Origin of the sequence: Curtobacterium sp. 1544, from assembly GCF_040544915.1 — a bacterium.
Lineage (GTDB): Bacteria > Actinomycetota > Actinomycetes > Actinomycetales > Microbacteriaceae > Curtobacterium > Curtobacterium pusillum_C.
In genome coordinates, this window is sequence record NZ_JBEPKX010000013.1 from 1 (window position 1) to 57,362 (window position 57,362).

Annotated in this window: 51 protein-coding genes and 1 tRNA gene (1 of these 52 running past the window's edge); 22 read left to right on the forward strand and 30 right to left on the reverse strand. The window is 71.8% G+C overall.

Annotated features, from left to right (window positions below):
• Nucleotides 1–117 precede the first annotated feature (117 nt).
• Both ABIC61_RS09515 and ABIC61_RS09520 read right to left on the reverse strand, forming a co-directional pair.
• Nucleotides 118–576 carry a tetratricopeptide repeat protein gene (locus ABIC61_RS09515; protein ID WP_502908798.1) on the reverse strand — a complete coding sequence of 153 codons (459 nt, stop codon included), beginning with the start codon at nt 574–576 and terminating at the stop codon, nt 118–120.
• Between the two features lie 6 nt (nt 577–582).
• On the reverse strand, nt 583–1,329 hold the full coding sequence (locus ABIC61_RS09520) for a 4-hydroxy-tetrahydrodipicolinate reductase (RefSeq protein ID WP_260852666.1): 747 nt from the start codon (nt 1,327–1,329) through the stop codon (nt 583–585).
• 23 nt (nt 1,330–1,352) lie between these two features.
• Between ABIC61_RS09520 and ABIC61_RS09525 the strand changes: the two genes are divergently transcribed.
• Entirely contained in the window at nt 1,353–1,847 is a 495-nt protein-coding gene (locus ABIC61_RS09525; RefSeq protein WP_354029710.1) for a GNAT family N-acetyltransferase, read from the forward strand.
• 3 nt (nt 1,848–1,850) lie between these two features.
• Here the strand turns inward: ABIC61_RS09525 and ABIC61_RS09530 are convergent, their stop codons facing one another.
• Entirely contained in the window at nt 1,851–2,453 is a 603-nt protein-coding gene (locus ABIC61_RS09530) for a histidine phosphatase family protein (protein ID WP_144755428.1), read from the reverse strand.
• Nucleotides 2,454–2,461: 8 nt separating this feature from the next.
• Nucleotides 2,462–3,796: a M16 family metallopeptidase gene (locus ABIC61_RS09535; protein ID WP_354029711.1), complete on the reverse strand. Its 1,335-nt coding sequence runs from the start codon at nt 3,794–3,796 to the stop codon at nt 2,462–2,464.
• 248 nt (nt 3,797–4,044) lie between these two features.
• Between ABIC61_RS09535 and ABIC61_RS09540 the strand changes: the two genes are divergently transcribed.
• Nucleotides 4,045–4,692 carry a TetR/AcrR family transcriptional regulator gene (locus tag ABIC61_RS09540; protein WP_144754661.1) on the forward strand — a complete coding sequence of 216 codons (648 nt, stop codon included), beginning with the start codon at nt 4,045–4,047 and terminating at the stop codon, nt 4,690–4,692.
• A gap of 296 nt (nt 4,693–4,988) precedes the next feature.
• On the forward strand, nt 4,989–5,516 hold the full coding sequence (locus tag ABIC61_RS09545; RefSeq protein ID WP_354029712.1) for a YbhB/YbcL family Raf kinase inhibitor-like protein: 528 nt from the start codon (nt 4,989–4,991) through the stop codon (nt 5,514–5,516).
• Nucleotides 5,517–5,670: 154 nt separating this feature from the next.
• On the opposite strand, the gene ABIC61_RS09550 is transcribed toward ABIC61_RS09545, so the two are convergent.
• On the reverse strand, nt 5,671–7,938 hold the full coding sequence (locus ABIC61_RS09550; protein ID WP_144754667.1) for a polyribonucleotide nucleotidyltransferase: 2,268 nt from the start codon (nt 7,936–7,938) through the stop codon (nt 5,671–5,673).
• Nucleotides 7,939–8,217: 279 nt separating this feature from the next.
• On the opposite strand from ABIC61_RS09550, the gene ABIC61_RS09555 reads away from it, so the two are divergent.
• The 3 genes from ABIC61_RS09555 (at nt 8,218) to ABIC61_RS09565 (ending at nt 11,404) form a co-directional block, all read left to right on the forward strand.
• Nucleotides 8,218–9,390, forward strand: a complete 1,173-nt coding sequence (locus ABIC61_RS09555) for a coiled-coil domain-containing protein (protein WP_354029713.1) — start codon at nt 8,218–8,220, stop codon at nt 9,388–9,390.
• 68 nt (nt 9,391–9,458) lie between these two features.
• Complete coding sequence (locus tag ABIC61_RS09560) at nt 9,459–10,457, forward strand: GDP-mannose 4,6-dehydratase (protein WP_144754673.1); 999 nt, start codon at nt 9,459–9,461, stop codon at nt 10,455–10,457.
• A 2-nt stretch (nt 10,458–10,459) separates the two neighbouring features.
• Nucleotides 10,460–11,404 (forward strand): GDP-mannose 4,6-dehydratase, encoded by a 945-nt coding sequence (locus ABIC61_RS09565; RefSeq protein WP_354029714.1) that lies wholly within the window; start codon nt 10,460–10,462, stop codon nt 11,402–11,404.
• Between the two features lie 66 nt (nt 11,405–11,470).
• On the opposite strand, the gene ABIC61_RS09570 is transcribed toward ABIC61_RS09565, so the two are convergent.
• The 3 genes from ABIC61_RS09570 to ABIC61_RS09580 form a co-directional block, all read right to left on the reverse strand.
• Nucleotides 11,471–12,106: a CE1759 family FMN reductase gene (locus tag ABIC61_RS09570; protein ID WP_354029715.1), complete on the reverse strand. Its 636-nt coding sequence runs from the start codon at nt 12,104–12,106 to the stop codon at nt 11,471–11,473.
• A 159-nt stretch (nt 12,107–12,265) separates the two neighbouring features.
• Nucleotides 12,266–12,535, reverse strand: coding sequence for a 30S ribosomal protein S15 (rpsO, locus tag ABIC61_RS09575; protein WP_070416523.1), 270 nt, complete (start codon nt 12,533–12,535; stop codon nt 12,266–12,268).
• 102 nt (nt 12,536–12,637) lie between these two features.
• A complete protein-coding gene (locus tag ABIC61_RS09580) occupies nt 12,638–13,084 on the reverse strand; it encodes a VanZ family protein (RefSeq protein ID WP_354029716.1) in 447 nt (148 codons plus the stop codon).
• Nucleotides 13,085–13,185: 101 nt separating this feature from the next.
• On the opposite strand from ABIC61_RS09580, the gene ABIC61_RS09585 reads away from it, so the two are divergent.
• The 3 genes from ABIC61_RS09585 to ABIC61_RS09595 are packed head-to-tail and all read left to right on the forward strand — an operon-like array spanning nt 13,186 to nt 15,614.
• Entirely contained in the window at nt 13,186–14,229 is a 1,044-nt protein-coding gene (locus ABIC61_RS09585; RefSeq protein WP_354029717.1) for a glycoside hydrolase family 6 protein, read from the forward strand.
• Between the two features lie 35 nt (nt 14,230–14,264).
• Nucleotides 14,265–15,314: a M4 family metallopeptidase gene (locus ABIC61_RS09590; protein ID WP_354029718.1), complete on the forward strand. Its 1,050-nt coding sequence runs from the start codon at nt 14,265–14,267 to the stop codon at nt 15,312–15,314.
• Nucleotides 15,315–15,341: 27 nt separating this feature from the next.
• Nucleotides 15,342–15,614: a protealysin inhibitor emfourin gene (locus tag ABIC61_RS09595; RefSeq protein ID WP_144754688.1), complete on the forward strand. Its 273-nt coding sequence runs from the start codon at nt 15,342–15,344 to the stop codon at nt 15,612–15,614.
• A 58-nt stretch (nt 15,615–15,672) separates the two neighbouring features.
• Here ABIC61_RS09595 and ABIC61_RS09600 read toward each other — a convergent pair whose 3' ends face one another.
• From ABIC61_RS09600 to ABIC61_RS09610, 3 genes are all read right to left on the reverse strand, one after another.
• Nucleotides 15,673–17,916 (reverse strand): HelD family protein, encoded by a 2,244-nt coding sequence (locus ABIC61_RS09600; RefSeq protein ID WP_354029719.1) that lies wholly within the window; start codon nt 17,914–17,916, stop codon nt 15,673–15,675.
• Nucleotides 17,917–18,047: 131 nt separating this feature from the next.
• On the reverse strand, nt 18,048–18,884 hold the full coding sequence (locus ABIC61_RS09605) for an aldo/keto reductase (protein ID WP_354029720.1): 837 nt from the start codon (nt 18,882–18,884) through the stop codon (nt 18,048–18,050).
• Nucleotides 18,884–19,255, reverse strand: coding sequence for an FKBP-type peptidyl-prolyl cis-trans isomerase (locus ABIC61_RS09610; RefSeq protein ID WP_354029721.1), 372 nt, complete (start codon nt 19,253–19,255; stop codon nt 18,884–18,886). The genes ABIC61_RS09605 and ABIC61_RS09610 overlap by 1 nt, the downstream gene beginning before the upstream one ends.
• 48 nt (nt 19,256–19,303) lie before the next feature.
• On the opposite strand from ABIC61_RS09610, the gene ABIC61_RS09615 reads away from it, so the two are divergent.
• Both ABIC61_RS09615 and ABIC61_RS09620 read left to right on the forward strand, forming a co-directional pair.
• Entirely contained in the window at nt 19,304–20,614 is a 1,311-nt protein-coding gene (locus ABIC61_RS09615) for an MFS transporter (RefSeq protein ID WP_354029722.1), read from the forward strand.
• A gap of 171 nt (nt 20,615–20,785) precedes the next feature.
• Entirely contained in the window at nt 20,786–21,874 is a 1,089-nt protein-coding gene (locus tag ABIC61_RS09620) for a YihY/virulence factor BrkB family protein (RefSeq protein ID WP_354029723.1), read from the forward strand.
• Between the two features lie 160 nt (nt 21,875–22,034).
• On the opposite strand, the gene ABIC61_RS09625 is transcribed toward ABIC61_RS09620, so the two are convergent.
• The 3 genes from ABIC61_RS09625 to ABIC61_RS09635 all read right to left on the reverse strand — a co-directional run bounded on the left by ABIC61_RS09625 (nt 22,035) and on the right by ABIC61_RS09635 (nt 25,382).
• Nucleotides 22,035–23,534 (reverse strand): aspartate ammonia-lyase, encoded by a 1,500-nt coding sequence (locus ABIC61_RS09625; RefSeq protein WP_144754702.1) that lies wholly within the window; start codon nt 23,532–23,534, stop codon nt 22,035–22,037.
• Nucleotides 23,535–23,773: 239 nt separating this feature from the next.
• Nucleotides 23,774–24,070 carry a hypothetical protein gene (locus tag ABIC61_RS09630; RefSeq protein ID WP_144754705.1) on the reverse strand — a complete coding sequence of 99 codons (297 nt, stop codon included), beginning with the start codon at nt 24,068–24,070 and terminating at the stop codon, nt 23,774–23,776.
• Between the two features lie 55 nt (nt 24,071–24,125).
• Entirely contained in the window at nt 24,126–25,382 is a 1,257-nt protein-coding gene (locus ABIC61_RS09635; RefSeq protein WP_260852667.1) for an inorganic phosphate transporter, read from the reverse strand.
• 116 nt (nt 25,383–25,498) lie between these two features.
• Here ABIC61_RS09635 and ABIC61_RS09640 point away from each other — a divergent pair, with 116 nt between their 5' ends.
• The 3 genes from ABIC61_RS09640 (at nt 25,499) to ABIC61_RS09650 (ending at nt 29,380) form a co-directional block, all read left to right on the forward strand.
• Entirely contained in the window at nt 25,499–27,187 is a 1,689-nt protein-coding gene (locus ABIC61_RS09640) for a cation:proton antiporter (RefSeq protein WP_354029724.1), read from the forward strand.
• 79 nt (nt 27,188–27,266) lie between these two features.
• On the forward strand, nt 27,267–28,883 hold the full coding sequence (locus tag ABIC61_RS09645) for an ABC transporter permease (RefSeq protein WP_354029725.1): 1,617 nt from the start codon (nt 27,267–27,269) through the stop codon (nt 28,881–28,883).
• A gap of 212 nt (nt 28,884–29,095) precedes the next feature.
• Complete coding sequence (locus ABIC61_RS09650; protein WP_144754715.1) at nt 29,096–29,380, forward strand: hypothetical protein; 285 nt, start codon at nt 29,096–29,098, stop codon at nt 29,378–29,380.
• Here ABIC61_RS09650 and ABIC61_RS09655 read toward each other — a convergent pair.
• Entirely contained in the window at nt 29,377–29,895 is a 519-nt protein-coding gene (locus ABIC61_RS09655; protein ID WP_354029726.1) for an 8-oxo-dGTP diphosphatase, read from the reverse strand. The two genes, ABIC61_RS09650 and ABIC61_RS09655, sit on opposite strands and share 4 nt — an antisense overlap.
• Nucleotides 29,896–29,959: 64 nt before the next feature.
• Here ABIC61_RS09655 and ABIC61_RS09660 point away from each other — a divergent pair, with 64 nt between their 5' ends.
• Together ABIC61_RS09660 and ABIC61_RS09665 are read left to right on the forward strand one after the other, a co-directional pair.
• On the forward strand, nt 29,960–30,310 hold the full coding sequence (locus ABIC61_RS09660; protein WP_354029727.1) for a tryptophan synthase subunit alpha: 351 nt from the start codon (nt 29,960–29,962) through the stop codon (nt 30,308–30,310).
• Between the two features lie 34 nt (nt 30,311–30,344).
• The gene (locus tag ABIC61_RS09665) at nt 30,345–31,235 is read left to right on the forward strand and encodes an aminodeoxychorismate lyase (RefSeq protein WP_354029728.1); all 891 of its coding nucleotides are present in this window, start codon (nt 30,345–30,347) and stop codon (nt 31,233–31,235) included.
• Between the two features lie 70 nt (nt 31,236–31,305).
• Here ABIC61_RS09665 and ABIC61_RS09670 read toward each other — a convergent pair whose 3' ends face one another.
• Entirely contained in the window at nt 31,306–32,502 is a 1,197-nt protein-coding gene (locus tag ABIC61_RS09670) for an amidohydrolase (protein WP_354029729.1), read from the reverse strand.
• Nucleotides 32,503–32,626: 124 nt separating this feature from the next.
• Between ABIC61_RS09670 and ABIC61_RS09675 the strand changes: the two genes are divergently transcribed.
• Nucleotides 32,627–33,820 carry a Fic family protein gene (locus tag ABIC61_RS09675; RefSeq protein ID WP_354029730.1) on the forward strand — a complete coding sequence of 398 codons (1,194 nt, stop codon included), beginning with the start codon at nt 32,627–32,629 and terminating at the stop codon, nt 33,818–33,820.
• On the forward strand, nt 33,817–35,958 hold the full coding sequence (locus ABIC61_RS09680; protein ID WP_354029731.1) for a S9 family peptidase: 2,142 nt from the start codon (nt 33,817–33,819) through the stop codon (nt 35,956–35,958). Before ABIC61_RS09675 ends, ABIC61_RS09680 begins: the two co-directional genes overlap by 4 nt.
• Nucleotides 35,959–36,013: 55 nt before the next feature.
• Here ABIC61_RS09680 and ABIC61_RS09685 read toward each other — a convergent pair whose 3' ends face one another.
• From ABIC61_RS09685 to ABIC61_RS09695, 3 genes are read right to left on the reverse strand one after another with little or no spacing between them, the layout of a single operon-like run.
• Complete coding sequence (locus ABIC61_RS09685; RefSeq protein ID WP_354029732.1) at nt 36,014–37,546, reverse strand: CYTH domain-containing protein; 1,533 nt, start codon at nt 37,544–37,546, stop codon at nt 36,014–36,016.
• Nucleotides 37,543–38,382 carry a hypothetical protein gene (locus ABIC61_RS09690; RefSeq protein WP_354029733.1) on the reverse strand — a complete coding sequence of 280 codons (840 nt, stop codon included), beginning with the start codon at nt 38,380–38,382 and terminating at the stop codon, nt 37,543–37,545. Before ABIC61_RS09690 ends, ABIC61_RS09685 begins: the two co-directional genes overlap by 4 nt.
• On the reverse strand, nt 38,379–38,717 hold the full coding sequence (locus ABIC61_RS09695; protein ID WP_354029734.1) for a helix-turn-helix transcriptional regulator: 339 nt from the start codon (nt 38,715–38,717) through the stop codon (nt 38,379–38,381). The genes ABIC61_RS09690 and ABIC61_RS09695 overlap by 4 nt, the downstream gene beginning before the upstream one ends.
• Before the next feature lie 66 nt (nt 38,718–38,783).
• Here ABIC61_RS09695 and ABIC61_RS09700 point away from each other — a divergent pair, with 66 nt between their 5' ends.
• Nucleotides 38,784–39,056 carry a mycoredoxin gene (locus tag ABIC61_RS09700; protein ID WP_092093989.1) on the forward strand — a complete coding sequence of 91 codons (273 nt, stop codon included), beginning with the start codon at nt 38,784–38,786 and terminating at the stop codon, nt 39,054–39,056.
• A 136-nt stretch (nt 39,057–39,192) separates the two neighbouring features.
• Here the strand turns inward: ABIC61_RS09700 and ABIC61_RS09705 are convergent, their stop codons facing one another.
• A complete protein-coding gene (locus ABIC61_RS09705) occupies nt 39,193–41,328 on the reverse strand; it encodes a DEAD/DEAH box helicase (RefSeq protein ID WP_354029735.1) in 2,136 nt (711 codons plus the stop codon).
• A gap of 483 nt (nt 41,329–41,811) precedes the next feature.
• Nucleotides 41,812–43,056: a phosphotransferase enzyme family protein gene (locus ABIC61_RS09710; RefSeq protein WP_354029736.1), complete on the reverse strand. Its 1,245-nt coding sequence runs from the start codon at nt 43,054–43,056 to the stop codon at nt 41,812–41,814.
• A gap of 80 nt (nt 43,057–43,136) precedes the next feature.
• Between ABIC61_RS09710 and ABIC61_RS09715 the strand changes: the two genes are divergently transcribed.
• Nucleotides 43,137–44,222: an FUSC family protein gene (locus ABIC61_RS09715; protein ID WP_354029737.1), complete on the forward strand. Its 1,086-nt coding sequence runs from the start codon at nt 43,137–43,139 to the stop codon at nt 44,220–44,222.
• Between the two features lie 252 nt (nt 44,223–44,474).
• On the opposite strand, the gene ABIC61_RS09720 is transcribed toward ABIC61_RS09715, so the two are convergent.
• Nucleotides 44,475–44,783, reverse strand: coding sequence for a hypothetical protein (locus tag ABIC61_RS09720; RefSeq protein WP_354029738.1), 309 nt, complete (start codon nt 44,781–44,783; stop codon nt 44,475–44,477).
• Nucleotides 44,784–44,978: 195 nt separating this feature from the next.
• On the opposite strand from ABIC61_RS09720, the gene ABIC61_RS09725 reads away from it, so the two are divergent.
• Both ABIC61_RS09725 and ABIC61_RS09730 read left to right on the forward strand, forming a co-directional pair.
• The gene (locus tag ABIC61_RS09725) at nt 44,979–45,656 is read left to right on the forward strand and encodes a response regulator transcription factor (RefSeq protein WP_079238605.1); all 678 of its coding nucleotides are present in this window, start codon (nt 44,979–44,981) and stop codon (nt 45,654–45,656) included.
• The gene (locus ABIC61_RS09730) at nt 45,653–47,164 is read left to right on the forward strand and encodes a sensor histidine kinase (protein WP_354029739.1); all 1,512 of its coding nucleotides are present in this window, start codon (nt 45,653–45,655) and stop codon (nt 47,162–47,164) included. The genes ABIC61_RS09725 and ABIC61_RS09730 overlap by 4 nt, the downstream gene beginning before the upstream one ends.
• A gap of 10 nt (nt 47,165–47,174) precedes the next feature.
• Here the strand turns inward: ABIC61_RS09730 and ABIC61_RS09735 are convergent, their stop codons facing one another.
• The 8 genes from ABIC61_RS09735 to ABIC61_RS09770 form a co-directional block, all read right to left on the reverse strand.
• The gene (locus ABIC61_RS09735; protein WP_354029740.1) at nt 47,175–50,600 is read right to left on the reverse strand and encodes an error-prone DNA polymerase; all 3,426 of its coding nucleotides are present in this window, start codon (nt 50,598–50,600) and stop codon (nt 47,175–47,177) included.
• Nucleotides 50,601–50,622: 22 nt separating this feature from the next.
• Nucleotides 50,623–52,275 carry a DNA polymerase Y family protein gene (locus tag ABIC61_RS09740; RefSeq protein WP_354029741.1) on the reverse strand — a complete coding sequence of 551 codons (1,653 nt, stop codon included), beginning with the start codon at nt 52,273–52,275 and terminating at the stop codon, nt 50,623–50,625.
• Nucleotides 52,272–53,096: a DnaE2-dependent mutagenesis accessory factor ImuA' gene (gene imuA' / locus ABIC61_RS09745; protein ID WP_354029742.1), complete on the reverse strand. Its 825-nt coding sequence runs from the start codon at nt 53,094–53,096 to the stop codon at nt 52,272–52,274. Before imuA' ends, ABIC61_RS09740 begins: the two co-directional genes overlap by 4 nt.
• Before the next feature lie 98 nt (nt 53,097–53,194).
• Entirely contained in the window at nt 53,195–54,718 is a 1,524-nt protein-coding gene (locus tag ABIC61_RS09750; RefSeq protein WP_354029743.1) for an anthranilate synthase component I family protein, read from the reverse strand.
• Entirely contained in the window at nt 54,697–55,659 is a 963-nt protein-coding gene (locus tag ABIC61_RS09755; protein WP_354029744.1) for an aldose 1-epimerase family protein, read from the reverse strand. Before ABIC61_RS09755 ends, ABIC61_RS09750 begins: the two co-directional genes overlap by 22 nt.
• An 88-nt stretch (nt 55,660–55,747) precedes the next feature.
• Nucleotides 55,748–55,823, reverse strand: a tRNA-Ala gene (locus ABIC61_RS09760).
• Between the two features lie 106 nt (nt 55,824–55,929).
• Entirely contained in the window at nt 55,930–56,304 is a 375-nt protein-coding gene (gene rsfS / locus ABIC61_RS09765; protein WP_079238601.1) for a ribosome silencing factor, read from the reverse strand.
• Nucleotides 56,305–56,408: 104 nt separating this feature from the next.
• A protein-coding gene (locus ABIC61_RS09770; protein ID WP_354029745.1) for a hypothetical protein crosses the window boundary here: on the reverse strand, nt 56,409–57,362 show its 3' portion. 468 nt of this gene lie beyond the right edge of the window; the window shows 954 of its 1,422 coding nt (coding positions 469–1,422); the start codon falls outside the window, past its right edge; its stop codon occupies nt 56,409–56,411.

Sequence of the window (57,362 nt, forward strand, 5' to 3'; positions counted from 1 at the left end):
CGGGTGGGGGGGGGGGGGGGTGCGGGGCCGATGGGGGGGATCTGCCTCGGGTCGCCCCCCCCCCCCCCCCCCCGGCGGGGGGGGGGGGGGCCCGGCGCCCCCCGCGCCTCCAGTCCGTCAACCGCGTGCCCTGGTGAGCGCTTCGCGCATCGCGGCCCGCGCCCGCTTGCGGTCACCGGCGGCGTCGTAGACGACGCCGAGGCGGTACCACCCGCGCCAGTCCGTCGGGTCGGTCTCGACGGCGGCCTTGTACTCGGGGAAGAGCTCGTCGGCGGCCTCGCGCGTCGGCCGACCCGACGGCCGCACGGGCACCACGTCCGCCGGTGCCGCGCCCTCGCGTTCGAGCCGCGCGCCGAGCCGGGTGATGCGGAGGCCGAAGCGGAACTCCAGGACGAGCAGCAGCGCGCCGATCGCCGCGACGACGAACAGTGCCACGCCGATGCCGATCCCGATCGGGATGCCGGTCGCGATGAAGGCCACCGCGCGCTGCCCGACGAGCACGATGTAGAGCGCGAGCAGCACCGCCATCAGGGCGGCGCCCCAGAACGGCGAACGGAGCGAGCGGGTCAGGCGCACGGCGGGTCAGCCGATGCCGAGGACACTGCCGAGGCCGACCGTCAGGCCCCGCATCGACCCGACGGCGGACAGCGCGGCGCGGATGCCCGCCACGTAGGCGACGTCGTCGTTCGTGTCGTGCCGGATCGTCAGGGTCTCGCCGGGGCCGCTCAGCAGGACGTCCTGCACGGCCTTCACGCCGGGCAGCCGCAGCGAGTGGATCGGGACGCTCGCGACCTGCTGCCCGCGGGCCCGCTGGTCGACGTGCGGGGCCTCGACCGGACCGACCTCGCGCCGGGCGTCGGCGATGAGTTCGGCGGTGCGAACCGCGGTCCCGGACGGCGAGTCGATCTTGCCGGCGTGGTGCGTCTCGACGATCTCGACCGACGGGAACCACGGTGCCGCGATCGTGGCGAGGTGCGTGCCGAGCACCGAGCCGATCGAGAAGTTCGGCACCACGAAGACGCCCTGCTCGGGACGCGACTCGAGTCCGGCGCGGAGCTTCGCGAGCCGATCCCCCGACCACCCGGAGGTGCCGACGAGCACGTTCGCGCCGCTCGCGAGCGCGGTGTCGACGATGGCGGGGCTCAACGCGGGGACGGTCACGTCGACCACGATCGCCGCTCCCCCGAACACCGACGGACCGGCTTCGTGCGCGCCGTCCTTCGACGACAGGCTCGCGACGAGCTCGAACTCGGGCAGTTCCTCGACGACGGCGGCCACGAGGCCCCCGAGACGACCGGTGGCGCCGACGACGGCGACGGGAGTGACCATGCCCACCATCCTAGGATCGACGCATGACGCTCGAGGTCAGGACCGTGCCGGCAGACATCCCCGAGGTCGACGCGCTGCTCGACGCCTACCTCGACGAGCGCGAGGCGACGTTCCCGAGCGCCCAGGGCTCCTACGCGCGGAAGCGCACCCCGGCGGCCGAGTTCACGCCGCCGAACGGGGTCTTCGCGGTCGCGTACGACGACGGTCTCGCGGTCGGGTGCGGTGGGCTCCGTCGGATCGCGGACGACACGGCTGGCGACAGTCCGGGCGTGCGGTTCGAGGTCAAGCACGTGTTCGTGACACCCGCGGGCCGTGGGAAGGGGGTCGCGACGGCGCTGATGGACACGCTCGAGGCTGCGGCCGCCGAGCTCGGGGCGACGGCGATCGTCCTCGACACGAACGACTCCCTCGTCGCCGCCGGAGCGATGTACCGCGGCCGGGGCTACGAGCGTGTGCAGCCGTTCAACGACAACCCGAACGCGACGGCCTGGTACCGCAAGCCCGTGCGCGTCGGTTAGCCGTCAGACCGGCTGGTCGACCGGCAGGCCGGTCCGGAGCTCGACCGGCAGGTGCGCCAGGTCGTTGAGCGCCACGACCTCAGCGGGCTTGGCCGACCGGATGCGGATGATCGTCAGCGCGGTGTGGGCCACGTTCGTCCCCATCCACCGCCACTCCGGCGCCTGGAACGCCTCGCGCACGAACCAACCGATCACGGCGTTGTGCGTGATGAGCAGGTCGTGCCGGTCGTCGCGGGCGGGGGTGAACCACTCGGCCACGGCGTCGCCCATCTGGGCCTGCCCGGCGACGATCTCCTCTTCGGTGATGCCGCCGTACCAACCCTGGTAGGCGTGCGGCATGTCCGGCGTCGGCCCCGACGGGATGCAGTCGAAGAGCAGGGTCGACGGCTCGGGCTGGATCGCCGGCAGCCGCTGGGACAGGAACGACGCGGTCTCGCTCGGGGCCTCGAGCGGCGAGTGGTACACGCCGTCGAACGGGACGCCACCGAGTCGGTCGGCGACGAGCATGGCCTGCCGCTTGCCGCGCTCCGAGAGCTTGCCGTCACGCAGCCCGTGTTCCGCGTCCTGGTGTTCGCCGTGCCGGACGAGGTAGAGGTAGTGCGACATGTCGGTGCTCAACCGCCGATCCCGATCGCGGCCGCGAGCTCGTCCTGCTGCACCGCGCCGACCACGGAGGTGATCGTCGGGCGGGTCAGGAGGTCGCGCGCCAGGTCGAGGACGTCGCCCGTGGTCACACGGTCCACCCGCTCGAGAGCGGTGGCGAGGTCGGTGAACTCCCCCGTGCCGAGCTCGGACCGGCCGAGTCGGGTCATCCGGGCGTCGGAGTCCTCGAGCGAGAGCGTCAGCGCCCCCTCGATCTGCCCCTTCGCACGGCGGAGTTCGTCGGTGGTGATGCCGTCGTCGACCATCCGGCGGAACTCGGCGTCGACGATCTCGATGACCCCGGCGACGTTGTCGGGGGCGCACCCGGCGTAGACGCCGAACGCGCCGTTGTCCAGGTAGGCGGGCGCGAACGAGCTCACCGCGTAGGCGAGGCCGCGGCGCTCCCGGACCTCCTGGAAGAGGCGGGAGCTCATGCCACCGCCGAGCACGGCGTTGAGCACGCTGAGGACCGGACGACGCTCGTCGCGGAGGTCGAGCCCCTGCGAGCCGCGCAGCATGCTGACCTGTTCGGTCGGACGGTGCACGACCGAGAGCTTCGGGATCGCCGGGTCGGCCACGGGCTGCGGGGTCCGTCGCGCGAGCGGGGAGGCCTTCGGCGCACCCTGGAACACGGCCTCGACCAGTTCGCAGAAGCGGTCGTGGTCGATCGCGCCGGCGGCGGTGACGACGATGCCGTTCGGGGCGTAGTGCTCCCGGTAGTGCGCCAGGACCTCGTCACGCCCGACCGCACGGATGCTCTCCGGGGTGCCACCGATCGGTCGGCCGAGGGCGTGGCCGTCGAACGCGGCGGCGAAGAAGGCCTCGCCCGCGACGTCGGCCGGGTCGTCCGCGGCCATCGCGAGCTCCTCGAGGATCACGCCGCGCTCGACGTCGAACGCCGCGGACTCGAGCACGGAACCGGTGACCATGTCGCCGATCACCTCGACCGCCATCGGTACGTCGGCGTCACGGACCCGCGAGTAGTAGCAGGTGTACTCCTTCGCCGTGGCGGCGTTGTGCTCACCGCCGACCGAGTCGAACGCGATCGCGATGTCGAGGGCCGAACGCTTGGCGGTCCCCTTGAACAGCAGGTGCTCGAGGAAGTGCGTCGAGCCGTACTGACCGGCTCGCTCGTCGCGGGAGCCGACCCCGACCCAGAACCCGAGGCTCGTCGAACTGGCTCCGGGCATGGCCTCGGTCAGGACCCGCACGCCCGAAGGCAGGACGGATCGGCGGACGAAGGCGCCCCCGGACGTCAGGAACGACGTGTCCGGGGCCTCGAGCGGCAACGGCACTGGGTGGTTCATCGCAGACGAGCCTACTGACCCCCGCGCGCCCGCCGCCCAGTTTCCACAGGTGCACACGATGTCACTCGAAGTGGGGTACAGCCGAGGAGGATAGAAAGACTCGTCTGTCTGTCCTCCCTGTGGTACAGTTCTTACACCGGATCGAAAGCCCCCCTAGATTTCGATCCGGTGGCTCGGGACATCAGTCCTGCGCGACGCACGAGTCCCCCCACTCAGTCGCGGAGCCGATGAGCCCAAGGAGCCACGCTGTGACGGTCGATTCCCCCCAACCGGCCGTCCAGCGTCTCCTTGGCCCGAGCACGAACCTCGCGTCGCCGGACGGGTCGAGCGTCCCCCCGACTCCCCGCTCCGGCGGCGCGAAGGTCCGTGTCCTCGAGACCGCCACGCGACTCTTCTACGAAGAGGGCATCCACAGCGTCGGCGTCGACCGCCTCATCTCCGAGGCGAGCGTCACGAAGGCGACGTTCTACAAGCACTACGGGTCGAAGGACAACCTGATCCTCGCCTACATCCGGACGCAGCACGAGCGAGTGCAGCAGCGGATGGAGCAGCTCATCGCCGACGCCGGCTCCCCTGAACGGGCCGTCCGCGCGTGGGTCGCCGCCCTGGCAGACGAGGTCAACGACCCGGACTTCCGTGGCTGCGCGTTCCTCAACGCCGCCGCCGAGTACCACGACCCCCGTGACCCCGTGCGCGAGGTCGTCGCGATGCACCGCGACTGGTACACCGAACGCCTGGCCGACCTGTTGCAGGACGCCGGGCACGCCCTGCCCGGTGACGGCGCGGACGAGCTCATGCTCGCGCGCGACGGCGCCATGTCCGGCGCGTACGCCGGTGACGCGATCGCCGCGACGGCGGCCCTCGGCCGCGTCGTCGAGCGCGTGCTCGCCGCCTGACGCGCGCGCCGCAGGCGCCGCCCCGGCCGGACCCGCCCGGTCGCCGCACCCGTCACCGTCGCGAAAGCGACAGTCTGCCGCGAACCATCCGCGCACATCTGTCGCCCTCACGGGACGGACCGCGGGCGCACGCGCACATCTGTCGCTTTCGCGACCACAGTGCCCTCGCGACCACACGCCGGACTGGAGGCACGGATCCAGGCCGACCCGCGCCTCCCGTCCGGCCCCTGCCGCGCCCCGTCGCGCACCGGACGCGCACCGAGCGTGAGCCGAGGCGGCGGGTGTTGGCTGGGCGCATGGCCAACGACCCCAACTGGAACCTCCCCGAGGTCCCCTCGTTCACCCTGACCAGCCCCGACTTCGGTGACGGCGAAGTCCTGCCCACGTCCGCCCGCGGTACCGACGCCGGCGGCGAGGACCGCTCCCCCGCGCTCGAGTGGTCCGGCGCCCCCGAGGGCACGCAGAGCTACGTCCTCACCGTCTACGACCCCGACGCCCCGACGGGCTCGGGCTTCTGGCACTGGAGCCTGACCGACATCCCGGCCGGCGCGACCAGCCTGCCCGCGGGTGCCGGCACCGACGACACGCTGCTCCCCGCCGAGGCGCTCCGCCGGCGCAACGAGTTCGGCACGGACACGTTCCTCGGTGCCGCCCCGCCCGCCGGTCACGGCCCGCACCGCTACTTCTTCACGCTGAGCGCCCTCGACGTCCCCGTGCTCGAGGCTCCCGCCGATGCGACGCCCGCCGTCGTGGGGTTCGTGCTGCGGGAGCACCTGCTCGGCCGTGCCCAGCTCGTCGGCACGCAGGAGACACCAGCCGCCTGACCTGCCCGGGCCCGAGACTCAGCGTCAGCGACAGTTCTCGGGCCCCGGCACCCGAGAACTGTCGCTCAGCGCGAGTCTCGGTGCGCACCACATACACACGGCGAACGGCCGCCGCCCCGCGAGGGACGACGGCCGTTCGTGTGCCAGGGGTGGATCAGACGGTGGCGTCCGTCGACTCCTCGCGGGCACCGCTCGAGTCGGTGTCCGACTCGTCGGCCACGACCGGCGCGAGCGAGAGCTTGCCGCGGTCGTCCACCTTGGTGACCTCGACCAGGATCTTCTGGCCCACGCCGAGGACGTCCTCGACGTTCTCCACACGCTTGCCACCGGCGAGCTTGCGCACCTCGGAGACGTGGAGCAGACCGTCACGGCCCGGGAGCAGCGACACGAAGGCGCCGAACGTGGCGATCTTCACGACGGTGCCGAGGAACTGGTCCCCGATCTCCGGGTTGGTCGGGTTCGCGATCGCGTTGACCGACGCACGAGCGGCCTCGGCCGACGGACCGTCGACGGCGCCGATGTAGACGGTGCCGTTGTCCTCGATCGAGATGTCGGCACCGGTCTCGTCCTGGATGCCGTTGATCGTCTTGCCCTTCGGGCCGATCAGCTCGCCGATCTTGTCGACGGGGATCTGCACGGAGATGACGCGCGGCGCGGTGTCGGCCATCTCGTCGGGGGCGTCGATCGCCTCGTTCAGCACACCGAGGATCGCGGAGCGCGCTTCCTTGGCCTGCTTGAGGGCGGCGTCGAGGACCGACGAGGGGATGCCGTCGAGCTTCGTGTCCAGCTGGATGGCCGTGACGAAGTCCGAGGTGCCGGCGACCTTGAAGTCCATGTCACCGAGGGCGTCCTCGGCACCGAGGATGTCGGTCAGCGCCGCGTAGCGGGTCTGACCGTCGACGGTGTCGGAGACGAGGCCCATCGCGATGCCCGCGACCGGGGCCTTGAGGGGCACACCGGCGTTGAGGAGCGACAGGGTCGAGGCGCAGACGGAACCCATCGACGTCGAACCGTTGGAGCCGAGGGCCTCGGACACCTGACGGATGGCGTAGGGGAACTCCTCGCGCGACGGCAGCACCGGCACGAGGGCGCGCTCGGCGAGGAAGCCGTGCCCGATCTCGCGACGCTTCGGCGAACCGACACGACCGGTCTCACCCGTCGAGTACGGCGGGAAGTTGTAGTGGTGCAGGTAGCGCTTCTTCGTGACGGGCGACAGCGAGTCGATCTGCTGCTCCATCTTGAGCATGTTCAGCGTGGTGACGCCCAGGATCTGGGTCTCGCCGCGCTGGAAGATCGCCGAACCGTGGACGCGCGGGATCACGGCGACCTCGGCGTCGAGCGGACGGATGTCGGCGAGGCCGCGACCGTCCATGCGGACCTGCTCGGTCAGGATCCGGCCGCGGACGACCTTCTTCGTGACCGACTTGTAGGCGCCGCTGACCTGGCCGTTGGCGCTCTCGGGGAGCTCGCCGGCCGTCACCTTGGCGGCGATGGCCTCCTTGACGCGGGCCTTCAGGGCGTCATCGGCGTCCTGACGCTCGAGCTTGCCGGCGATCTTGTAGACGTCGCCGAGCTCGGACAGCGCGATGGCCTCGACCGCGTCGTAGACCTCGGGGGCGTACGGCGGGAAGACCGGGTAGTCCTGGATCTCCTTGGCCGACTGCGCGGCCATCTTCGCCTGCGCCTCGACGAGCTGCTTGAGGAACGGCTTCGCCGCCTCGAGGCCCTGCGCGACGACGGCCTCATCGGGCTTGGTCGCACCGCCCTGGATGAGGTCCCAGCTGTGCTCGGTGGCCTCGGCCTCGACCATCATGATCGCGACGTCCTCGTTGCCGGCCTCGTCCGTGACGACACGGCCCGCGACGGTGAGGTCGAAGACGGCCTCGGCGAGCTGCGACGCCTTCGGGAACGCGACCCACTGGTCACCGATGAGCGCGAGGCGCACACCGGCGATCGGGCCGGAGAACGGCAGACCGGAGATCTGCGTCGACGCGGACGCCGCGTTGATCGCGAGCGCGTCGTAGAACTCGTCCGGAGCGATGCTCAGGACGGTGATGACGATCTGGACCTCGTTGCGGAGGCCGTCGACGAACGACGGGCGCAGCGGCCGGTCGATGAGACGGCAGACGAGGATCGCCTCGGTGCTGGGACGGCCTTCGCGGCGGAAGAACGAACCGGGGATCTTGCCGGCGGCGTAGGAACGCTCCTCGACGTCGACGGTCAGCGGGAAGAAGTCGAACCCTTCACGCGGGTGCTTGCCGGCGCTGGTGGCCGAGAGGAGCATCGTGTCCTCGTCGAGGTACGCGGCGACCGCGCCCTGGGCCTGCTGTGCGAGCCGACCGGTCTCGAACCGGACGGTGCGCTTGCCGTACTTGCCGTTGTCGAGAACGGCCTCGGCGAACTTGATCTCGGGACCCTCCAAAAGGGTGCCTCCTTGAAGTGTTCGGCAGGCTGGGGCCACGGCACCCGATGGTGCGTGCGCGCCGAAGGGATCGGGACGCATGTCTGGCCAGCAGTAGAAGCACTCGGGAAACCGTCCGGCCCGCGAGCCACCACCGATGACCAGCTCCGTGCCCGGCCTGCGCAGTGTTTGTCGTTCCGCCCGGGGAAACGGTCCCCGGACGTGAAGGACTTTACCAGTCCGCAGGGAATCGGCGGCGAGGCTCACGGCGAACGGGCGTGTCCTCGGTAGCCTGCTGCCATGCGCCTCACCCCCTCCCGGGGCTTGTTCGTCGCGGCCGCAGTGGTCGTCGGCGCGCTCGTCGCCCCCGTCGTCACCGCAGTCCCGGCGAACGCGACGGAGTACCCGAGCTGGCAGGACGTCGAGCGGGCGAAGGGCAACGAGCAGGCCAAGAAGGCCGAGGTCTCCCGCGTGCAGGCCGCGCTGCAGGCGGCGCAGTCGGCCGCGGCGGCGCAGTCGCAGGCGGCGCTCGACGCCTCCGAGAAGGCGGACCAGGCCGAGGCGGACCTGGCCTCCGCCGCCCAGGCCGCCACGAGCCTCCAGGCCCAGGCCGACCAGGCGGCGAAGACCGCCGAGCGTGCGCAGCAGCGCGCCGGTCAGCTCGCGGCCAACCTGTACCGCGACGGCAGCTCGAACGAGATGACCACCCGCATCGCGACGGCGAAGAACCCGGACCAGCTGCTCTACCAGCTCGGCGCGCTCGACCAGCTGTCGTCGACCTGGGCCGGCGTGATGGACGACGCGTCCGTCGCGGCGAAGACCGCGTCGTCCCTGCACGACCAGGCGACCCGGGCCGAGGACGAGCGGGCGGACCTCGCCGACGCGGCGGAGACGAAGGCGAGCGCTGCGGAGTCCGCCGAGGCCGTCGCGAAGGCCGCGGTCGCCGACACACAGGAGCACAGCGACGAGCTGTACGCGCAGCTGGCGTCGCTGAAGGACACCACCGCGTCGACCGAGCAGCGCTACCAGCTCGGCGTGCAGGTGGCCGCGCAGAAGGCCGAGCAACAGCGGAGGCGCGAGGAGGCAGCGGCCGCGAAGGCGAACACGAGCACACCGGTCACGGGCGGCTCGTCGTACCCGAGCACCGGTGGCGTCGTGGTCGACCCCGCCGGAGCGCAGGCCTACGCCCGGAGCGCCATCGGCTCGTACGGCTGGGGTTCCGACCAGTTCTCGTGCCTCGTCTCGCTGTGGACGCAGGAGTCCGGCTGGCGCGCGAACGCCCTGAACGTGTCGAGCGGGGCGTACGGCATCCCGCAGTCGCTCCCCGCGAACAAGATGGCGGTCGCCGGCGCGGACTGGCGGACGAACGCGGCGACGCAGATCAACTGGGGTCTCGCGTACATCCACGACGCCTACGGCTCGCCGTGCGGGGCGTGGAGCCACGAGATGAGCGTCAACCCGCACTGGTACTGAACCCCGCGGTTCTGACGACCCCTCGCGACTCTGCGATGCTAGGTTGACGCGATTCGAATAGGAGCTCCATGTCGCCCCGTGCACTCATCACCGGCATCACCGGCCAGGACGGCCTCTACCTCTCCGAGCTGCTGACAGCGAAGGGCTACGAGGTCTTCGGCCTCGTCCGAGGGCAGAACAACCCGAAGATCGACCTGGTGAAGGAGCGGGTGCCCGGCGTCCAGATCGTCACCGGCGACCTCCTCGACCCGTCGAGCCTGCTGCGCACCATGAACACCGTGCGCCCCGACGAGGTCTACAACCTCGGGGCGATCTCCTTCGTCGCGTACTCGTGGGAGAACGCGAGCCTGACGAGCCAGGTCACCGGCATGGGCGTGCTCAACATGCTCGAGGCCGTGCGCCAGTACTCCGACCTCACCTCGACGAAGCCGCGTTTCTACCAGGCGTCCAGCTCCGAGATGTTCGGCCGGGTGCAGGAGGTCCCGCAGTCCGAGACGACGCTGCTCTGGCCGCGGTCGCCGTACGGCGTGGCGAAGGCCTTCGGTCACCACATGACCATCAACTACCGCGAGTCGTACGGGATGCACGCGTCGAGCGGCATGCTGTTCAACCACGAGTCCCCCCTGCGCGGCCCGGAGTTCGTGACGCGGAAGATCTCCACCGCCGTCGCCCGGATCGCCCTCGGGAAGCAGGACTCCCTGGTGCTCGGCAACCTCGACGCGAAGCGCGACTGGGGCTTCGCCGGCGACTACGTCGAGGCGATGTGGCGGATGCTGCAGCAGGACGAGCCGGACGACTACGTGATCTCGACGGGCGAGACCCACGAGGTCCGCGAGTACGTCGACCTCGCCTTCAAGCACGTCGGCATCGACGACTGGGAGCGCTACGTCAAGCAGGACGAGCGCTTCATGCGCCCGGCCGAGGTCGACCTGCTCATCGGTGACGCGACGAAGGCGCACGAACGTCTCGGCTGGAAGCCGCAGATGTCGTTCCCGCAGCTCGTCGCCACCATGGTCGACGCCGACCTCGCCCGCGAGCGCGGGACCGACGCGGTCGCCACGGCGTGAGCGTGCGGGTCCTCGTCACGGGGGTCACCGGCCAGACGGGCAGCTACCTGGCCGAGACCCTCCTCCGGCACGGGCACGAGGTCGTCGGCGTCTCGAAGACGACCGAGAACGTCGTCGACGGGGTCGACCTCCGGCAGCTCGACCTGACGGACACGGACGCCCTCGGTCGCCTCGTGGACGAGGTCCGTCCGGACGCGATCGTGAACCTGGCGGCGCAGAGCTCCGTCGCGCGCGCCTGGCAGGATCCCGTCGGCACCGCGGTCGCGGACGCCATCGTGCCGGCAGCGGTCTTCGCGGCTGCCCGGCGCCTCGCGGACGACGGCATCGACTGCCAGGTCGTCCAGGCGTCGAGCTCGGAGGTCTTCGGCGCGCCGGCGTCCGGCGTCGTCGACGAGTCCACGCCGGTCGCACCGACGAACCCGTACGGCGCCGCGAAGGCGCACGCGCACCACCTGGTGGCCGCCTACCGTGCTGCCGGACTGCGCGCGTCGTCGTTGATCCTGTTCAACCACGAGTCGCCGCGCCGGCCGAAGCGCTTCGTCACCCGCCTCATCACGTCGGCGGTCGCCGACGTGGCACGGGGCCGGGCGGACGAGGTCGTCCTGGCGGACCCGTCGATCGAGCGCGACTGGGGCTGGGCGCCCGACGTCGCCGAGGCGATCCGCCTGGTCGTCGAGGCGCGCGCGTCACGCGACTACGTCGTGGCGACGGGCGTGGCGCACAGCGTCGGGTCCTTCGCACTGGCAGCACTCGCGGCAGCCGGCGTGTCCGACCCCGAGTCCCGGATCCGCGTCGACCCGTCGCTCGCACGACCGACGGACGTCAAGACCGTCGTGGGCGATTCCAGCCGGCTCCGCGACGAGCTCGGCTGGCAACCCACCGTCGGGTTCGAGGACATCGTCCGCGCGATGGTGGACGCCGACCTGGCCGCCACCCCAGAGGACTGACGCCGCCGGGGCGACGGGCTGCGGCCCGTCGCCCCGGTCCGGCTCCGGCTCCGGCTCGGGCTCGGTTCAGTGGCCGAGACCGCCGAGCAGGGACGCGAAGTCCGCCGTCGCCGGGAGCGCGTCGGCTTCCTGCGGGGTCCGCCTGGAGGCACGGATCGCCCAGGCCAGGTCGTCTCCCGCCCGGCGGATGCGTCCGTCCAGTGCGGCTGAGTCGCCTGCGCTCCCCCAGTCGTCCGTCGCCGCGAAGACGCCCGTCGGCACCACGGCGGCCCGGAGGTACGCGAAGACCGGGCGCAGGCCGTGCTCGATCGCGAGCGAGTGCCGTGCGGTCCCGCCGGTCGCTCCGAGGAGGACGGGCATGTCGGCGAGCGCGTCCTTGTCGAGCACGTCGAGGAACGACTTCGCCAGGCCGCTCACCCCGGCGGTGAAGACCGGCGTGACGAACACGACGGCGTCGGCCTCGACGACGGTCGCCATCGCGGCGGACAGTGCCGGCGCCGCGAACCGGGTGAGCATCGCGTCGGTGATCTCGTGCGCCAGCGGACGCAGGTCGACGTGCAGGACCTTCGCCGCGCCTCCCGGCTCTCCACTGCGACCTGGTGCGGAGAGCGACGCGACGGTCGCCTCGGCCAGGCGGTCGGCGAGCAGGCGGGTTGAGCTGGGCTCGGAGAGCCCGGCGGAGACGACGGCGATGGTGGTCATGGTGAGTCCCGACTTTCGATGCGTTTGCATGAACATCGTACTCAACGGGTGATCGGGCGCAACCATTCCCACGCGATCGAGCCCGCTCGCGCCGGAACGGAGAACACCCCGGTCCTCACGAGGAGGACCGGGGCGTCCGGTCAAGCGTGGGTCGGTCGACTAGCGACGCAGGCCGAGGCGCTCGATGAGCGCACGGTAGCGGGCGATGTCGACGTCGGAGAGGTAACCGAGGAGACGGCGACGCTGACCGACCATGAGCAGCAGACCACGACGCGAGTGGTGGTCGTGCTTGTGCTCCTTGAGGTGCTCGTTCAGGTCGTTGATGCGACGAGTCAGAACGGCGACCTGGACCTCGGGGGAACCGGTGTCGCCCGGGTGGGTCGCGTACTCTTCGATGATCTCCTGCTTGACCTTCGCGTCAAGTGCCATGCGTAGATCCCCTTTCAGTCCGTTGCGCGGTGCCCGTACCGAATGCACGAGCGCTCTTTGTCCGCGGCCGTTCGACGGCAACCGCCCAAGACTACCAGAGTGTCAGGCGGTCCGAGCCCGCAGACGGCGGCGCCTCGGTGCCGGCAGCAGGCTGCGGACGAGTCCGACGAGCGTCGCGCCGAGCAGACCGCCGAGGCCGTTCGAGAGCACGTCGCGCGGATCGGCCACGCGGTACGGCAGGTAGGTCGCCTGCGCGAACTCGATGCCGGTGGAGAGCACGACCGCGACGACCGCACCGAGGATCCACCAGCGGCGCGGGAGCCACAGGGCGGCGAGCACCCCGACGGGGACGAACATGGCGATGTTCGCGAGGAACTCCGTGCGGTCGTAGGAGAACCACGAGCCGTGCGGGAGCTGTTGGACCCAGGCGATCGCGTGCAGCACGAGGGAGTTCTGCGCCGACGTGAAGACCTGCGGTGTCAGCGTCATCCGCCAGATCACCCAGGCGTACGCCGCGGTCAGGGCGAGGAGGAGGAGCTTCCGGAACATCCCGCCAGTCTGCGGGACCGCGCTGACAGGAAGCACCGCCGAGGCTGGGGGAACACCCCGCGATGCTGGGCGTTCCCCGTTCCACCTGCGAGCATGGGCGCATGCCGAGTGTCGAGGGAACCCGTGCACGTCGCAGTCCCGGCCGTCGTCAGTGGACGTGGATCTTGATCGCGGCGGTGGTCGTGGCGGCGCTCGTCACCACGCTCGTGCTGGTCCTCCCCCGCGGATCCGGCACCGACGGACGGCACGTCGCCGAGCGGAAGTCCGCCTCCGGGGCGTTCCCCGGCGGTCTCGCCCGACAGCCGGCGGACGAGAACCAACCCGGCAAGCGCGAGTCCCAGGCCCGGGCCGACGGCGACGACACCACCGCGGCCAAGATCGCCGTCATCGCCGACCAGCCGATCGCGACGTGGCTCACGAACACCTCGGTCAGCGAGACCCGACAGACCATCCGCGACGTCGTCCGGAGTGCCGAGGCGCAGCGGAAGACCCCGGTGTTCGTGCTGTACAACGTCCCCGATCGCGACTGCGGCAGCTACTCCAAGGGTGGGACGCAGGCCGACGAGTACCTGCCGTGGGTGCGGTCCGCCGTGCGGGCGATGGCGGGGTCGAAGGCCGTCGTGCTCGTCGAACCCGACGCCATCGCCCAGATCCAGGTGTGCAAGCGACTCGAGCAGGACCGGCTCCCGCTCCTCCGGAAGGCGGTCGACGAGCTCAGCGGGCACGGCCTCACCGTCTACCTCGACGGCGGGAACGAGAACCGGGTACCGACCGCCACGATGGCGAAGTGGCTGCGTGCCGCCGGGGTCGACCAGACGCAGGGCTTCTTCACGAACGTGTCGAACTTCTACCGGGTCGACCAGGAGCGCGCCTACGCCGACGAGCTGGCGGACGCGATCGGTGACGACCCGCACTTCGTCATCGACGTCTCGCGCAACGGGCAGGGCTGGCGTGGCACGTGGTGCAACCCGGACGGCGCGGGGCTCGGGCAGGCACCGCACGTCACGCGCGGGTCGACCCGGCTGGACGCGCTGCTCTGGGTGAAGACGCCCGGCCTCAGCGACGGCACGTGCAACGGCGGACCCGCAGCCGGCCAGTGGTGGGAGTCGTACGCGCTCGGCCTCGTCGAGAACCGCAAGCGCTGACCGCCCCTGTCGGTGCCCGGTGGTTGCATGACGCCATGACCCCGACCGACCGCGTCCGATCCGTCGTCCCGCCGTACCTGCTCCGCGCCGTCGCCGACGCGGACGCCTTCCCCCGCGCGGCCTCGGCCGCCCGCACCGCCCTCGCGTCGCTCGACACCGTGCAGCGCCCGAAGCACGAGCACCGCGTCCGGCCGCAGGGCGTCAGCGGCACGGTCGACCGATCACCGCAGCGCACGATCTCGGACGCCCACGGCACCACGACGCTGCCCGGCACCACCGTCCGGCGCGAGGGCGACCCCGAATCCGGCGACGCCGCGGTGGACGAGGCGTACACCGGCCTCGGCGCCACGCACGCTTTCTGGCTCGAGGTGTTCGGCCGGGTGTCGATCGACGGCGCCGGTCTCCCACTCGACGCCACGGTGCACTACGGGCAGGACTACGACAACGCGTACTGGGACGGCAGTCGCATGGTGTTCGGCGACGGGGACGGCGAGGTCTTCAACCGCTTCACGATCGCCCTCGACGTCATCGGCCACGAGCTCGCGCACGGCGTCACGCAGTACACGGCTGACCTGACGTACCAGGGGCAGTCGGGCGCGCTGAACGAATCGATCAGCGACGTCTTCGGCTCGCTCGTCGCGCAGTACGCCGCGCGCCAGACCGCGGAGCAGGCCTCGTGGCTCATCGGCGAAGGGCTCTTCACGGCCGCCGTGCACGGGGTCGCCCTGCGCTCGATGCGTGCCCCGGGCACGGCCTACGACGACCCGGTGCTCGGCAAGGACCCGCAGCCCGCGACGATGGCCGGGTACGTCGACACCACCGAGGACGCCGGCGGCGTGCACACCAACTCGGGCATCCCGAACCACGCGTTCTTCCTGGCCGCGACCACGATCGGCGGCAACGCGTGGGACGGTGCGGGAGCCGTCTGGTGGGACGCCCTCACCTCCGACACCGTCACCGCGTCGATCGACTTCGCCGGGTTCGCGACGGTGACGATCGACGCCGCGGCCGCCCGCTTCGGCGCGGGCTCGTCGCAGCACACCGCGGTCCAGGAGGCCTGGCGGACGGTGGGCGTGCTCGACTGACGTGGGCGCCGGGCGTACGGTCGGGGCATGCGCATCGACGTCCGCCGCACCGGAGGGCTCGCGGGCCTCTCGCGGGGCTGGCGGGTCGACACCGACGTGTGCGACGACCCGTCCGGGTGGTCGGACCTCGTCGGCGCTCTGCCCCGCGATGCGCCGTCGGCCCCGGCGCCGGGTGTCCGCGACGACTACACGTGGACGATCACCGTCGAGCGGACGACGGTCACGATCCCCGGCACCCGCCTCGACGGCCCGTGGGCGGCCCTGGTGACGCGCGTGCGCGCCGAGGGCACCCCGACCTGACGGACGCACGCCGCGCCTCCGGTCCGTCGAGCCGCCCGCGAAGTGCCGCAGCCCGCGCTCACGCCACGTCGATGACCGTCAGTCGACGCGTCGGCCGCGTCATCGCGACGTAGACCGCCGCGGCGGCCCGCGCCGCGTCCGCCCCCACGCGGTCCGGGTCGACGAGCAGGACGCCGTCGAACTCCAGGCCCTTCGCGTCGGCCCCGGTCAGCACCGTGACCGACCCGGGCCGGGGCGACCCGAGCGAGCGGACGTCCGCCTCGGTCCGGGCGAGACGCTGTCGCACGGCGTCGACGTCCGCCTCGGGCACGATGACGCCGATCGTGCCGGAGCCGATGTGCGCCCGCTCGGTGTCGACGACCGACGCGACGGTGTCGAACAGGTCCGCGCGGGACGCCTGCAACCGCACCACGGGGTCGCCGTCGCGCACAGCCTCGTTCCGGGTGACCGTCAGACCCGCAGCGTCGGCGAACTCCCCCGCGGCCTGCACGATGGAGCGGGGCGTGCGGTAGTTCACCGTGAGCTCCTCGACGCGGTGCGCGATCGGCACCTGCGGGGCACGGCCGCGGCGACGACGGGCGAGGGCGCCGATGACGTCGTCCCACGTGCGGGCGGCACCGGGCGAGGAGCCCTGCGCCATGTCGCCGACGATCGTGAACGACCGGAGCGGGTTCCGGCGGGCGAGGACCCGCCACTGCATCGGGGAGAGCTCCTGCGCCTCGTCGACGACGATGTGCCCGTAGGTCCACTCGCGGTCCTCGGCGGCACGTTCGGCGGTGCTCCGGGCGTCCCCGCCCTCGGCGAAGGACCCGGCGACCTGCTCGGCGGTGACGATGCCCTCGACGCCCATGTTCTCGATCGCCTGGCGGGCGTTCTCGATGTCGCGGTTGCGGCTCGCCTTCGCCGCACGCTTCGCCGCGCCGCCGGTGGGGTCGAACGGGCCGAGGAGTTCGGCGGCTTCGTCGAGGAGCGGGACGTCCTCCACCGTGGACGCGGCCCCGCGAGCGCGCAGCAGCAGCGCGCGGCGCTCCGGGGTCCAGTGCGGGGTGAGCGACGCCAGCCAGTTCGGTCGGGCGTAGAGGTCCTCGAGGAACTTCTCCGGCGACAGCGGCAGCCACGCGGTGTTGAGCAGCACGCGGGCGTCGTACGACGAGCGGATGTCCTCGCGCAGGACCTTCTCGTCCGCCTCGTCGACCGCGGTGCCGCGGGCGCGGAGCTGGTCGGCGAGCAGGCGGGTCATCGCGTCGAGGGCGATCTTGTTGAACGTGACCCGTGCGACGTTGTGCGGCTTGCCCCGGTCCTGCGCACGCTTCATGGCGTCGGCGACGAGCTCGGGCGGCACCACGAGCCGTTCCCCCTCGACGTCGAGCGTGACGGACTCGGTCGGGACGACCTGCCGGGACCGCACGGCGCGGCGGAACAGCTGCGCCATCTCGGCCGAGCCCTTCACCGCGGCGACGTCACGGTGGTCGTGCTTCGTCGCGTGGACGCCCGGGTACAGCGACCCGAGGGACGCCATCACCACACCGGTCTCGCCGAGCGACGGCAGCACCTGCTCGATGTAGGTCAGGAACGCCGGGGACGGACCGACCATGAGCACGCCGGAGCCCCGGAGGCGCTCGCGGTACGAGTACAGCAGGTAGGAGGCGCGGTGCAGCGCGACGGCGGTCTTGCCGGTGCCGGGGCCGCCCTGCACGATGAGGACGCCCTCGAGCGGTGAACGGATGATCCGGTCCTGCTCGCCCTGGATCGTCGCGACGATGTCCGTCATCCGACCGGTGCGCTCGGCGGTGACGGCCGCGAGCAATGCGCCCTCGCCCTGCAGGTGCGTGCGTTCGTCGTCGTAGAGGGTGGCGTCGAAGACCTCGTCCTCGATGCCGACCACACTGCGCCCGTCGAGGGTCAGGTGCCGGCGCGCGCGCATGCCCATCGGGTGCGCGGCGGTCGCCTGGTAGAAGGCACTCGCACCGGGGACGCGCCAGTCGAGCAGGAGCGGGCGGTGCTCGCGGTCGCGCAGTCCGACGCGGCCGATGTAGCGGAAGGCGTCCTCGTCGCTGTCTGGCTCGGAGACCTCGAGCCGGCCGAAGACCAACCGGTCCCCCACGCGCTCGAGCGTCGCCATGGTGTCCTCGTAGAGCCGCGCGTAGGCGTCGCGCTCGCTGCGGCTCTGGTGGTTCCCGCCGACCGCCTGACGGCGGGTCTCGGCGAGTCGCTGTTCGGCCTCGGCGGTCAGCTCGTCGAGTCGGGCGAAGAGCCCGTCCACGTAGCCACGCTCGCGGTCGATCTCGGTCGGTTCGGACACACACAACCCTTCGGGAAAGAGGGGTGTCCAGTGTAGTCCCGCCGGACCGACACCGCAGACGGGACCGCGGAACGGACGGGAGGCGCGGTGCCAGTTGGCACCGCGCCTCCAGTCCGTCGGACGCGAAGCGTCTACATCTCCTCGTGCGTGTCCGGGTCGCCGTCCCAGAGGCGGCCGCGCTCGAGCGCGGAGATCGCTGCGACCTCGGCGTCGGTCAGCTCGAAGCCGAAGACGTCGAGGTTCTCGCGCTGCCGTGCCGCGTCGCCCGACTTCGGCACCGGGACGGCACCGATCTGGACGTGCCAGCGGAGCACGACCTGACCCGGGGCGACCCCGTGCGCGGCGGCCGCGTCGACGATCGGCTGCTCGGTGAGGAGCTCCGACCGCTTCGCGAGGGGGCTCCAGCTCTCGGTCACGATCCCGAGCTCCTGGTGCACCTTCCGCAGTGCGGCCTGCGGGAAGTACGGGTGCAGCTCGACCTGGTTCACGGCCGGCGCGACCCCGGTGGCGTCGACGATGCGACGGAGGTGCTCCGGCGTGAAGTTCGAGACGCCGATCGAGCGGACCTTGCCGCTGTCGCGGAGGTCGACGAACGCCTTCCAGGTGTCGACGAACTTGTCCACCGACGGGTTCGGCCAGTGGATGAGGTACAGGTCGACGTGGTCGAGGCCGAGGTTCCCGAGTGTCTCGTCGATCGACCGGTGCGCCTCGTCGTAGCCGTGGTGACGACCGGGGAGCTTCGACGTGACGACGAGGTCCTCACGCTCGACCTCGGACTCACGCACGGCCTTGCCCACGGCGTCCTCGTTGCCGTAGTTGAGCGCCGTGTCGAGCAGCCGGTAGCCGCTCGAGATCGCGGTGCCGACCGCGGCGGCGCCCTCGTCGCCGTTCAGCCCGTAGGTCCCGAGACCGAGCTCGGGGGACCGGTGACCGTCGTTCAGCTCGATCGTCGGGGCACCGACCTGCATCAGCGGACCCCGAGCAGGTCGATCACGAAGATGAGGGTCTTGCCGGAGAGGAAGTGTCCGCCGCCGGCCGGGCCGTAGGCGAGCTCCGGCGGGACGACGAGCTTGCGGCGCCCGCCGACCTTCATGCCGGGGATGCCCTCCTGCCAGCCGCGCACCAGGGCTGCGAGGGGGAAGTCGATCGGCTCGCCGCGGTTCCAGGAGCTGTCGAACTCCTCGCCCGTCTCGTACTCGACGCCGGCGTAGTGGACCTTGACGGTCGAGCCCGCGGAGGCCACCTCGCCGGAGCCCTCGACGATGTCGGTGATGACGAGCTCGGTGGGGGCCGGGCCCTCGGGGGCGTCGAACTCGGGCTTGCTGTTCAGGTCAGTCATGCCGCAAGTCAACCAGAGACGGCGGACAGCCCCCAGAATGGTTCCACCGTGACACGAACCGAACCGCGACGCCGCATCCTCGCCGACCTCACCCCGCTCCGCCGCTCCCCCGCCTTCGCGCGACTCTGGGCCGGCACCGCCATCGCCGGCATCGGCACGCAGATGACGACCGTGGCCGTCGGCCTCGAGGTCTACGAGATCACCCACTCGACCTTCGCCGTGGCACTCGTGGGCGTCATCGCGCTGCTGCCGATGATCGTCGCCGGACTGTACGGCGGGATGCTCGCGGACGCCTTCGACCGGCGCACCGTCGCGGTCGTCTCGTCGATCATCGCCTGGGCCGCGGTCGCGCTGATCGCCACGCACGCCTGGCTCGGGCTGCACAGCGTCCTGCTCCTCTACGTGCTCGCGACCGTGAACGCGGTGGCCGCGACCGTCAGCAACGCCGCACGCTCGGCGATCGTGCCGCGCCTGGTCGGCACCGACCTGCTGCCCGCGGCGAGCGCCCTCGGCGGGATCGCGGCCGGCTTCCAGGTCACCGTCGGGCCCGCGGTCGCCGGTGTGCTCATCGCCGCGGTCGGGTTCGCGCCGACCTACACGATCGACGTCGTCCTGTTCACCTTCGCGTTCCTCGGCGTCCTCACCCTGCCCCGGATGCCCGCCGACCACGACGCGCTCCGGCCCGGGCTCAGCTCCCTGATCGAGGGCGCGCGGTTCCTCCGGAGGTCCCGCAACATCACCATGACGTTCGTCCTCGACATCTGCGCGATGACGTTCGGGCAGCCGCGTGTGCTGTTCCCCGCGATCGGCGCGCTCGTCATCGGCGGCGGGTCGATCACGGTCGGCACACTGACCGCCGCGTACGCGATCGGCGCGCTCCTGTCGAGCGTGTTCTCCGGTCCGCTCGGGCACGTCCGCCGACAGGGCGAGGCCGTCGGCTGGGCCATCACGGCGTACGGCGGGGCGATCGCGGCCTTCGGTGTCGTCATCGCCCTCGCCGGCGTGCTCGGCGGCCGGGCCGGCGAGTCGTTCTCGGTCGGCATCCTGCCCGCGCTCGGGCTGGCCGCGCTGTTCCTCGCCGCGGCCGGTGGCGCGGACAACGTCAGTTCGGTGTTCCGCAACACGATCCTGCAGGCGGCGTCGCCGGACGGGATGCGCGGGCGCCTGCAGGGCATCTTCATCGTGGTGGTCACGGGTGGGCCGCGGCTCGGTGACCTCTACGCGGGGCTCGTCGTCGCCGCGGGCATCGCGTACCCGCCGATCATCGGCGGCGTGCTCATCATCGGCCTCGTCGCGCTGCTCCTCCGCCTGGTGCCGTCGTTCCGCCGCTACGACGCCCTCCACCCCCACGCCAACTGACCCCTGCCGCGAAGCACCGGTGTTCGCGCGTGGAACACCCGCGTTCCGCGGTGCGGAGCGTGAACACCGGTGTTCCGCAGGTGCGCCAGCGCAACCAACAGGCGGACTGGAGGCACGGGGCGGCGCCGCCACGCGCCTCCAGGCCGTCACGTGTCGGGTACCGTACAACGCATGCCGGACAGCGCCTCGCGCGATCTCCAGCGGACGGGAGTCCGCGCCGTCGTCCGGCGCACCTACCACTCCGTGATCCGGCACCGCGTCGTCGACGCGGCGGCGTCGCTGACGTTCTTCGCCCTGCTGACGGTGTTCCCGACCGCGCTCACCGTCGTGTCCGCGCTGTCCATCGTCGACCGGCAGGGCGACAGCCTGTCGGACATCATCGAGGTGCTCGGGTTCATCGTGCGCCCCGAGACCGCGCAGCACCTCGAGGGTCCGCTCCGACAGCTCCTCACGCTCGACAACCCGTGGCTCGGGTTCTCGACCGGGGTCGTCCTGACGCTGTGGTCGCTGTCCGGGTACGCGACCGCGTTCGGCCGGGCGATGAACACCGCGTACGAGGTCGAGGAGGGGCGCCGGATCTGGAAGTTCCGCAGCATGATGCTCCTCGTCACGCTGCTCGTCATGGCCGGCGGTGCGATCGCGATCGTCATCCTGCTCGGCACCCCGACGATCTCCGCCGCGGTCATCCGGCAGCTCGGATGGGCACCGTGGATCGACGACGTGTGGAACGTGGTGAAGTGGCCCGTCCTCGCGGCCGACCTCGTGGTGATGGTCGCCGTGCTCTACTACGCGACGCCGAACGTGAAGACGCCGCAGCTGCGGTGGGTGTCCGCCGGCGCCGGGTTCGCGATCGTGACCTGGGCGATGGCGACGCTCGGGTTCTCGATCTACGTCGAGACCATCGGTGGCGGCAACAAGGCGTACGGCTGGCTCGGTGGCGCGATCCTGCTGCTCGTGTACCTGTACATCTCGAACTTCGTGCTGGTCGTCGGTGGGGAGCTCGACTCCGAGGTGATCCGGATGCGGCAGCTGCTCGCGGGGATCGAGGCCGACGAGTCGATCCGCCTGCCGCTCCGGGACGTCACGAGGAACTTCACGCTCGCGCGCTGGCGGGACGCGGACATCGCGGCCGCCCACCACGTCCGGACCGCGGCCATGCAGCGCATCGACGATGGCGAGTCGCCCGAGTCGGAGGAGCAGCGGGAGCACCTGCGGGAGATGTCCCAGCAGGTGCGGGCCGGCGAGGCCCCGCTGCCGTAGCGCGCTCGCGCCGTACGTGCCGCGCACGGTGCGAGGGGTAGCCCGCAGTGTGCGAGGTTCCGCGCAGCGTGGGACCCGCGCGGCCTCGCACACTGGCCGGAACCTCGCACCGTCGGGCGGCCTCGCACGGTGCGAGTGGCACGTGCCGGGCGCCGCGCCGTCAGTCGCGCCGGGTCTCCCGGGCCGCAGCGTCGAGCATCTCCTCGGTGACGACGGGGATCGCCCCGGTCGCGAGCTCGATGCCCGACAGCCGCGCCGGGCTGAGCACCCGCTGCACCTGGTCCTCCTCCATCAGCCCCGCGGCGATGACGAGCGTGGCGATCGGCGTCGAGGTCGTCAACGCCGTGTGCGCGATCGACGCAGCGGCCGCGTAGCCGATGTACGGCGTGAGGGCAGTGACGACCCCGACGTTCGTGTCGACCTGCGCCGCGAGCTTCGCCTCGTTCGCCTCGATGCCGACGACGCAGTGGTCCCGGAGCGTCGCGCAGCCGTTCGCCATCCACTGCAGGGACTGCATGATCGAGTGCGCGATGATCGGCTCGAAGGCGTTGAGCTGCAGCTGACCGCCCTCGGCCGCCATGGTCACGGTGGTGTCCGCACCGGCGACGGCGAACGCGATCTGGTTCACCACCTCCGGGATCACCGGGTTGACCTTGCCGGGCATGATCGACGACCCCGCCTGGCGAGCCGGGAGGGTGATCTCGCCCAGCCCCGCCTGCGGCCCCGACGCGAGCAGCCGCAGGTCGTTGCAGATCTTCGAGAGCTTCGCCGCGCTGCGCTTCACGGTGCCGGAGAGGGTCATGAAGGCGCCGGCGTCGCTCGTGGCCTCGATGAGGTCGGGGGCCGTCACGATGTCGAGGCCGCTCGCGACCTGGAGCTGCCGACGGACCTCGTCGCGGTACTGCGGGTCCGCCGTGATGCCCGTGCCGATCGCCGTCGCCCCGAGGTTCGTCTCCGCCAGCAGCGGCATGACCGTGCGGAGCAGGACGACGTCCTCCTGGATGGTGTGCGAGAACCCGGTGAACTCCTGGCCGAGCGTCATCGGCACCGCGTCCTGCAGCTGCGTGCGGCCGATCTTGAGGACGTCGGAGAAGGCACGCCCCCGCTCGGCGAACGCGTCGGACAGGAGCGACAGCTGCTCGGTCAACCGCTGCACGCCGAAGATCATCGCGAGCTTCACGCTCGTCGGGTAGGTGTCGTTCGTGGACTGGCTGCGGTTGACGTGGTCGATCGGGTGCAGGTACCCGTAGTCGCCCTTCTCGCGGCCGAGGAGCTCGAGGGCCCGGTTCGCCAGGACCTCGTTCGTGTTCATGTTCGTGCTGGTGCCCGCCCCGCCCTGCACGACGTCGACGACGAACTGGTCGCGAAGACGACCGTCCCGGACCTCCTGCGCGGCGCGGTCGATGGCGTCGGCCCGCTCGGCGTCGAGCACCCCGATCGCCTTGTTCGCCCGGGCGGCGGCCTGCTTCACGGTGGCGAGGGCCTCGATGAGGTCCGGGTACACCGCGATCGGCACCGACGTGATCGGGAAGTTCTCCAGCGCGCGGAGGGTGTTGATGCCCCAGTACGCGTCCGCCGGGACCTCCCGCGAGCCGAGCGAGTCGGTCTCGGTGCGGGTCTGGGCGCGCTCGTGGGTCTGTGCTGCTTCGTTGCCGGTCACGCCCACGAGGGTAGCCCGTCCGGCCGGTCGGGTCCCGGCCCCGGCGTGTGCGGGCGCGTCGCGGCTCTCGCCCGCCCGACGAGTGAGCAGGAATCGTCGGGTCCACGCGTGGAACCCGACGATCCCTGCTCACTGACGCGCGGCCCGACGACGCACGCGGTGACGGCCTGGAGGCGCGGTGCGGGCTGGCACCGCGCCTCCAGGCCGTCAGGGGGTCGCGCCCAGGGCGCGCATCGCCGTCAGTGGAACTGCGGGACGATCAGGTAGATGCCGTAGAGCACGGCTGCGCCGCAGACGGCGAAGCAGACGACCGAGAGCGTGCGGAACCAGCGCACCGCCGCCGTGACGTTCGACGGGTGCGGGAACCCGACGGTCGCCGGACCGATCGTGCCGTCGTCCTTCACGGTGAACTTGCCCGCGCGGGTGTCGGCGGCACTCCAGAAGCGCAGGCCGATCGAGTAGACGGTGACCACGAAGCACGCACCGATCAGCGACACGATCGCCACGGTCAGGAACGCGAACCAGTCGATGCCCATCAGGCGCCCCTCTCCGTGCGGAAGGCGAAGCAGCGCAAGTCAATCCCGATACGCATCAGCGACGACCTCCCTTGCGGCCGGCCATCCGGCGGAGCGTGCGCTCCCGGCTCAGCTCGGCACGGCGTGCGGCGACGTTCTCCGCGCGCTTCTTGCGCTGCAGGTCGCGGAGTTCCTTGCGGGTGAAGACCGCGTTCGCGGCGACGTCGACCTCGATCGCGGCGGCCTGCTCGTGCGGCTTGCGGAGTGACCAGAGGTACAGGCCGAGGATCACGGCGGCACCGACGAGCGCGTCGATGACCAGACCGGTCACCCCGAGGCGCGCGATGCCCGAGGCCACCGCGCCGACCGCGGCCGCCGCCGGCAGGGTGATGAACCAGGCGATGACGATCTTGCCGGCGGTCGACCACTGGATCTTCGACCCGCGGCGACCGAGCCCGGCGCCGATGATCGAGCCGGAGGACACCTGCGTGGTCGAGAGCGCGAAGCCGAGGTGGCTCGACGCCAGGATCGTCGCGGCGGTGGACGCCTCGGCCGCGAAGCCCTGCGTCGCGCGGATCTCGGTGATGCCCGATCCGAGCGTGCGGATGATGCGCCAGCCACCGGTGTAGGTGCCGAGGGCGATCGCGAGCGCACAGGCGACGACGACCCAGAACTGCACGCCCTGGTTCGACGACTGCGCACCCGACGCGATGAGGGTGAGGGTGATGACGCCCATCGTCTTCTGCGCGTCGTTCGTGCCGTGCGCGAGGGACACCATCGAGCTCGTGAAGATCTGACCGATGCGGAAGCCACCGCGCTCGTTCGGGAACACCGGGCGCTTGGTGATCCGGTAGGCGATGCGGGTCGACAGGAAGGACACCAGCGCCGCGATCACCGGCGACAGGAAGGCCGGGATGATCACCACCGTCAGCAGGGCCGCGTAGTTGACCGCGTTGAACCCGGCACCGACGATCGCGGCACCGATGAGCCCACCGAACAGCGCGTGCGAGGACGACGACGGCAGCCCGCGCAGCCACGTGATCATGTTCCAAACGACCGCGCCGATGAGGCCCGCGAAGATCATCTCGGGCGAGATCGCCACACCGCCGGGCCCCTCGTTGATGAGGCCGTGCGAGATCGACGTCGCGACGGCGGTGCTGAGGAACGCACCGACGAGGTTGAGCACCGCGGCGACCGTGACGGCCACCTTGGGCTTCATGGCCCCGGTGGCGATCGGTGTCGCCATCGCGTTGGCGGTGTCGTGAAAACCGTTTGTGAAGTCGAAGAAGAGGGCCAACGCGATGACCAGGACGACTATGAGTGTGATGTCCACCGCGGGCCAGTGTTCCCCATCAGACGCCCCGAGGGCAAACCCTGTCGGAAACCTGTTGTTCACCGGACCTTCAGAGTCGTTCAGCATTCGAACCATGCCGATGGGAGAATGTACGGATGGACACCGTCGAGCTCCTCATCCTGTTGGTCGGATCGCTCGCGGTGACGGGGTTCGCTCGGGCGAAGGGGCTGCCCGCTCCGCTGCTCGTGACCGCGGTCGCGCTCGCGGCGTCGTTCCTGCCGGGACTCCCGCCGATCGAGATCGACTCCGAGGTCATCCTGACGCTGATCCTGCCGCCGCTGCTCTACTCGGCCGCCCTCGACGTGTCGTGGCAGAGCTTCCGGCAGTCCATCAAGCAGATCCGCCGTCTCGGCATCTTCCTCGTGATCATCACCGCGCTCGCGGTCGGCGTGGTCGCGTACTTCCTCATCCCCGACATGACGCTGCCGGCGGCGATCCTGCTCGGCGCCATCGTGGCCCCGCCGGACGCCGTGTCGGCCGCAGCGATCGGTCGGAAGCTCGGTCTCCCCCGACGGGTGATGACGGTGCTCTCCGGCGAGAGCCTGATCAACGACGCGGCCTCGCTGACCCTGGTGCGGGTGTTCACGCTGATCATCGCCGGCACCTCGCTCACGGTGTGGCAGGACCTCGGGATCTTCGGGCTCGCGATCGGAGTCGGTCTCGCGGTCGGCATCGTCCTCGGGGTGCTCGTGCACTGGATCCGGATGCGGATCAGCGACCCCGTGGTCGAGACGATCATGAGCATCCTGCTGCCGTTCGTCGCGTACATCCTGGCCGAGGACCTCTCCGGCTCCGGGGTCATCGCGGTCGTCACCGCCGGCCTCTACATCGGCTACAACTCGCCGAAGGAGGGCTACGCCACCCGACTCCAGGAACGCCCGCTGTGGACGAGCATCGACGTCATCCTCGAGGGGTTCGTCTTCGCCCTCATCGGCCTGCAGCTCAACACCGTCGTGCAGGACCTCGTCGAGAGCGAGCGCAGTCTGGCGCAGACGCTCACGGCCGCGGGGGTGGTGCTCGTCGTCGTGATCCTGGTGCGGCCGCTGTTCATCTTCGAGTCGTACGTCCGGAACCGGTTCAACGGCCGGTGGTTCCGACCACTGCGCATCCGCCTGTCCCGCGGGCACCCATCGCTGCGGTGGATGCGCGGTTCGGCCGAGCCGAAGCTCAACTGGCGGGAGCTCACGGTCATCTCGTGGACGGGCATGCGCGGCGTGGTCACCCTCGCCGCCGCGGTGTCCGTCGTCGCCAGCCCGACGAAGATCCCGGCGCAGGACACCATCTTCGTGATCGCGTTCATCGTGACGGTCGGCACCCTGCTGCTCCAGGGCCTGACGCTGCCGTTCGTCATCCGCTCCCTCAAGGTGCAGGACCCGGCCGAGGACGACGAGGACATCCGCAGCGAGATGCGGCTCAACCAACGCACCACCGAGGCTGCGATCGAGTTGCTCGAGAAGCGTCGCCCCGACTGGGCGCAGCAGTTCGGCACCGAGGCCGTCGACTCCGTGGTGAACCGGCTGAAGGCCCGACTCGAACGCCAGGCCGAGACGTTCCGCCGCGACGCCGAGGAAGAGGAGGACGAGGAGCGCAACGCCCCGGTCCGTCTCCGTGGCTCGCAGATCCAGGACATCCGGCGAGAGCTGCTCGACCGGCGTCGGGAGATCGTGCTCGAGGAACGCGAGAAGGGGAACCTCGACGAGGAGGTCATGCGCCGGGTGCTCGTGACGCTCGACGCGGAGGAGCTCGCGATGGACTCCGCGCAGGCCTCCCGCAGCCGGTCCTGAGCGTCCGAGCCGCCCAGCGCGCGTGCGGCCCTCCGGGCGTATCCTGGCGGCCCGACCCAGAACAGGAGCGCTACGCCGAGTGAGCACGCCGCGGAACGACGTCCCCAGGAACAACGACCTCCCGGATCGTGATGGTGGGCCGCGGCAGAACCCCGCTCCGAAGCAGCGTGCGACGCGCCCCTCCACCCGGGGTGGATCGAAGCCCCGACGTGGTGCCCCGGTCGCCGGCACCCGCCCGGGCCGTACCGGCAGCGGTGGCAGCGGCGGCAGCGCCCGCGTTCGCCAGGCCCCCGTCCCGGAGCCACAGCGGATCAGCCGCTACCGACGCTGGTTCGGCACGCTCCACCCCTCGCTGCAGCTCATCGGCCTGCAGCTCTGGATGCCGCTCTTCTTCATCGTCGGCTTCTGCCTCTGCTACGTCTTCGCGTTCCACGCCCCGCACCCGCACGACGTCCCGATCGCCCTCGTCGGCAGCGATCCGACCCTCGTCGCGGCGATGGACAAGGCGCTCCCGGGCGAGTACCTCTTCCACACCTACGACTCCCTCGCGCAGGCGAAGCGCGACGTCCTCGCCGGCACCATGGCGGTCGCGTACGACCCGTCCACGAACGAGGTCTTCAAGGCCACGGCGCACCAGTTCCAGGTCGCCTCGCTCGTCCCCGTGACGCTGAGCACCGTCCTGACCGGCATCGGGGTGGCCGCGCCGACCGTCACCGAGCTCGCACCCCTCCCCGCCTGGGACGAGTACGGCACCGTCGCCATGTACGTCATGCTCGCGTGGTGCATCGGCGGCTACATGGTCGCGATGTTCATCGGCATCATGGGCGGCCCGCTCCGGCACCGCACCCGGATGGCGGTCATCGTCGTCGGGGGCCTCGTGATCTCGCTCATCACGAACACGCTCGCCGGCCCCGTCGTCGGCGCGATCCACGGACACTGGATCGAGCTCGTCCTCATCGCCTGGGGCTGGATCGTCGCGATCGGCCTGGCGGTCAACGGCCTGAGCTACTTCGTCGGCCGCTTCATCGCCGCACCGGCCATGATCTGCTTCGTCTTCCTGTCGATGCCCTCGTCCGGTGGCGCGTACCCGAAGTGGTTCATGCCGGAGCCCTTCGCGTGGCTCAACAACGTGGTCGTCGGCTCGAGCATGGTCGACATGATCAAGCACCAGATCTACGGCGTCGGCCCGTCGTACTCGCGCGGCCTCATCACGATGGCCTGCTACGCCGGCGCCGGACTCGTGCTCATGTACTTCGGCAAGATGTGGTGGGAGCGCCGCCGCATCCGCGCCATCGTCACCGGCCGCACCACGATGTTCCAGGACGCCCAGACCGCGAACCGCGAGTTCCTCGGCACGCAGCGCGACGCCGAGCTCGAGCGCCACGGGTTGACCTCGACGGAGACCGGCACCCTGAGCGTGCTGCACGACGCCGACTGGGAGGACGACCGCGCGAACGGCGACGTCTTCATGGGCGGCCGCGACGGCCTCGAGACCGAGACCACCCCGACCGGGCGCATCCCCGTGGTGCGTGGCGCGGACCGCACCGGTCCGGTGCAACGGCCTGGAGGCGCGGGAACCGGCCCACGGACCCGTCCCGTCCCCCGCGTGGACGGTTCACGGACCCCGGTCCGGTCCGACGCGTCGGGTCGCGACGCGGACGACGGGCGCCCGCACGGTCGCCACGCGGACCGCTGACGCCGCGGACGCGGGCGGCCTGCTGACGCCCGATGTTCGACATGGCACGCGTCGATCGACCGGCGCAATGTCGAACGGTACGAACGCATCGAGTGCACGCGCATCCACCGACACCGCACGCGTCGATCGACGAGCGTGGTGTCGCACGGTGCACGTGCATCGTCGGTTGCCCGCGACCAGTGACGTCCCGGGCCGGCGGGTATCCTGGAGGCATGAACCCCCGCATCGCCTGGCACCGCGTCCTCGTCACCGTCGTCGTCGTGTTCCTCGTGCTGACGGTCGGCTTCTACGCCGCGAGCGTGCTCCTCGCACCCGCTGACGGCCGGAACGTCGCGGGACTGTTCGTGGGCTGGGCGATGTTCGCCATGGTCGGCGCGATCGTCTTCGGCATCATCGACTTCTTCGTCCGCCCGCTCGGTGGCCGGAGCGGTGACGCCGAGGTGATGGCCGCCGCCGAGGAAGCCCGCACCGGCAGCACCCGCACCCAGACCCGTTAGGCCGGGGGTTCGACCCCGGTACCGGTGTAGCCCGACACCGTCGCGTCGTCCTCGGCGAACGTGAAGCGGGCCCGCACCGATCCCCCGCGGAGCACCCCCGGCAGCCAGTACTTCGCGTCGTCCCACATGGCGTCGTACGGAACGGCCTCGACCGGGATCCACCGGGGCTCGAGTTCGTCGCTGCCCGACGGGTTGCCCTGCCAGCGGCGGCAGACGAAGACGTCCGAGACCTGGGACCAGGACGGACGGTACGGGAACTTGTAGTCCAACGTGCCCCGCGCCTCCAGGTCGTCCGTCTCGATCCGCAGGCCGACCTCCTCAGCGACCTCGCGTACCGCGGTCTCGACCGCGGACTCCCCCGGCTCCCGCTTGCCGCCGGGGCCGACGAGGCGGCCCGTGCCGAGGCCGCGCCGCTTCTCGCCGAGGAGCACCTCGGCACCGTGCGCCCCGTCGCGCACCAGGTAGACGACCACCACGGCGGGGTGCTGGGACTTGCTCTCGTCGCGCGGGTTCACGCGTCAAGTCTGGCCGAAGTTCTGGCGTAGGCTTTTTCCATGGCAGGCGTGCTGCGGGGGCATCATGGCTGAGTCTCGCAGGGCGGGGCGCAGCCTCGAAGTGCTGCGTGCCGAGGCCGCCGAGGAGATCTCGATGCTCGTCGAGCACCGGAGCCGCCAGGGCGAGGACCCGTGGGAGTTCATGCCGACGCTCCCCACCATCGACGAGCAGGTCGTCCTCATCCTCCGCGCGGACGCCGTCGAGCTCGACGCTGCGATCGGGCAGCGGAGTGCGCAGTGGTCCATGCACCCGGCGTCCGGCCAGGGCACCCGCCTCGGCGAGGAGTACCACCGGCTGCGGCGCATCGCACTGCAGCACCCGGAGCTGACCCCGGCGGTGTGGAAGCTCCTGGGCGCTCTGCCCGAGGCCGGCTAGGTCCTTCCCGGCCGGGCTGCGGTTGGATGGGGACATGACCGAAACCGTCCTCGCCGTCCTGAACCAGCCCTCGCGCGACGCTGCACCGCACGACCCCGCCGCGGATGCCTTCACGTTCGCCGGGCCGCTCGAGGAGCACATCCAGGTGCAGGACCTCGGCATCATCCGCGGCGACGGCGTCTTCGAGACGATCACCGTCGTCGACGGGCACCCGCAGGCCGTCGAGCCGCACCTCGCCCGCTTCGAGCGCTCGGCGCGGATGCTCGACCTGCCCGCCCCCGACGTGGACGCCTGGCGCCGAGCGATCGAGGCCGTGTGCGCCGAGCTGGACCCGGTCCGCGAGGCGATGGTGAAGACCGTCCTCACCCGTGGCGTCGAGGGTTCCGACCGGCCGACCGGCTGGGTGTACGCCGCGCCGTCCGGCGACTCGACCGCTGCGCGCACCGAGGGGATCTCGGTCGTCACGCTCGACCGGGGCTACCGGCACGACGTCGAGCGGACCTCCCCGTGGCTGCTGCAGGGCGCGAAGACGCTGTCCTACGCGGTGAACATGGCGGCCCTGCGCGAGGCGGCCCGCCGCGGCGCGGACGATGCCGTCTTCGTCTCCACCGACGGCTACGTGCTCGAGGGCACCCGCGCCAACCTGATCCTCTCCGTCGGCGGTCGGCTCGTGACGCCGCGCACCGACATCGGGATCCTCGCGGGCACCACGCAGGCGGACGTCTTCCGGTTCGCCGAGGAGTCGGGCATCGAGACGGCGTACGAACTCGTCACGCTCGACGACTTCCACGCGGCGGACGCGGCCTGGCTCGTGTCGAGCGTTCGGCAGGCGGCCCCGATCCGTGCGGTGAACGGGAACGAGCGGGCGATCGACGCCGGGCTCACCACCCGGATCAACGACTTCCTCCTGGCGCGCGAGGTCTGATCAGGTGATCAGATGACGGACTGGAGGCGCGGCGCCAGCTGGCACCGTGCCTCCCGTCCGTCGGCGGTCGCTACCAACGCGGCGTGGTGACGCCCGTCCCGTCGGCCCAGGTGAAGACGGACTTGCCGTCGATCCAGACGCGCATCGCGCGGCTGGTGGCGTCGAGCGGGTCACCGTCCCAGAGGACGAGGTCGGCGTCGTAGCCCTCGGCGAGACGACCGACGCGGTCACCGAACCCGAGGAACTCGGCCGGGTTCGTGGTGAGCGCCTCGAGCGCGGTCTGGCGCGGCAGGCCCTCCTTGACGGCGGCGGTCGCCTGGTCGACGAGCATGTTGATCGGCACGACGGGGGCGTCCGTGGTGATGGCGACACGGACCCCGGCGGCGGCGATCGTGGCGAGGTTCGGGATGCCGCGGTCGCGGAGCTCCACCTTCGAGCGGCTCGTGAAGAGCGGGCCGTAGATGACGGGGATGTCCTTCTCGGCGAGGACGTCGGCGATCTTGTGCGCCTCGGTGCCGTGGTTGACGACGAGGCGGTAGCCGAACTCCTCGGACAGGCGGATCGCGGTGGCGATGTCGTCGTGGCGGTGGGTGTGCTGGTCCCACACGAGCTCGCCGTCGAGGACGCGGACGAGGGTCTCCTTCGTGAGGTCGCGGGCGAACGGCTCGTCCTTCGCCGCGGCGGCGTCACGGGCGGCGCGGTAGTTCCGCGCCTCGACGAAGGCGTCGCGGATGATCTTGGCGACCCCGAGACGGGTGGACGGCGTCTGTCCCTTGCCGCCGTACACGCGCTTCGGGTTCTCGCCGAGCGCGCTCTTGATGCTCACCGAGTCCGAGATGAGCTGCTCGTCGATCGTGCGCCCGCCCCAGGTCTTGATCGCGACGCTCTGGCCGCCGATCGGGTTGCCGGACCCGGGCTTGACGACGATCGAGGTGATGCCGCCGGCGAGGGCGTCGCGGAAACCCTCGTCGTCGATGTCGATCGCGTCGATCGCCCGGACGCCGGCCATGTTCGGGCCGGTCATCTCGTTCGTGTCGTTGCCCGCTTCGCCGTTGGCTTCCTCGTGGATGCCGACGTGCCCGTGCGCCTCGACGAAGCCGGGCACGAGCCACGCACCAGCGGCGTCGACGACCTCGAGCCCCGGGGGCGGCGTGACGTCCGGGCCGAGGGCCGTGATCGTGCCGTCCTCGACGACGACCGTGCCGTCGAACTCGGGGGCGGAGACAGGGACCACGTGCGCGTTGGTGACGACGAAGGAGTTGCTCATGTCACCACGGTATCGAGATGAGCCGACATCTCTGTCATGCATACAACATGCCGATTCCTGGCGTGCGCGGGCGTGGGTCTCCTACGGTCGCCGGACCACGACGTCCACGCCACCCGGAGGAAGCATGCCGATCGACGAGCATCCCTGGCCCGCGCACACCACACGCACGGGGCCGTGGCGCAGCAGCGTCCGCCTTCCCCGTCACGATCGTCGGACGACCTCGATCAGCACCTCGATCCCGCCGTGCATCGCCGGCGCCACGTGGGTCCCCGATCGCGAGACCGAGGCGCTGCTCGACCGCGCCGCCACGGCGCTGACGGAGCTGGACGAGCGGCACGGCGCGGACCTCGGGGCGCTCGGCGGTGCACTCGACCGGACCGAGGCCGTCGCGTCCTCCCGCATCGAGCAGGAATCGGCGACCCTCGACGACGTCGCCCGTGCCGTGGTCGGCGTCCGCGCGAACACGAGCGCGGTGGCTGTGGTGCGTGCCGGGGACGCCATCGAACGGCTGGTCTCGTCGGCCGGCTCCGGAACCATCACGCCGACCGCGGTGCTCGACGCCCACCGCGCACTCATGCGGGACGACCCGGTCGACGGTCGGTACGCCGGCCGGTACCGCGACGTGCAGAACTGGATCGGCGGGGGCGTCACACCCCGGCTCGCACGTCACGTTCCCCCACCGCCCGAACTCGTCCCGGCACTCATGGACGACCTGTTCGCGTTCCTCCACCGTGACGACCTGCACCCCGTCGCGCAGGCCGCGATCGGGCACGCGCAGTTCGAGTCGATCCACCCGTTCACCGACGGCAACGGGCGGATCGGGCGGGCCCTGGTCGGCGCGGTCCTGCGTCGGCGCGGCATCACACGGGTGCTGACCGTACCGGTCGCCACCGCACTCGTCGCAGAACAGGACCGGTACTTCTGGCACCTGGAGCGGTACCGGGACGGCCGGGTCGACGCGTGGATCCGCGACCTCGCGATCGCCGTCGGCACCGTCTGCGACGAGGCCACCCTCACCGCGCTGCTGCTCGCCGAGGCATCCGCCGGACTGGGCCCCACGGTGCGCTCCGTCATCGGGGACGATCCGATCCTGACCGAGGACCGCCTGGCGGACGGCCTCCGTGCGGCCGGACTGCACCACGACACAGCGGTCGACACCGTCGCCGCGGACCTCTGCCGGCGCGGAGTGCTCCGCGCGGTGACCGAACGCCGGCGGAACCGTGCGTGGGTGGTCGTCGCGCTGGCCGACGAGCTCGCGGCGTTCGGCGATCGCGTCCGGGCCGCCGTCCTGCAACGGGCGAATAGGGTGGGGTGGTGAGCAGCGAGCACGCCCAGGCCACCCCGCCCACCGCCGCCAAGCGGCCCGTGACACGGACCCACCACGGCATCGACTTCGTCGACGACTACGAGTGGCTGCGGGACAAGGAATCACCCGACACCCTGGCCTACCTCGAGGCCGAGAACGCCCACACCGACGCGGCGACCGCGCACCTCGGTGCCCTGCGTGACCGGATCTTCACCGAGGTCAAGGACCGCGTGCAGGAGACCGACCTCTCCGTGCCGGTGCGGATGGGCGACTGGTGGTACTTCACCCGGACGTCCGAGGGCAGCCAGTACGGCGTGCACTGCCGTGCCCCGATCAGCGGCCCCGACGACTGGACGCCGCCCGCGGTGGTCGAGGGCGAGGCCACGCTCCCCGGCGAGCACGTCGTCCTCGACGGCAACGCCCTCGCCGACGGGCACGAGTTCTTCTCCCTCGGCACCTACGACATCAGCGACGACGGCACCCGGCTCGTCTACGGCATCGACGTCGAAGGCGACGAGCGGTACACCCTGCACGTCCGCGACCTCACGTCCGGCGCCGACCTCGGGGACGAGATCCCGAACACCGGCGCCGGTGCGACCTTCGACCCGTCCGGTCGCTACGTGTTCTACCCGACCGTCGACGACTCCTGGCGTCCGGACCGGATCTGGCGACACACCGTCGGCAGCACCGCCGCCGAGGACGTCGTCGTGTTCGAGGAACCCGACGACCGCTACTGGGTCGGCGTGGGCGTCACCCGGTCGTCGCAGTACATCGTCATCGAGCTCGGTTCGAAGATCACGTCCGAGGCCCTCGTCCTCGACGCCGCAGACCCCACGGGCGAGTTCCAGATCGTGTGGCCGCGGCGCGAGGGCGTCGAGTACGAGATCGAGCACGCGATCGTCGGCGGCAGCGACCGCTTCCTCGTGCTCCACAACGACGGCGCCGAGAACTTCGAACTCGTGGACGTCCCCGCCGACGACCCGATGTCCGAGCGGGACCGACGCGTCGTCGTCGCGCACCACACCGAGCGGCGCATCGAGTCGGTGGACGCCTTCGCCGGTCACCTCGCGCTGGAGTACCGGTCCGAGGCACTCCCCCGTGTCGCGATCATCCCGATCGAGGGCGACGGCTACGGTGACGCGCACGAGGTCCCCTTCGACGAAGCCCTGTTCTCCGCCGGACTCGGTGGGAACCCCGAGTGGGACCAGCCCACCCTCCGCATCGGTTTCACCTCGTTCGTCACGCCGTCCGAGATCAGCGATCTCGATCTCGCGACCGGCGAGGTCACCGTCCTGAAGCGCCAGCCCGTCCTCGGCGGGTACGACCCCGCCGACTACGTGCAGGAACGCGACTGGGCGACCGCGACGGACGGCACGCGCGTCCCGATCTCGCTCGTCTGGCGTCGTGACGCCGTCGACACCGATCGACCGGCGCCCCTGCACCTGTACGGCTACGGGTCGTACGAGCACTCGATCGACCCGGGGTTCAGCGTCATGCGACTGTCGATGCTCGACCGCGGTGTGGTGTTCGCGGTGGCGCACGTCCGCGGCGGTGGCGAGATGGGGCGGCACTGGTACGAGAACGGCAAGACCCTCACGAAGAAGAACACCTTCACCGACTTCGTCGCGGTCGCGTCGCACCTCATCGAGTCCGGCCGGACCAGCGCCGACCGGCTCGTCGCCGAGGGCGGCAGCGCGGGAGGCCTGCTGATGGGCGCCGTGGCGAACCTCGCTCCCGAACGCTTCGCCGGCATCCTCGCCGCCGTGCCCTTCGTCGACGCGCTGACGAGCATCCTCGACCCCGACCTCCCGCTCACCGTGATCGAGTGGGACGAGTGGGGCGACCCGCTGCACGACGCCGAGGTCTACCGCTACATGAGCGAGTACACCCCCTACGAGAACGTCCGGTCCGACGTGCAGTACCCGAGGATCCTCGCGGTGACCTCGATCAACGACACCCGTGTGCTCTACGTCGAGCCCGCGAAGTGGACGGCGAAGCTGCGCGAGGTCGGCGCGCCCGTCCTGCTCAAGACCGAGATGGCCGCCGGACACGGTGGCGTCAGCGGCCGGTACGACTCGTGGAAGGAGCGGGCGTTCGAGCTCGCGTGGCTGCTCGACGTCCTCGGCCTGGCGGACGACGAGTCCGCCTGACGAGCGTGCGGCGCGCGTCGAACGCGCGCCGCACGCTCGTCAGCGGGCCGCGCGTTCACACGCGGTTGAGCGCGTGCACCGCCTCGTCGTAGGACTCTTCGGCCAGACGGACTCGGTCGCCCGCGAGGACGCCGTACCCGAACGTCCCCTCGCCACCGCGCTCGGCGATGCCCGAGTGCACCCGGAGCACGTCGAGCGCGTGCAGTGAGCGCACCCGCTCGGTGAGCACGTCCGCAGCGTCGCCGATGCGCTTCCACAGTGCGTGCGGGAAGGCGTCGTCACCGAGGACGTCCATGGCCATCCGCGCCCGGGTCGCTGCCTGCCAGGCCAGCTCGGTCGCTTCGCGCGCGGTCGCTTCACGGTCGAGCACCGCGGACGAATCGTCGTCGTCCCCGACCGAGTCCTGGACGAGCTCGCGCACACGCGGCTTCTCGACCGCTGAGACGTCCTGTGCGACCTTCTTCGGCGACCGCAGGGCCCACGCGGTCGGCGCGGGCCGCTCGACGGCGTCGTCGAGCACGTCGAGGAGTTCGAGGAACGGTTCGCCGTGGAGGAACGCGACGACGTCCCGCACCGCCACGGCACGGCGCTCCCGGGTCGCGGCGAGGATCCGCTCCCGGGTCATGGCGTCGACGAGGGCGTCCTGCGCCGGCGTCGAGGCGCGGGGCAGCCCGTCGACGAGGTACTCGGCCAACGCGGCACGTGCCGTGACGGCGGCGAGCCCCTCGGCGGCCTCCGCCGCGCGGTCCACGTCCTCCGTCGGCGGGAACGCGGGCCGGTAGGACCCGATCACCGCGGCGATCCCGAGGGCGGCGGCTGCCGTTTCGCGGAGGTCCGCCTGCCCACCGGACCGGAGCAGTGCCTCCTGGTCGAGCAACGTGGAACGCAGCTTCCGGAGTCGCTTCACGAGCGCGCGTGCCGCGGTGCCCTTGTCGGGCTTGTCGGCGGACTGGAGGCGCGGTGCCGGTGCGCCTGCCAGCCCACGTGCCAGCTTGGACGAGACGGCGGCGGGGCCGGCGCCGACAGCCGCGAAGCGACCGTCGAGCGCGGCGAAGAGTTCGTGGGCGACCTGCGGGTCGACGCCGCCGACGGTTTCCACCTCGACCTCGCGCCAGGTGCGCGGCGTCTCCGGGGCGTCGTCGTCGAGTCGCTGCGCGGCGACCTGGTCGTCGGCGAGTTCGGCGATCTGGTCGCCGTCCTCGTCGAGCAGCCGGGTGACCGTGCGGGTGGTGGTGATCCGGACGACCGGACGCAGGCCACGACCGCGACGCTCGGTGAAGAGTGCGGCGAGGACCTCGTCCGGCACGGTGTCGGCGTCGTCGGTGAGCGGGAAGTGCTGCTCGTGCCGGACCGTGTCGGACGCTGCGCGCTTGATGTGCCAGCCGGCGTCGGGGCCACCCGTCCGGCGACGCACCGTCACCCGGGCGGCGACGAGGTCGTACCGCTCGGTGTCCCAGTAGGTCGCGTCGAGTTCGAACGGTTCCTGGTGGTCGGTGCGGAGGATGCCGCCGACACCGATCAGGTCGGGGAGGGCGCCTCCCTCGGGCAGGTCGTAGGTGCGCTCGATCTCGAGGTGCGTGTCACTCACGCGCTCTTGTCTACCAGTGCTTCCCCGTGCGCCTCGACCGGTGCGGGTGCATCTGTGGAGAACCGGGCGGCGATCACCGCACCGGCCACGGCGACGAGGAACGGCACCGCGTCGACTGCCGTGGCCAGAGCCGCCTTGACGGAGTACGCGAGCTGCGTTCCGTACAGACCGTTCGACAACGGGAACACCACGACCGACGCCACGATCGGCAGGAGCAGCAGCGACCAGGTCCAGCGAGGACGCCGCAGCACGACGAGCCAGACGGCGAGCCACGCGCCGGCGATGATCCCCAGCGCGAGAGCCGGGTGCGTGGGCAGGTCGAGGAACCCGGTGACGATCGCCCACCAGAGCACGCTCACCGCGAGCACGACCAGGGCACCCATCGTCCGGCGACGGAGCGGTGACCCTGTCGCCAGCATGACGCTGAGACCGACGGCGAGTCCTGGCACGACGGTCAGGCAGAACGAGACCAGCAGGGCCGACTGGGTGCCGCCTGGGTAGCCGTTGTAGCGCTGCAGGAGGCCGAGACCGAGGCTCGCGCCCAGGAAGCTGACGACGGCGAGCGTCAGCAGGACCGGGATCGTCGGGATGGTGTGCGGCGTGGCACGGACGGTGAGCGGTGCTGCGGTCATGGATTCCCCCCATGTGGATCGGTGTCCGGCGCGTCGGTGGAAGAGCGCCGTGGTGAGTGCGCCGAACGCGAGTGCGGTCGGCGAGAGGTCGAGTTCCCGGGCATCCCGGACATCGGCGAGCCACTGCTCCCGACGGGTGTCGCGGTGGGCGGCGGGCGAGACGGCGACGGCCGCCCCGACGAGGAAGCGATCGAGCGCGGTCACGACGTCACCGTCCGACCGGTCGGGCGCGCCGGACGAGCTGCGCGTGCTGCGGCGTCGGTCGCCGCCTGCCGCGCGTCGAGCAGCGCCCGGGCGGCCTCGACTCCGTCGGCCGTGAACTCGTAGAGCCGTCGGCGCGGCCCCGAGCGCTCTGCGTCGTCGTCCCACGAGGACCGGATCCACCCCTGCCGCTCGAGCCGCTCGAGGATCGGGTAGACGGTGCCGGCCTGTCGTCCGGTGGCCTTGATGACGAGCAGTCCCCACACGGCGCCGTCGGTCGCGAGGAGTGCCTCGAGCACGTCGAGCGTGGGGGCGGTCACGCGCTGGATCGGTTCCATGCGCTCAACCTATCTATATCGAATAAGCAACGCAAGGCCTCCAGGTGAGCGAGTTACCCTGGGCCCATGAGCGAGACGATCACCCGCGACGCGTTCGTGCCGGAGGCCGGCGCCGTCACGATGTTCACCACCACCTGGTGCGGCTACTGCGCGCGCCTGAAGAACCAGATGACCAAAGCGGGCGTGCCCTACACCGAGGTCGACATCGAGCAGACCCCGGGCACGGCCGAGCTCGTCGCCGAGGTCAACGGCGGGAACCAGACCGTGCCGACGCTCGTGTTCCCGGACGGCAGCACGGCGACGAACCCGTCACTCGCCGAGGTCCAGTCGCGCATCTGACGCATCGCGCCCCCGAACGAACATCGCGCCCCGTGCAAACGGGGCGCGATGTCTGTAGCGGGGCGCGGACGTGCGCAGGCGAGCCGGCAGCAGCCGCAGGCTAGCCGGCAGCAGCCGCAGGCGAGCCCGGAAGCCCCTACCGGCCGCCGCGCTCCAGCGCCTCGGTCAGCAGCGCCGCCATCGCGTCGAGCTGGATGTCGCCCGAGTCGACGACTTCTTCGTCCGAGCCGTCCAGGGCCCGGGCCGCGAGGGACGCCTTCGAGTCGATGAGCTCCGCGATCTTCGTGTCGATCGTCTGCGCCGCGATGATGCGCCACGCGGTGACGGGCTCCTCCTGCCCGATGCGGTGCACGCGGTCGATCGCCTGGGTCTGCTCGGCCGACGTCCACGACAGCTCGGCGAGCACGACGTTGGACGACACCTGCAGGTTCAGACCGACGCCCGCCGCGGTGAGCGAGCAGACGATCACGGCGACGTCGGGGTCGTTGACGAACGAGTCGATCTCGGCGGTGCGCTGCGTCGGCGTCTGGTCGCCACGGACGGTGGCAGTGCGCAGGCCCCGACGTGCGAAGACCTCCTCCGCCTGGTCCATGACGTCGAGGTGCTTCGCGAAGAAGACGACCTTGCCGACGTTCGACGCGAGCTGCGCCGCGTAGTCCGCCGCGAGCTGGGCCTTGGCGCGGCCGATCCGCCGGACCATCGAGAACACGTTCTCCCCGGTCGGCGAGGCATCCTGGTCCTCGAGCTCCCACCGGGCGACCTGGCGGACGAGCTTGTGGTCGATGCCGACGACCGGGTCCTGGCCGGTGCGGGCGTCGAGCGCCTGGTGGTACCGCTTGACGAGCTTCGCGGTGAGCTCGCGCTCGGCGTCGCGGATGGAGCGACCGACCTCGTCGTCGAGTTCGACGGGGATGTCGGCGATCCGGCGGGCCGGGATGTCCGCGGCGACGTCGACCTTGCGGCGTCGGACGATGCCCTGGTCGATGACGGCCTTGCGCGCCTCGACGAAGAAGCCCGGGTCGGCCGGGGTGAGGCCGATCTCCTCGAGCTCGTTCATGAGCTTCGCGCGGGGCTTCTTGTCGTCGATCCAGCCGAGGTACTCCCAGATGGTGCGGAAGTCCTCGACCGAGTTGATCAGCGGGGTGCCCGTCAGCGCCATGAGCAGCGGGTGCGCCGTGCGCTGCCGGATCTTCTCGGCGAGCTGCAGCACGAACTTCGAGCGCTGCGAGTCCTTGTTCTTGATGAAGTGCGCCTCGTCGACGACCATGCCCTTGAACCCGAAGGCCCCGAGCCAGCCGGCGTGCCGGTCGAGGATCTCGTAGTTCACGATGACGATGTCCGCGAACCCGTCGAGGTCGTCGCCGTCACCGTGGATGACCGTCGACGTGCGGTTCGGGACCCAGCGCGATGCTTCGCGCGCCCAGTTCGTCTTGACGACGTTCGGCACGACGACGAGGAGCGGGAACGCGTTCGCGGCGTCGGCGGCGAGCAGCGACTGCGCGGTCTTGCCGAGGCCCGGCTCGTCGGCGAGCAGGAACGTGCGGTGTCCCTGCGCGGCCGCCGCGATGAGCTCCGCCTGGTGCTTCATGAGCGTGGTGCCGGACTTCGAGTGCAGCGTCGCGGGCTCCGGCAGCGGCATCGTCGCCGCTCCCCCGCCCGCGCCGTACTCGAACGACTTGAACAGCGGCCCGAACAGCTCCCAGTTCGCCAGACGCCTAGGGTGCGCCACGGGCTGGTCGGCGAGCGCGAAGTCCGGCGGGAGGAACGGGTTCGCGAGCTGGCGAGACACGACGGCCTGCGGGACGACCGCTCGCACGGGGCTCTCGACCGTCGGGGACGGCTCGGCCGCGATGACGAGTTCCTCGGGCTGCAGTTCCATGCCGCCCGCGATCATCATGTCGCGCTTGACCGTGCGGGTGGTCTCGCTGACCGACGCCTCCTCGGTGAGGAGCTGGATGACGCTCGTGTCGCGTGCCGCGGTCTTCGCCAGGATCGTCGCGACCCCGTCGAGCCGCTTGAGCTGCTCCGCGCGCTGCGCATCGGTGAGCTCCGTGTCGGCCTTGACCCGTGCGCGTTCCTCGCGCATGAGCAGGGCGACCGCCTGGAACTTCGAACGGTTCGACGCCTTGAGCGGTCCACGCTGCGCTGCCGCCTCGACCTCGCGCACGGCGCGGGCGAGGACGGGGATGACGCCGTCGTTGTCGAGCGGCCGAGTGCGGCGCGACGCGGTCCGCGTCCCGCCGGCTGCTCGCCGGGTGCCTGATCGAGCCAACGCTCCTCCTTGTTCCGCCCGTTCATCGCGGGCGAGCCGCCCGTGGGCGGAAGTCCTGTGCCGGGGCCTGACGCGGCGTTCCGTCGCGGCCACCGGGTGTGCGCCGGATGCGACGGTCCGCGCCGGGATCCAGCGCCGTCACACGCACGTGACGCCCCCTCGGGACGACCACGGATCCGGTTCCCACGTCGGTCAAGTGACCGACTGCTGCGTCCGGAATCGACGCGGCACGCGGGAACGCGGTGCGTGCGCGCCCAGTTTACTCCCCGACCACCGACGGAGGCGACTCGACGACACCCGCGCGAGTCGCGCCTCCAGTCCGTCTCCCCCACCACCTGGCGGACGGGAGGCACGGTGCGACCCCGCCACGCGCCTCCCGTCCGCATGGGTCACTTCCCCAGGTCGCACGATCTGTCGCCGCCGGGGCCGCCCTGCGGCCGTCCGCGCGACCTCGATGCCGCAGACGCGGCGTGTCTGGCGACCTCAGAGCGACGGTGCGGACCGCGGACGGACGAGCCCGTCCGACGGGACGACGGGGGCGGCCTCCGCGAGGGCGGCCTGCGTCGCGGCCAGCAGCTGCTCCGCGGTCTGGATCCCGTTCGCCGAGCCGGTCGTCGCCTGGCCACCGGCGTGCGCGAGTAGCTGCGCGCCGATCGCCGGGCCGATCCGGTCGGCCTGGTCGGGGTTCCGCGCGACCCAGTCGCGCGCGACCGCGTCGGCGAGGCGCTCGGCCGCCGCACCACGCTCCGCGTCGCCGCGCGAACGGTGCCACAGCCCGGTGACGACGAGGTGCGCGACCACGGCGCCGATGTCGCGGACCGGGAAGCCCCAGCCCGCCGTGTCGATGTCGAGCAGACCGGAGATGCGCCACGGCTCGTCCTCGTCGACGAACACCTGCTCGAGGTGCAGGTCGCCGTGCACCACCTGCTTCGTCGCCGTCGCCCAGCCGATCGACCGTCGGCCGATCGCGTCGTAGAGGCCGTCGATCTCCTCGGCGTCCTGCGGCAGCGCGGCGACCAGGGTCCGGCGGTGCCAGTCGGCGTGGTCCATCGCGTCCGCGCGTGCCTGCTGCGTCATCGGCACCGTCGCGATCCGACCGGTGAGCGCCGCGAGGGACGCCACGAAGCGCGGGTCGTCGGCGATGTCGAGGATGCGGCTGCCGGCGGGCACGCCCCGGATGCGCTCGAGCACCAGGAGGCCGTCGCCACGGCTGGACAGCACCCGCGGGACCGGGAGCCCCGCCGCGACGAACTGCTCGTGCGACTTCTCGATCGGGCCGACGCGGTGCGGCCGGACCACCTTGAGGAACACGGTCCCCTCGGCGGCGTCCACCCGGACCACGGCGCGCTTGCCCGGCCGGTACGCCGCGACGGTCAGGGTCGGGTCGGTCACGGGCATGCCGAGCGTGGTGAGGAGCTCGGCGACGGCGTCACGGTACGTCACCTGTGGCAGCACCGGCAGCCCGGGGTCGTTCGGGTAGGCCCACACCGAGACGGGCTCCCCCGAGGACGGATCCGTCACGATCGCACTGTTCTGGTCGTGGGTCCCGCCGGTGTCGACGTAGGTCAGGACGGTGGCACGCTGACCGTTGCGGTCGACCGTGTCCACCTCGTACCCGTAGAGGTAGCCGTTCCCCGACGGTTCGACGGAGTGGGCGCGTGCGGCCACCACGGAGGTCCCGGAGCCGGCGAAGGCCTGCGGGATGACGCGCTCATGGTTGGGCCACACGAGACCAGTCAACCGGACGGGGCGGGTTTCGTCGCGTTCGTGCACGGCTCGGCGCGCGGACCGTGGCTAGCGTGGTCGTCGTGAACCCGGTCGCGCGTCTCCGCAGCTCCAGTCGCACGCCGTTCCTGCAGGTCGTCAAGACCGCGGTCGCGGTGGTCGCCGCCGTGCTGCTCTGCCGGGTGCTCATCGACGGACCGTTCCCGACCTTCGCCGCGATCGCCGCACTGCTCGTCGTCCAGCCGAGCATCAACCAGTCGTTCGTCAAGGGGCTCGAACGCAGCGCCGGCGTCGTCCTCGGCGTCGTGCTCGCCACCGGGTTCCACCTGCTGCTCGGCGACACCGTGTGGGTCGTGCTGCTCGTCATCGTGCTCGCGATCCTCATCGCGTGGGCACTCCGGCTCACCCCGACCTCGGCGACCCAGGTCGGCATCAGCGGGATGCTCGTCCTCACGGCGGGCGTGGTGACGCCGAACTACTCGGCGGACCGGATCCTCGAAACCGTCCTCGGCGCCATCGTCGCCCTCATCGTGAACGCCGTCATCGTGCCGCCGGTGCTGCTCGGCCCCGCGCACCTCGCCGTCGCCCGGCTCGCCCGGGACACCGCGGCCGCGTTCGAACGGGTCGCGATCGGCCTCACCGAGGGGTGGGACCACGACCGCTGGCACGAGGCCCTGCTGCAGGCTCGGGCACTCCGGCAGCAGCACGCCCGCGCCGAGGCCTCGCTCACCGCGGCCCGGGAGTCCCTCACGATGAACCCGCGCGGCGGCCGGCACCGCACCATCCTCGACGAGGACATCGTCGTCACCGAGCACCTGCGCGTCCTCGTCACGCGGGTCACCGGCATGACGCGGGCGATCCAGGACAACACCGCGCCGGACCTCCGGGCGGACCCGGTGGTGGGGAGCATCGCGACCGAGGTCGCTCGGATCGCGGCCGACGTCCGGGCGCTCAGTGCGCGGGTCGCGGCGTCGGAGGTCCCGGTGGCCCCGTCGGTCGGGTCGTCGGTCGGGTCATCGGTCTCGTCGCCGGTCGCGTCCGCTGCGGAGCCCGCGCTCACCGCGCCGCTCGAGGTCATCCGGCCGAACTCGCGGCACTGGGTGCTCATCGGGGCGCTCCTGGAGGACATCCGACGCGTCCGCGAGGAGCTGCTCGGCGAGGACGACTAGCGCGCGGTCCTCCCATGACTCCCGCCGCAGGAAGCCGATCCGCGCGTACCCGGCCGACGTCACGCTCCGCGCGATTCGGACTGGAGGCGCGGCCCACGTGAGCAGACCGGCTGACGTGGGTCGCGCCTCCAGTCCGACTGCCCGCGTTCAGTGAGCAGAAATGGTCGAGTCCGCGCGACGAACTCGACGTCTTCTGCTCACTCGATGCGCGGCGGGCGCGCGCGGCGGGCGCGCGGCCGCCCGCGGGCACGCTCAGCGTGCGGCGCTCGCGGCCTCAGCCGCGGAGTGCACGATGTCGTCCCAGATCGTCGCCGTCGGCACGGCGGTGTCGGTCGAGACGACCTCGGCCGCCGCGAACCGGTTGATCTCCGCGACCGCGGCATCGGTCCCCGCCGCACGCGCGGCTCGACTGGCGACGTCGGGGACCGCGGCGCGCAGTTCTGCGACGACGCGGTCACGGCTGACGTCCTCCATGTCACCGAGCACGCCCATGCCCTTCCAGGCAGCGTCGAGCTCGGCACGCAGACGGACGAGGGCCGGGTGGTCCGGCGAGTCGTTCATGGTGCCCCCTGTGGACGCAGCGTCGGGTACGCGCCGTCCGGAGCGCGAGCCTAGCAAGGAGGCAAGAAGTCCTCACGTCCCACGAACGAGGGACAGACCGTTCTGCCCGTTCACTGTGACGAGATTCAGCGAGTTCGGTGACGGAACGCCCCCGGTCGGCCGGTTCGATGCCACGATGGGTCCGAGGAGGTCGCTATGCGCCTGTTGGTGGTCGAGGACGATGACGAGATGCGCGCGCTCATGGAGCGTGGGCTCGCGGCAGAGGGGTACCGCGTCACGGCGGTCGAGAACGGCGTCGAAGCGCTCATCGCGCTCGGCGAGCAGGCGTTCGAGCTCGCCGTCGTCGACGTGATGATGCCCGGCATGTCCGGCTTCGAGCTCGCCCGGCGCATCCGCGAGCGCGAGGACCCCGTGCGGATCCTGCTCGTGACCGCGCGCGACGCCGTCGACGACCGGGTGTTCGGCCTCGACGCCGGTGCCGACGACTACCTCACGAAGCCCTTCGCGTTCGCCGAGCTCACCGCTCGCCTGCGCGCCCTCGGCCGTCGCGAGTCCGCCGGCGCCCCGCGCACCATCGAGGTCGGCGACGTCGGCATCGACTCCGAGGCCCGCCGCATCACCATCAAGGGCCAGCGGGTCGCCGTGAGCCCCACCGAGTTCGCCCTGCTCCGGCTGCTCGCACGCTCGGTCGGCACCGTGGTCGACCGTCCGAAGATCCTCGAGGAGGTCTGGGACGGCTCGCAGCACGTCGACCCGAACGTCGTCGAGCAGTACATCTCGTACCTCCGGAAGAAGCTGACCTCGCACGAGGCCACGGTCGCGATCTCCACCGTGCGCGGCCGCGGCTACCGGCTCGACCTGCTCGGGGCGTGACCGGGCCCCTGCCCACCTCCGGATCGGACACCCCGAGGCGCGGTCTGATCCGTCCGCTGCGGATGCTGTCGCTCCGTTCGCGCATCACCATCGGCTCGACCGCGATCGCCGCGGTCGTCATCGTGCTGCTCGTGCTCGTCATGCGGTTCCAGGTGGTCAGCGTCGTCGCGAGTGCCACGCGCACCCTGCTCGACGCGGACGCCGACCCGTACGTCGCGACGCTCGAGGTCGACAGCGACCCGGACCTGTCCCCGCCCGGCAACGCGCAGCTCGTCGCGGTGGTGTCGCCGTCGGGCGACATCGCGCTGTCCACCATGCCGCCGCGCGTCGAACGCGCGCTCGGCAGCCTGACGTCGACGAAGGCCGGCACCTCGCTCATCCGGGTGTCCGGATCGGAGTACCGCGTCGTCGTCGAGCACCCGGTGAACCAGGCCGGACGCTGGACCGTCGTCGCGGCCCGGAACTCCCAGGCCGAGGCGATCGTCGTCGACGACCTCACGTCGACGCTCTCGCTGACGGGCCTGGCCATCCTCGTCGCGTTCGGAATCGCGTCCTGGGCGCTCGCCACCGCGGCCCTGCGCCCGGTGAACCGCATGCGCCGCGAAGCAGAACGCCTCTCCGTCGCCCCGGAGCGCGCGGAACTGCCGGTCGGCCCGGCCCAGGACGAACTGGCGTCCCTCGCCACGACGCTCAACGCCTTCCTCGCGCGCACCCGCCAGGCGACCGAGCGCGAGCGCCAGATGGTCTCGGATGCCAGCCACGAGCTCCGCACGCCCCTGGCGATCCTGACGACCCAGCTCGACCTCGCCTCGCTCGACGGCGATGACGCCGCAGCGCTCGCCGCCCACATCGAACGGGCGAAGCTCAGCGTCGCGCGGCTGTCCCGCCTGGCGAACGACCTGCTCGCGCTCTCCCGGATCGAGGAGTCGGAACGCCGTGACCAGGACGGCCAGCAGCAGACGCTCACCGGGTGGTCCGACCTCGGCGACGAGGTCATGTCCGCCGTCGACCGCGTCCGGCTGATCGCCTCGGCGAAGGACATCACGGTCGACTTCGACCTCGAGTCCCCCGTCGCCGTCGGCGGTTCCGGGCCGGGCATCGGCGGTGGCACGGTCGAACCGCGGTACCGACTCGACACCGGTGGGATGGCGCAGCTCGTCACGAACATCGCCGGCAACGCCGTGTCGGCGCTCCCCCGCGGGGGCGGCATCTTCGTGTCGTGGCGGAGCACCGGGGACGAGGGCGTCCTGCAGATCACCGATGACGGCCCCGGCGTCCCGGAGTCGTTCATCCCCGTCGCGTTCGACCGGTTCACCCGCCCCGACGAGGCCCGGAAGTCGCGCCCGAACCCCGACCCGGCCACCGGCGGCATCCCGTTGCCCGGCGGTTCCGGACTCGGGCTCGCGATCGTCCGAGCGGTCGCGGAGCGGGCCGGAGGCACGGCATCCCTCCGCAACGTCCGGTCCGGTGGACTCGAGGTCACGGTCCGCATCCCCGCGGTCTCCTGACGCCATGCGGTCACTGGAAGTCCCGCGACCGCGTGCGGACGGACAGGGACAGGTGCTCGATCCGGTCCGCCACCAGGTTCACGACCCCGTCGGGTGAGCGTTCGAGGATCCCCCGGATGACGACCGCCGGTGCCTCGCGCGCCACCCGCCGGTACCGCCCCCACACCCCGACGCTGCAGATCACGTTCACCAACCCGGTCTCGTCCTCGACGTTCATGAACGTGATGCCCGAGGCGGTCGCCGGTCGCTGCCGGTGCGTCACGATCCCACCGACCTCCACCCGCCGCCCCGTCTCCGCCGTCGCGGTGTCCTGCACGCTGAGCACCCCGCGGGCGACCAGCCCGTCACGGACGTGCCGCACGGGATGGTCGTCGGTCGTCATCCCCGTGGACCACATGTCCGCGATGAGGACGTCGCCGCTCGTCATCTGCCCGAACAGCGGTGGCTGCACCGTCACCTGGGTGTCCGGCAGCTGGTCCGGGCGCTCGGCAGCGGCCTGGGCGGCGGACCACATGCCCCCGCGGCGGTCCACCCCGAGTGCGGCGAAGGCATCGGCGGCGGCGAGCGCCTCGAGCTGGGCCGTGGTCAGGCCGACCCGACGTGCCAGGTCGGACATGTCGGTGAACGGCCCGTGGGCATCGCGTTCGGCCACGATCTTCTCGGCGCTCTTCCGTCCGAGCGAGGAGACCTCGGCCAGACCGAGCCGGACCGCGAAGGCGCCGTCGCGGCGGTGCCGTGCCGTGTCGTCGGGCGAGGTCTTGTCGAACGGCAGCACCGGGGGCTGTTCCTCGGCCAGGCAGGCGTCAGCGCCGGTGGGTGCACTCGCACGCTCGCCCTCGGGCAGCGGCTCGAGCGTGGCGTCCACTGCGGACTGCAGGATGTCGGGCCGCAGTACCCGCACCCCGTGCCGGCGGGCGTCCGCGACGAGCGTCTGCGGCGAGTAGAACCCCATCGGCTGGGCCCGGAGCAGCGCCGCCAGGAACGCTCCCGGGTAGTGCAACCGCATCCACGCGCTCGCGTAGACGATGAGCGCGAAGCTGATCGAGTGGCTCTCCGCGAAGCCGAAGTTCGCGAACGCCTGGATCTTCGCGTAGATGGCGTCGGCGTCCTCGCCGTGGATGTCGTTCGCCGCCATCCCCGCGTAGAGCTTCTCGCGCAGCCGGTCGATCTTCTCGTGCCCGCGCTTCGATCCCATCGCCCGCCGGAGCAGGTCGGCGTCGTCCCCCGAGCAGCCGCCCACGGCGATCGCCATCTGCATGAGCTGCTCCTGGAACAGCGGCACCCCGAGGGTCCGCTCGAGCACGGGTTCGAGTGACGGGTGGATGTAGGTGATCGGCTCCTCGCCGGTGCGGCGGCGGATGTACGGGTGCACCGCGCCGCCCTGGATGGGTCCGGGACGCACCAGTGCGACCTCGATCACGAGGTCGTAGAACCGCCGGGGCAGCAGACGGGGCAGCGTGCCCATCTGTGCGCGGGACTCCACCTGGAACACCCCGATCGTGTCCGCACGGCAGAGCTGGTCGTAGACGCCCTGTTCCTCCTTCGGGATCGAGTGCATGTCCCAGCGTTCCCCGCAGTGCTCGTCGGCGAGGTCGAACGAGTACTGCAGCGCCGCGAGCATGCCGAGTCCGAGCATGTCGAACTTCACGAGCCCCATGTACGCGCAGTCGTCCTTGTCCCACTGCAGCACCGTGCGGCCGTCCATCCGGGCGTGCTCGATCGGCACGACCTCGCCCACGGGCCGGGCGGTGAGCACCATGCCGCCGGAGTGGATGCCGAGGTGTCGCGGGAACCCGAGCACCTGCTGCGCCATGTCCACCACGGTGTCGGGGATGTCGTGGTCCTGGCTCTCGGTCACCGATCCCCAGCGCTCGACCTGCTTCGACCAGGCGTCCTGCTGCCCCGGGCTGTGTCCGAGCGCCTTCGCCATGTCCCGCACGGCGCCCTTGGGCCGGTAGGTGATGACGTTCGCGACCTGGGCGGCGTTGAACCGGCCGTACTTCTCGTACACGTACTGGATGACCTCCTCGCGCCGGTCGGAGTCGAAGTCGACGTCGATGTCGGGTTCCTCGTCGCGCATCGCCGACAGGAACCGCTCGAACGGCAACCCGTACCGGATCGAGTCCACCGCGGTGATCTCGAGCAGGTAGCAGACCGCCGAGTTCGCCGCCGAGCCCCGCCCCTGGCAGAGGATCCCGCGGTCCCGGGCGTACTGCACCATGTCCCGCACGATGAGGAAGTAGCCGGGGAAGTCCTTGTCCTCGATCACCGAGAGCTCGCGTTCGATGCGCTCCCGTTTCTGCGGGTCCACCCCGTCGGCGCTGCCCGGGTAGAACCGACGGGCACCGCGCCACGTGAGCTCCCGCAGCCAGGACATCGTGGTGTGCCCCTCGGGGACGTCGATGTCCGGCAGCCCGGGCGTGACCGTCTTCAGCCGGAACCCGAGCTCGTCGGCGAGCTCCACGCTGTGCTCGACGGCCCCCGGGTACCGCGCGAACCGTCTGGCCATCTCGGCACCGGAGCGCAGGTACGCCGTGGGGGCGGCCGGCAACCAGCCGTCGATCTCGTCGAGGCTGCGCCGCGCCCGGACCGCGGCGAGCGCCGTCGCCACGGGGAACCGGTCGGGGGTGGCGTAGTGCACGTTCCCGGTGGCGACGGTCGGCAGGTCGTGCTTCGTGGCGAGCGCGGCGAGGGCATCGTTCCGGGCGGTGTCCATCGGGTCGCCGTGGTCGATGAGCTCGACGACGACACCGGCTGTCCCGAACCGGTCGAGCAGTGCGCGCAGAGCGGCTTCGGCCGCGGTCTCGCCGCCGCGCTCGAGCGCCTGCCGGACAGCGCCCTTCCGGCAGCCGGTGAGGACCCGCCAGTGGCCGTCGGACCGGGCTGCGAGGTCGTCGAGGTCGTACCGTGGGCGCCCCTTCTCGGCCCCGGCGGCGAGGTGGGCGCTCGTCACGGCGCCGGCGAGCCGGTGGTAGCCGTCCTGGCCGTCGGCGAGCAGCAGCAGGTGCGTGCCCTCGGGGTCGGGCACGCCGTTCTGCGGTTCGGTCAGCCCGAGGGACAGCTCGGTGCCGTACACGGTCGCCACGGTCGGGTAGGCCTCGGCGACCTCGGCCATCCGGGCGGCACCGTAGAAGCCGTCGTGGTCGGTGAGGGCGAGGCCGTGCAGGCGCAGCCGTGCTGCCTCTTCGAAGAGGTGCTCCGGTCCGCTCGCGCCGTCGAGGAAGCTGAAGGTGGAGTGCGCGTGCAGCTCGGCGTACGGCACGACGGGCACGTTGCCCGCGTCCTGCTGGCCACCCGGCGCCTCGTACCGCGAGCGCTTCCGCGACCACGCCGGACTGTCGCCGCCGTCACCGTCGTGCGTGTTGCCGGGACTCCGCTTGTCGGACAGGGCACGTTCGAACTGCGACCACGGGATCGGCGGGTTGCTGTACCCCATCAGTGCTCCCCACTCGCGCGCGTCACGTCGCCACCGCCTCGGCCCACCACCGGTGGTCGGCGAGCACCAGGTACCACGCACGCCCCTCGGCGTCGACGAGCTGCAGCCGGTGCAGGCGTCGCCCGCCGGACTCCCACCAGCGGACGACGAGCGGCCAGGGCCCGGCCCACGCCGTCACGGGGTCGAACCGACCACCGCGCTCCCCCTCGGCCCGGAAGCGCTCGGGGGTCCCGGTCAGGACACCGCGGTCGTCGACGTCGACGGCGCCGCCGTCGGCAGCCACCACGTCGACCGGTCGGGGTCGGTCGAGCACGGTCGCCGGCGGCGGTCCGGGCAGCTTGCCGGGCCACGGACGGTCCCGCACGGTCGCCAGGGCGCGCTCACCGCCGACGGGGGCGTCACCCCACGGCACGAGCACGACACGCTCCGCCAGGGTGCGTCCGCCGCCGATGCGCGGTGTGACGACCCCGTCGTGCCCGACGAGCCCCTGCACGCGGGCGAGCCCGTGGTGGACCCGTTCGTCCGGGCCGGTCCCCCAGAGGCCGCGCTCGTGGTTCGCCGTGTCGTCCACGGCGACGGGTTCCAGGACCACCGAGACGACGGGCGCTTCGAGCCCGGTCGGGTCGACCCCGCCGGCGAGCTGCCAGCGGACCCGGTCGACCACGTCGGCCGCGTCGAACCACCGCGGGTGCACCCAGGTGCGCTCGAGCAGGATGTCCCGCTCGTCGAGGATGCCGACCCGGATCGTCGTGGCCACGAGGCCGGCGGCCTGCAGCCGGGCGGCGAAGTCGTCGGCCGACCGCCGGAACGCGAACGCGATCTGGTCGGCGCGGTCGAGCGGGGGTTCGAAGGCGGCCTCGACCCGGAGCTCCGGCGGGACGTCACGCGCCGCGACCGCACGGGGGTCGCGGCCACCGGCGAGCCGGTGCAGGAACGCCCCGGCCACGCCGAACCGGTCGCGCACCTGTTCGTCGCCGAGCGCGGCGAACTCCCCGAGGGTCGTGATGCCGAGCCGCCCGAGCAGCATCGCGAGGTCGGCGTCACCGAGTACCCCGAGCTGCAGCCCGGCCAGGAACGGTGCCGAGCCGTCCACGGGCACGATCCGGACGCGCTCCCCGGGGCGCACGGGTCGGGCGCGTGCGGCCTGTTCGGCGGCGAACGGGGTGTCGGCGATCCCGGCCCGGACCCCGGGAGCGCCGTGGTCCGCCGCGATGCCCGCGAGGGTCGCAGCCGCGGCACGCTCACCGCCGTAGTAGCGAGCCGGCCCCCGGGAGCGTAGCGCGAGGGTGCCGGGGCGCACGACCTCGACCCCGGGGACGGCTGCCTCGACCGCACGGATCACCGGTTCGAACGCCCGGTGGTCGAGGGCGTCGTCGTAGGGCTGCACGACGAGCTCCGGGCACCGCGCCTGCGCTTCTCGCACGCGGAGGCCCCGCACGACCCCCTGCTGCCGGGCACTGGCGGAGCTGGCGTACACCTGCCCCTTCACCACGAGCGCGAACGGGTGGTCCGGCGGCGACCCGGCGGCACGGGCGGCGGCGATGACCGGCCAGTCCGGGCACCACAGCACGATCGTCCGGGTCGGGGGCGGCTCGGGCAGGGCTCCCCCGCGGGCGAGCGCGTCGGCACGGATCGACCGCGCGTCGGGCACCGCACCGCCACGACGGGGGCTCACGACGCCACCGCCACGGGACGGAGCACACGCCCGGTGTCCGACCCGGCACCCACGCCAGCGGCGGGGACGACGGCCCGCACCGTACCGTCCGCCGCGGGCAGCAGGAGCTCGGCGTCGACCGGCCGCACCGCCCCCGCACGCCCGGACGCCGACACCGTGGCCCGCCGCTCGGTCAGGAAGCCGTGGCCGTCCCCGATGCCGCTCCACTCGGACCGCGTCACCCGCAGCGTGACGTCCGCCCCCGGCCAGGACCCGAGCGCCACCAGCGCCCCGCCACGCTGCCGCAGGCGCGCCGACAGCCGGGAGACGTCACCCGGCACGACCCGGCCGAGCGGACGGGTGAGGACGATCTGCGCCACGTCCGCCAGGGCCGCGGTCACGGTGAGCCACTGGTCGCCCGGGTCCGGGACGAGCACGAGCCGTTCGAGGTCGATCCCCGCGGCGGCGGCTGCCTCGACCCCGAAGGACGGGACGCCCACCACCGCGCACCAGGCACCGGCGGCCGAGGCGGCCTGCAGCATCGTCATCGCGAGGAGCACCGACTCGTGCACCGCGTAGGCGCCCCCGACCCGGATCGACCCGCCCGGCAGCAGAGGCGCGAGTGCCTCGGCGGTCGGCAGCCCCTCGGTGTCGACGCGCGTGGACTCCATCTCGGCGACCCGCGAGCGCAACGACGTGATGCGCTCGAGCGCCGCCCGGGCATCCCCGAGGTGGTCGACGCGACGCACCGGACGGGCAGGACCGGACCGCCCGGTCGACTCCTGTGGAGCCCCGGACGACCGGAGTGCCGCCGCCGTCTGCATGCCCTCATATTCGAACATGTGTTCGATGATGTCAACGAGGACCGACATCCTGTGGACAACCAGCCCGAACACACGTTCGACACGCCGACGACACCCCAACGCGCGACCGCGAACCCCTACCAGCGCGCGACGGCCCCCACCCCGGACAGCACCGACCGGGTCTTCGTCTCGACCTCGTCCGCCTCGTCCGCCGCCACCGACGACCACGTCACCGCGCCGCCGGCCCCGAACGTCCGCGACCGCACCGAGCCCGCGTCGTCGACCACCGTCACCAGTGTGCGGATCGCCACCGACAGATCGACCGCGCCGCTGGCGGAGAAGTACCCGATCACGCCCGAGTACACGCCTCGGGGAGCCCCTTCGAGCCGGTCAGCGATCGCCATCGCGCTGATCTTCGGCGCGCCGGTCATCGATCCCGGCGGGAACGCCGCGCGCACCACCGCCGCCCGCGAGGCGCCGTCCGGCAGCACCGCACCGATCGTCGACACCATCTGGTGCACGCTCGCGTAGGTCTCGACGTCGCAGAGCCGATCGACGTGCACCGACCCCGGCACCGCCGTCCGGAGCAGGTCGTTCCGCAGCAGGTCGACGATCATCACGTTCTCCGCGCGGTCCTTCACGCTCGCCGCGAGTTCCGCACGCACCGCCGCGTCCTCCCCCGGGTCCGCGCGCCGCCGCCGCGTCCCCTTGATCGGCTCCGCGGACACCTCCCCGGTGGCCTCGATCCGCAAGAACCGCTCCGGCGACCGGCTCGCCACGCGGAGCGGGCCGAGCCGCAGGTACGCACCGAACGGGACGGGGTCGGCCGCGCGTAGTCGCAGGTACTCGGACAGGTGCGGGTCCGTACCGGGGCCGCGCCGCGCCTCCAGGCCGTCCGCCGGAGCCAGCCCGAAGGCGGTCGTGAGGCACACCTGGAACGCGTTGCCGTCGCGGATCTCCGCGCGGCACGCGTCCACCGCCGTCTCGTAGACGGCCCGCGTGACGCGTCCGGTCGCCGCTCCACCGGCCGGGAGGCGCGGGGGCACGTCGTCGACGTCGGCCGACGTCCGCCCACTGGTCACCGTCTCGAGCCACGCGCGGTTCGCCGCGCTGGCCGCCGGTTCCGTGTCGGCCACCAGGGCGAGCGCCCAGGCGGCGCCGCCTGCGTCGACGACGACCGCGCGGTCCGTGAACCGCAGGTCGGCGTCCGCGTGTCCGCCCGCCGTGCGGTCGACGCCGCCGGACTCGCGCCCGAGCTCGTAGCCGAGGAACCCGACCCAACCGAGCGCGAAGCCGCACCCGGCGATCGGTTCCGGCAGCGCCGGCGTGCGCCCGAGCAGGTCGTCGAGGACCGCGAACGCCGGGGTGTCGTCGTGTCGGGACGGGCCGAACCACCGGTGCGACGACGGGGACACCGTGACGTCGGCACGGCGTCCCTCGTGCCGGAACCGGGCGGCGAAGGGGCCGTCCGTCAGTGCGAGGACCGACCAGCGTGCTCGGGCGTGCGCCGACTCCGGGGCGTCCGACGGCAGCGAGGAGTCGAGCCAGACGACGTCGCCGTGCGCCGCCGCCGACAGGACCCCGAGATCCGGGACGGTCGGGAGGGCACGGACCTCGATGCGGACGGCAGGGTCCGCCGTCAGACCGCGGCGATCGTCCACGACGCGGCGTGCGAGGCACCCGGCTCGAGCACGACGAGTCCGGAGTCGACACCGGCGTTGAACGCGTCCGGCGCGCAGGTCATCGGCTCGACCGCGAGACCCGCACGGTGGTACTCGGGGACGGCGTGGTCGGCGGTGTGGACCTGCACCCACGGGCACTCCGGTCCGAACGACGCTCGGACACCGTGCCCGTCGGCCGCGGTGAGGAGGATCGTGGCGGTGCCGTCGGCGTCGCGGTCGAACCCCGTGTACGCGTGGTCGATGAACCGGTCGCCGATCAGCGTCGCACTCCGCAGGTCGAACTCGTCGTGCACCGGCGCGAGCCCGGTCGGGATGAGCCGGTCCTCGGTGACCTCGAGCACCTCGGCGGCCGGGAGCGTGAGGGTCCAGTCGTCGACACGTCCCTCGCCGCCGACGAGGTACGGGTGCGGGCCGGTCCCCCACGGCGCGGCGTCGGGCCCGGTGTTCGTGCCGGTGATCGTCGTGTGCAGCCCTTCGGCGTCGAGGCGGTACTCGACGAGGACCTCGACGCGGAACGGGTACCCGGACTGCGCGGGGATCGTCGTGGCGAGGACGGCGCGGTCGGCTTCGTGCGCGACGGTCCGGAAGTCGGTCCAGGCGACCAGGCCGTGCAGGGCGTGCCCGCGCTTCGGCTCGGTGAGCGCGAGCTCGTGCAGGCCGTCGCCGTCGCCGTCGCCGGTTCCGGTCCCGGTCCCGGTCCCACCGAACCGGTACGTGCCGTCGACCACCCGGTTCGGCCACGGGGCGAGGACGGCGCCGCGGAAGGCCGGACGGACCTCGTCGGCGTCGAACGGCACCACGAGGTCGCGCCCCTCGTACCGGAGCGCCCGCAGCGTCGCCCCCACCGAGGCGAGCTCGGCCGTGTAGCCGCCTGCGGCGATCGTCAGGGCGGAACCGGAGAGGGGGGCGTCGCTGCTCATGCGCTCAGCGTATCGGGACGGCGACGCGACGTCGTCGATGCGTCACGGCAACGGAAACCCCCGCCGTTCCGGAGAACGACGGGGGTGATGGTGGATCTGAGGGGACTCGAACCCCTGACCCCCTGCATGCCATGCAGGTGCGCTACCAGCTGCGCCACAGACCCAATAGTGTTGCTTTCGTACCGACCGGTTCCCCGGAGGCACCATAGAAGCGTACACCATGCGAACGCCGGGTGACGAAATCGTCGCCGCCACCCGGGCGCGTCGCGATCAGGCGGTGTGGTCCACCGGGAGCTCGAGCGGGATGGTCGGGCAGTCCGACCAGAGGCGCTCGAGCGAGTAGTACTGGCGGTCTTCTTCGTGGAAGACGTGCACGACGATGTCACCGAAGTCGATGAGGACCCAGCGACCCTCGCTCCGGCCTTCACGGCGGAGCGGCTTGGCCCCGGCTTCGAGGAGGCGCTCTTCGATCTCGTCCGCGATGGCGAGCACGTTGCGCTCGTTCCGACCGGTCGCGAGCAGGAACACGTCAGTGAGCTGCAGCGGCCCGGTCACGTCGAGGGCGACGAGGTCTTCGGCCTGCTTGGCGTCGGCCGCGAGGGCGGCTGTCTGCACGAGTTCCAGTGCGCGTGAGGAGGCGGTCACGGATTCCTTCCGGTCGTCGACCCGGGAGTGTCCGGATCGCTTGATGGGACCCGATCATAAGCCACCCACCGGCACCCGGCCAGGCCGTGCGTGGTGGGGAGGGCTCAGAACGGGTGGGTGATGAGGAGCGCGGCGACGATGACCGCGGCCGCGGCGACACCGACCGCACCAGCCGTCACGCCGAGGATGACCGGCATGCGCGACTCCTTCGGCTTGGCGGCGGCGAGGACGACCTGACGCGTCGAGGTGTGGCTCGACACCGCTCGGCTGGCACGGACCGGGCTGGCGTCCGTGTCGGGCTGCTCGTCGTGCTGCTCGAGCAGGCGGTCCACCTCGGCGCCGTCGATCGGCCGGTGCGACCCGGTCGAGGACAGCGACGCCGGCAGGTCGATCGAACCCGTGAGGATGACCTCGCCCGTGGCGTTGAGAGCCCCGGTCGGGTCGGCGAGGGCCGAGTTCGGCAGGACGATCGCGTTCGTGTTCGTCACGGCGACGCGTCGGGTGCCGGTCTCCTCGTCGTGGATCTCGGCGTCGTTGGAGTCGTGCGCCTGCTGCGACCAGTGGCCCACCGGCGGCTCGAACGCCGTCGTGAGGGGCTTCGGCTCGGACGGGCGCTGGAACGATGCGGGCACACGGGGTGCGGCGTCCGCAGCGTCGTCGTCGCTCCCGGCGGAGCGCGGCGCGGACGTCGGCGCTGCCTGGACGGGGACCTCGTTCGTGTCGTCGTCGTCGAGCGACAGCGGGAACACCGCCGGCGTGGACGACTCGACGGCGGGGACACCGGTCGGTGTCGGCATCGCGGTCGCAGCGGCATCGGCGTCACCCTCGGGCGCGTCGTGCGGCGCCCAGGTCGAGCGGTGCCGACGCGGCTCCTCGCTGTTGGCGACGGCGGTCTCGAGAGGCTCGATGGCGTCCGGCGAACCGTCGGCCTCGGTCGCCTGGGCGACCGCTGCCTGGTCCAGCACGACGGTCTCGGGTGCCGGCTCGGTGTCGGCAGCGTCGGCCACGGCGTCGGGCTGGCCCGAGGCTGCGCGGGGAGTCTCCTGCAGGGAGTCGAC

Coding starts and splice junctions, on each gene's coding strand:
- ABIC61_RS09520 (WP_260852666.1), bottom strand. CDS start 1,329: ATGGTCACTCCCGTCGCCGTCGTCGGCGCCACCGGTCGTCTCGGGGGC.
- ABIC61_RS09525 (WP_354029710.1), top strand. CDS start 1,353: ATGACGCTCGAGGTCAGGACCGTGCCGGCAGACATCCCCGAGGTCGAC.
- ABIC61_RS09530 (WP_144755428.1), bottom strand. CDS start 2,453: ATGTCGCACTACCTCTACCTCGTCCGGCACGGCGAACACCAGGACGCG.
- ABIC61_RS09535 (WP_354029711.1), bottom strand. CDS start 3,796: ATGAACCACCCAGTGCCGTTGCCGCTCGAGGCCCCGGACACGTCGTTC.
- ABIC61_RS09545 (WP_354029712.1), top strand. CDS start 4,989: ATGGCCAACGACCCCAACTGGAACCTCCCCGAGGTCCCCTCGTTCACC.
- ABIC61_RS09555 (WP_354029713.1), top strand. CDS start 8,218: ATGCGCCTCACCCCCTCCCGGGGCTTGTTCGTCGCGGCCGCAGTGGTC.
- ABIC61_RS09560 (WP_144754673.1), top strand. CDS start 9,459: ATGTCGCCCCGTGCACTCATCACCGGCATCACCGGCCAGGACGGCCTC.
- ABIC61_RS09570 (WP_354029715.1), bottom strand. CDS start 12,106: ATGACCACCATCGCCGTCGTCTCCGCCGGGCTCTCCGAGCCCAGCTCA.
- rpsO (WP_070416523.1), bottom strand. CDS start 12,535: ATGGCACTTGACGCGAAGGTCAAGCAGGAGATCATCGAAGAGTACGCG.
- ABIC61_RS09580 (WP_354029716.1), bottom strand. CDS start 13,084: ATGTTCCGGAAGCTCCTCCTCCTCGCCCTGACCGCGGCGTACGCCTGG.
- ABIC61_RS09585 (WP_354029717.1), top strand. CDS start 13,186: ATGCCGAGTGTCGAGGGAACCCGTGCACGTCGCAGTCCCGGCCGTCGT.
- ABIC61_RS09590 (WP_354029718.1), top strand. CDS start 14,265: ATGACCCCGACCGACCGCGTCCGATCCGTCGTCCCGCCGTACCTGCTC.
- ABIC61_RS09595 (WP_144754688.1), top strand. CDS start 15,342: ATGCGCATCGACGTCCGCCGCACCGGAGGGCTCGCGGGCCTCTCGCGG.
- ABIC61_RS09605 (WP_354029720.1), bottom strand. CDS start 18,884: ATGCAGGTCGGTGCCCCGACGATCGAGCTGAACGACGGTCACCGGTCC.
- ABIC61_RS09610 (WP_354029721.1), bottom strand. CDS start 19,255: ATGACTGACCTGAACAGCAAGCCCGAGTTCGACGCCCCCGAGGGCCCG.
- ABIC61_RS09620 (WP_354029723.1), top strand. CDS start 20,786: ATGCCGGACAGCGCCTCGCGCGATCTCCAGCGGACGGGAGTCCGCGCC.
- ABIC61_RS09630 (WP_144754705.1), bottom strand. CDS start 24,070: ATGGGCATCGACTGGTTCGCGTTCCTGACCGTGGCGATCGTGTCGCTG.
- ABIC61_RS09640 (WP_354029724.1), top strand. CDS start 25,499: ATGGACACCGTCGAGCTCCTCATCCTGTTGGTCGGATCGCTCGCGGTG.
- ABIC61_RS09650 (WP_144754715.1), top strand. CDS start 29,096: ATGAACCCCCGCATCGCCTGGCACCGCGTCCTCGTCACCGTCGTCGTC.
- ABIC61_RS09660 (WP_354029727.1), top strand. CDS start 29,960: ATGGCTGAGTCTCGCAGGGCGGGGCGCAGCCTCGAAGTGCTGCGTGCC.
- ABIC61_RS09665 (WP_354029728.1), top strand. CDS start 30,345: ATGACCGAAACCGTCCTCGCCGTCCTGAACCAGCCCTCGCGCGACGCT.
- ABIC61_RS09670 (WP_354029729.1), bottom strand. CDS start 32,502: ATGAGCAACTCCTTCGTCGTCACCAACGCGCACGTGGTCCCTGTCTCC.
- ABIC61_RS09675 (WP_354029730.1), top strand. CDS start 32,627: ATGCCGATCGACGAGCATCCCTGGCCCGCGCACACCACACGCACGGGG.
- ABIC61_RS09695 (WP_354029734.1), bottom strand. CDS start 38,717: ATGGAACCGATCCAGCGCGTGACCGCCCCCACGCTCGACGTGCTCGAG.
- ABIC61_RS09700 (WP_092093989.1), top strand. CDS start 38,784: ATGAGCGAGACGATCACCCGCGACGCGTTCGTGCCGGAGGCCGGCGCC.
- ABIC61_RS09720 (WP_354029738.1), bottom strand. CDS start 44,783: ATGAACGACTCGCCGGACCACCCGGCCCTCGTCCGTCTGCGTGCCGAG.
- ABIC61_RS09725 (WP_079238605.1), top strand. CDS start 44,979: ATGCGCCTGTTGGTGGTCGAGGACGATGACGAGATGCGCGCGCTCATG.
- ABIC61_RS09735 (WP_354029740.1), bottom strand. CDS start 50,600: ATGGGGTACAGCAACCCGCCGATCCCGTGGTCGCAGTTCGAACGTGCC.
- imuA' (WP_354029742.1), bottom strand. CDS start 53,096: ATGTTCGAATATGAGGGCATGCAGACGGCGGCGGCACTCCGGTCGTCC.
- ABIC61_RS09755 (WP_354029744.1), bottom strand. CDS start 55,659: ATGAGCAGCGACGCCCCCCTCTCCGGTTCCGCCCTGACGATCGCCGCA.